The sequence below is a fragment of the Serratia sp. Nf2 genome, assembly GCF_003028435.1.
Lineage (GTDB): Bacteria > Pseudomonadota > Gammaproteobacteria > Enterobacterales > Enterobacteriaceae > Serratia > Serratia marcescens_L.
Map to the genome: position 1 here is coordinate 285,146 of NZ_PYTW01000002.1, position 56,221 is coordinate 341,366.

Genomic DNA, 56,221 nt, shown 5'->3' on the forward strand with positions numbered 1-56,221 from the left:
TCTTTCTGTGTCATATTGATTTATAGAGCGGTTATCTGTATTGATAAAATCATATGCCAGGTATCCCATATCGACGGGAAAGGAGATGGCCCCTTCGATAAAACCGCCAAAGAAATTACTTTTTGAATTTACAGCGTTAACCATCTCTTGGGCGATTTCCTTCGCTCCTTTTGCCATGACTCAATTCCCTTTTGCTTATCGTCCGGTGACAGTCTACTCAACAGAACTTCCTTTCTCTATACGTAAACGACTTATTCGATTTGCTGAATTGTATCGTAATCGTAGGGGAGGGCGTTGGATTGCAGCCCCAGGAGATCAAAGCGTTGCGCGAGCAGTTACGTTTAAGCCAACCGGTTTTTGCCCGTTATCTGAATACCAGCGTGTCGACCGTACAGAAATGGGAAACGGGGGTGAAACGGCCGGGTGGCGTGTCGCTTAAGCTGCTTTCGATCGTACGCAAGCACGGGCTTGAGGTCTTGTTGTAGTGACCGTTTGGGCTGTCACTATTATCACATTATCCCCTCTGGCTTTGATTCTCTGAAATGCCCGCATCGCAATTATTCCAATAAAAACTATCGCTAATTAATAAGTTATATCTTCTCCGTTATCGCCTGCCATTGAAAAAATTCTCGCAAAAAATCCACACTGTGAAAATAAGATCACACAAGCGTAACAAAAGGTAAACAAACCCCTCCTATATTGGCTGCTTCGCTTTTGGGAGGGAGTGTCATGCGTAACTGGAACGAACCGAAAAAGAATAAAGCGCACATCGAACTGATCCCGATGATCGACGTGATGATGTTTTTATTGGTGTTTTTCGTCTTGATTAGCCTGAACGTCATTCCGGCGCTCGGGCTGAAAACGCAGCTGCCGTCTGCCGGCAGCGCGCAGCAGCTGAAACCGCAGAAGAAAGCGATCATCACGCTGGGGGCCGACGAACAGCTGCAGCTGGATGGCCAACCGATCGCGCTCGGCGCGTTGGTCAACACGCTGAAGCAACAGCAGCAGGCCAACCAGACCACCACCATCATCGTCAACAGCGACAAGGGCGTGGCGGTTGAGCGGCTGGTGGCGGTCATGGACAACCTGCGCCAGGGCGGTTTCTTTTCCGTCTCCATCGCGACACGGAAGCTGTGACATGTATCTGCTCTATCGCTCACGTCATCTTTTCAGCTGGCTGCCGGCGCTGATTGTCGCCGGTTGCCTGCTGTTCGCCAGCCAGCAGGCGGCGCTGAAGATCCAACCGCGCTACGACGAAACCGCCATCGAACTGGCGCTGGTGGAGCCTGAACCGGCGCCTGAACCCCAACCGGAAACGCCGCCGGAACCCCTGCCCGAACCGCCGCCGCCCGAGCCGGAGCCACTCCCCGAACCGGTGGTGCCGGCGCCGGAGCCGATCGTAGAAGCCAAGCCGGTGCCGAAACCGCAGCCGAAACCCAAACCCAAACCGGTGAAAGAGAAAGCCAAACCGGTAGAGAAGCCTAAACCGACGCCGGCGCCTGCCGCCCCGCGCGCGCTGGTCAGCAAACCGGCAGCGCAGCCCGCGCCGGCCGCCCCGGCTGCGCCGAAGGTGAACGCACAGGCGATTGAAAACGGCTATCTGCTGGCCTTGCGCCGCGAGCTGGAACAGCGCAAGCGCTACCCGAGCGGGCGCCAGGCTTCGCTCGAGCGCCCGCAGGGCAACGTCGAAGTGTGGCTGGAGGTCGATCGCAGCGGGCGGGTGCTCTCTTCCGGCATCGCCAACAAAGCCGCCAGCATGTTGCTGAACCGCGCGGCGATGAGCAGCCTGCAAAGCATCAGTTCAGTAAAGCCGTTCCCGAGCGAGGCATTCGCCGGGCAAACAACCAAAAGATTTACCGCAACGTTCAATTATCAGGCGCCTTAGCGCAAGGGTTAATCGTTTGATTTTTATGGGATGCACACAATGAAATCGTTTAATCGTTCTGGGATCTATCTGGCGGTGATGTCGGCGATGCTGCCGGGCGCCGCGCTGGCGGCCGACGCCACCGATGTCGGCACCATCAGCGTCAAGGGGCAGTCGCTCGGCGGCGGCATGATGGTGCAGGATGACAGCGCCAAGGCGCGTTCTACCGTCACCAAAGAGGCGATGGAAAAAATGCCGGCGGCGGGCAACGCCATCGATAAGCTGAAATACACGCCGGGCCTGAACGTCAACAGCAACGACGCCAGTGGCCTGAGCGGCGTGGACTACACCATGCGCGGCATGAACTCGGATCAGATCGGCCTGTCGATGGACGGCATTCCGATCAACGACTCCGGCAACTACGCGGTGTACCCGAACCTGCTGGGCGATGCGGAAAACCTGGAGGAGGTGTTCGTCACCCAGGGCTCCTCCGAAGCGGATGGCCCGCACATCGGTTCCAGCGGCGGCAACATTGGCCTGGTGACGCGCCGCCCGGCGAAAGACTTCGGCGGTTTCCTCAAGCAGACGCTGGGCAGCAATAACCTGAGCAAAACCTTTGCCCGCCTGGAGACCGGCGAGTACAACGGCTTCAGCAACTGGATATCTTATTCGCACACCGAGGCGAAGAAATGGCGCGGTGAAGGGCGCCTGTACTCCGACAAGTTCGAAATGAACTCGCTGTACGAAGACGGCAACGGCAACAGCAGCAACCTGATCATGAAGTACAACCGCCAGAACAACACCAACTACAACACCCTGAGCAAGGCGCAGTTCCAAAACGATGGCCGTGATACCGACTACGCCACCACGCCGGAGTACAACAGCAAAGGGCAGTTGAACAAGTACTACAAGATCGAGCGCAACCCGTTCGAAACCTTCACTCTGTCGTTCAGCCAGAAGCTGCAGCTGCGCGACAACCTGTCGCTGACTCTGCAACCGTATTACTACTGGGGCAACGGCGGCAGCTTCAACGGCCAGACGGCGTCGGTGCTGTCCAGCACCTCCAACAAGGCCGGGCAGTATGACCTCAGCAATCTGCAGTCCAATACCTATTACCGCCCGTCGTGGACCCAAACCTGGCGGCCGGGTATCACTACCAGGCTGAAGTGGGACATCAACGATCAGCACAGCCTGGACATCGGTTACTGGTACGAGCGCGCGCGCCAGCTGCAGACCCAACCGTTCATCAGCATCAAAGATGATGGCAATCCGGCGCAAATCTCGGGTAAACCGGGCGGTTCCGATCAGGTGAAGGATGCCAACGGCAATACGGTGCAGGGGCGCAATCAGTACACCATCACCCCGGCGCAGAAGGTGTGGCTGCAGGATACCTGGTTCGCCACGCCGGACTGGACCTTCGTCGGTGGGTTAGCCTATCAATACGTTGAGCGCAAGGGACAGCGGTACGGCAGCCTGACCGAGCGGCCGGACAGCAAAAACGCCACTTACCATGAGTTCCTGCCGAACTTCAGCGCCAGTTATAAGGTGAATCAGGAAAATCAGGTGTTCTACAACCTGACGCGCAACATGCGCACGCCGCCGAACTACGTGCTGTACAACGCCGGAGACTCGCTCAGCACCAAGCCGGAACTGAGTTGGAACCATGAATTGGGCTGGCGTTTCCAGCAGGAAGACATGCTGCTGAGCGCCACGCTGTTCTACATGCGTTACAGCGATCGCCAAATCTCCACCACCAACTCGTCGGGCGACTACGAGATGATGAACATCGGCAACGTGGAGAACAAAGGGCTGGAGCTGGAGTGGAGCGGCCAGTTGCCGCATAACTTCAACTACTACACCTCTTATACCTACACCGAATCGAAGCAGAAGAGCGACATCGTCAGCAACGGGTTGCCACTGCCGACCTCCGGCAAAGAGGTGCCGAACGTGCCGAAAAACCTGCTGAACATGACGCTGGGTTATGACGACGGGCGGTATTACGGCAGCGTCAGCGGCAAGTACGTCAGTTCGTTCTACGGCGATCTGACTAACGACGAGAAGATCGGCGGCCGGACGGTGTTCGATCTGGCGGCGGGCGTGCATCTGCCGGTGGACAAGAAAATCGTCAAGAGCGCCGCGCTGCGTTTTGGCATCAGCAACCTGTTTGACAAGGAATACCTGACCTCGGCGCGCACCACCACCTTCAACGCGGCGCCTTACGGCGGCGTGAAGGCCAGCACGCCGTATTACAACGTCGGCGAAGAACGCACCTTCAGCGTCTCGTTGGAAGCCACCTTTTAACTGAATACCCCGTCGCCTGCCGGGCGGCGGGGAAGAGGAACTCTGTATGGACGCCAATCTGTTGCACGACATTATTTTCTACGTGATGTACGCCGCGCTGGCGATTGCGCTGGTGATCATCATCGAACGCACGCTGTACTTCGCCTACACCCAACGCCAGGCGCGCAAGCTGGAGCAGGCGCTGACGCCGGACGTGCGCCGCACCGCCGATCTGCCGGACGAGCTGACCCAGCGCAACAGCCTGCCGATGGCGGTGATCGCGCCGGTGCTGGCGCAGAAACACCACGCCGGCGACCGTGAGGCGATCGGCGATCTGATCGACGCCCAGTACCTGCTGAGCAAGCCGCCGATGGCGCGCGGCCTGTGGCTGCTGGAAACCGTGGTCACCGCCGCGCCGCTGCTGGGGCTGCTCGGCACCGTGATGGGGATCATCGAAACCTTCAAGGCGCTGGCCGCCTCGGGGGTGTCCGAGCCGAGCCTGGTGTCGGCCGGGATGGGCACCGCGCTGTACGCCACTGGCCTCGGCATCGCCATCGCGCTGCTGTGCCTGGTGGCCAACAACTTCCTGCAGAGCCGCATGGAGCGCATCAACGAACTGCTGAAGGTGCTGTTGATCCGCGCCGGCCAACCGGCCAGCCGCCCGGAGAGCGGCAGCGGTGAACAATGGGTTGACAGCGGGGCGCCGCGCTATGCCTAATGGCCATCCAGTACGGCGGCCGCTCGGCCGCCTTTATACGGCATTGTGGGGCGGTTGTTTATTGATGTTGAGCCAGAGCGCCGCGGCGCGTTTTGCTATTCCCGGCTATGAGTTGGTGTACACCGCGCCGGTGGAAACCGCGCTGCAGGCCGACGACCTGCGCAACACCGCCGAGGTGTGGCGCGAGATGTTCGACGCGGCGAAAACCCGCATCGATCTGGGGCAGTTCTACGTGGCGAATCAGGACGGTTCGCTGCTGGACGGCGTGCTGCAGCACCTGAAGGCGGCCGGCGAACGCGGGGTGAAAATTCGCTTTTTGGTGGAAGAGAAGGGCCTTCGCATTTCTACCGCCGAGACGCTGGAACAGCTGAAGGCGATCCCCAATCTGGAGCTGCGCATCATTCCTTATCAGAAGCTGAGCGGCGGCATTCTGCATGCCAAATATCTGCTGGTGGACGGCGAGCAGGCGTTCGTCGGCAGCCAGAACTTCGACTGGCGCGCGCTGGAGCATATTCACGAAACCGGGCTGCGCATCAGCGACGCCAAGGTGGTGGGGCAGATCCAGGCGATCTTCGAGCAAGATTGGCAGGCGCAGGCGCTGCTGGCGCAGGATAAGCCGGTGCCGCCGCTGCCCGATTCGCCGACGACGGCGCCGACGCAAGGCAACTATCTGGTGGCCAGCCCGCGCGCCTACAACCCGGCGGGGGTGATTGACTCGCAGGCCGAACTGCCGCGCTTGCTGGCCGGCGCCAAGCGGCGGGTGCGGGTGCAGGTGATGGATTACGCGCCGCTGTCGTTCGGCCCCGAACGCAGCCGCCCCTTCTACGCGGAGATCGACAACGCGCTGCGCAGCGCGGCGGCGCGCGGGGTGCAGATCGAGCTGATGGTGGCCAACTGGAACACCAAAAAGCCGGATATCGCCTGGCTGAAGAGCCTGGCGCTGGTGCCGAACGTGCAGATCAAAGTGGTGACCATACCACCGGCCAGCAGCGGCTTCATTCCGTTTGCCCGCGTGATCCACAGCAAGCTGATGACCATCGACGATGAGATTGCCTGGGTGGGCACCAGCAACTGGACCGGCGGCTATCTGGACAACTCGCGCAATCTGGAGCTGGTGATGCACAGTGCGGCGATGAGCGGGCGGTTGGACAAGCTGTACCAACAGCTGTGGAACAGCGTCTACGCCGAACCGCTGCGGCTGGATTACGACTACCCGACGCCCAAGCCGGGCGGCGAGTCCTGATAATCAGGGCGCGGTTAACCCCCGCGCCCTGTGTTTTTTTACCGCCGCCAGCCGGCTTTCTCCAGCGCCGTCACCAGCTGCTCGACGCTCAACCCTTCCGCCCGGTGGCCGTTGCCGCTGACGGAATTGGCCGCCAGTAACGCATTCACGATCGCTTCCTCCACCGCTTCCGCTGCTGCGGCGAACAGCGCCGAAATGTAGTCGTTGTTCACCATGCGCAGCGGCGTGGTGAAAGCGCCTTTATTGGCGTAGTCGGCGGGCGGCAGGCCGTCGTTGCCGGTAGCGAAGGCGATGAAAATGTCGCCGCTCGAGTCCTCGGTGCCGCCGCCGGTGCGGGCGATGCCGATGCTGGCGCGCTGCGCCAGCCGCGCACACTGGTGCGGCAGCAGCGGTGCATCGGTCGCCAGGGCCACCACGATGGAGCCCATGCCGGGATGCGGCAACTGCGGCGTGAACGGCGAGGGGAGATGCCCCAGATGCCGGCCTACCGGGTAACCGCCGACCAGCAGCGACTCGCGCTTGCCGTGGTTGGCCTGCACGATGGCGCCCACCGTCCAGCCGCCCTGATCGGCGGGCAAACGGCGCGATGCGGTGCCGCTGCCGCCTTTGAATTCATGGCAGATCATGCCGCTGCCGCCGCCGACCGCGCCTTCCTGCGGCAAGCCGCCCTGGGCCGCCTGTTGCGCCTGGCGCACGTGCTCGGCCTTGACGTGAAAGCCGTTGATGTCGTTGAGCAGGCCGTCGAAGGTTTCCATCACTACCGGCATATTCCAGTACACCGCGTGGTCGCCCGCGGGCAGCGTTTCACGCTCCAGCGCGATCAGCGCATCGCGCACCACGCCCACGCTGTGGGTATTGGTGAAGGCGATTGGGCTGGTCAGCAGGCCCGCTTCGCGCACCCATTCCAGGCCGGTGGCGTCGCCGTTGCCATTCAGCACGTGCACGCCGGCAAAGCAGGGGGCGTGGCGGGCGGAGCCGGGGCGCGGTTCGATCAGCGTCACGCCGGTGCGCACGCTGCGCCCGTCCGCTAAATCGGCATGAATGCTGGCATGGCCGACGCGCACGCCGGGCACGTCGGTGATGGCGTTCAGCGGGCCGGGCGTGCCCTGTCCGATGATAATGCCCAGATCCTGAGCGCGCTGCGTCATGGTTATTCTCCTTCTATTGAGGGGGCGGCGAGGGGCGCCGCCTGGCGGCCGCGCAGATGGTTCAGCGCCAGCCCGAAGCCGATGATGCCGGCAATGATAATAAAGTCTTTCAGGCTGCTGGCGATCAAAATCGTCCACAGCACGTACAGGCAGCACAGCAGCGCCACCACCACCGGCAGCGGCCACAGCGGCATCAGGTACGGGTGGTGGAAGTGGCGGCGACGGCGGCTGATCAGCGCCGCCACCGCCATGATGATGTACACCAGCAGCAGCAGGATCACGGTGAACGAGGTCAGCGATTCGAGATCGGAGCAAAACGCCAGCAGCGCCGAGGGCACGCCGAACAGCAGGGTAGCGATCCAGGGGGTGCCGAAGCGCGGGTGGATGATTTTCAGCGCCCGGTTAAACGTCGGCAGCCAGAAACCGTCGCGCCCGCTGGCAAACATCATGCGGCTGAACTGCGCCACGATGGCGATGATGGCGTTGAACACCGACAGATAAATCGCGCCGCTTACCACCCGCGCCAGCGTCGGGCCGCCGAGCTCGGTGACCACATAGCCGACCGGATCGGCCTGTTTGGCCATTTCCGTCAGCGACGGCGAGCCGAGCAGCAGGGCGGTGAACGGCACCAGTTCCACCAGCACCACGATGACCAGCGTCAGCATGATCGCGACCGCCATCGGCCTGCCCTGTTCGCGCATGTCTTCCGCCATGTACACCGCCGCGCCGTAGCCGTTGTAGGAGAACAGCGCGACCCCGACCATGGCGACGATCAGCGGCAGCGATACCGGCGCCAGGCTACCTTGCGCGTCCAGCATCACCGGCGCGGTGAGGATCTCCGTGCTCTGATGCGGGTGGCTGAAGCCGAGCCAGGCGATCAGCGCCAGCACCGCCACTTCCACCACCAGAAAGGCGCCGGTCAGCAGGGCGTTGGCCTTGATGTTGAAAATGGCGCAGATGCCGCCGACCAGCACGGTGAGCATGCCGGCGGTCGAGGCGTCGAACTGGGTGCCCAGCGCGGTGTTCAGGTAGGGCACCGCGCCGGTCGCCAGCACCGCCGGCACGAACAGCGAGGCGCTGAGGATAAACAGGTAGGTCTGCAACCCGCACAGGGTGCCGAACAGGCGCTTGATGATGCTGTACTCACCGCCGGCGCTGGGGTGTGCGGCGCCGAGCTCGGCATAGCACAGCGCGATGGCGGCGGCGACGCAGGCGGCGATCAGAAACGACAGAAAGGCGCCGCTGCCGGCGCTGGCGATCGCCAGCGGCGCGATGACGAAGATGGAGCTGGCCGGCGTCACGCCGGACGCGGTGATCATCACCACGTCGAGGACGCTGAGATTGCCTTTGAAGGTGTGTTCAGGGGCGGACTCTTTCATTGGGAACTACTCCATTAACGCTTGGGTGAATTGTTGTTGTCGCCAGAAGGGCGACTCTGTTGTCCTGCGTAAAGATGAAATGGAGCGCGTGGAAATACCGGGGAAGCGAACTTCCCCGGAAGGGACTTTTCGTTATGCTGGGATTACCCCTGTCCCGACGGGAAGCTGAAGCTGGCGCGCCGGGCATCGCCGGAGGCCGGCCAGCGCTGGGTCACGGTCTTGCGTTTGGTGTAGAACCTGACCGCGTCCGGGCCGTAGGCGTGCAGATCGCCGAACAGCGAGCGTTTCCAGCCGCCGAACGAGTGGTAGGCCACCGGCACTGGCAGCGCCACGTTGATCCCCACCATGCCGACCTGAATGCGGCTGGAGAAGTAGCGCGCCGCTTCGCCGTCGCGGGTGAACAGGCAGGTGCCGTTGCCGTATTCGTGGGCGTCGATCAAGGCCATCGCCTCCGGCAGCGACGCCGCGCGCACCACGCCGAGCACCGGGCCGAAGATCTCCTCCTGATAGATGCGCATGCCGGGCGTCACGCGATCGAACAGCGTCGGGCCGAGGAAATACCCCTGGCTGGGGCGGCCGTCGGCGCCGATCACGCTCAGTTCGCGGCCGTCCACCAGCAGCTCGGCGCCTTCGGCCACGCCCTGATCGATATAGCCTTTGACCTTCTGATAATGCTGTTGGGTCACCAGCGGCCCCATGTCGTTGCGGTTGTCGCTGCCGGGGCCGACGCGCATGGCGGCCATCTGTTTCCGTAGCCCGGCGATCAGCGCTTCAGCGGTGCCGTCGCCCACCGCCACTACCAGCGGGATGGCCATGCAACGCTGGCCGCAGGAGCCGAAGGCGGCGCCCATCAGCGCGCCGACCGCGCCGGGGATATCGGCGTCCGGCAGCACCACCGCGTGGTTCTTGGCGCCGCCCAACGCCTGCACCCGTTTGTTCTGCGCGCAGCCGGTGTGATAGATGTGTTCCGCCACCGGCGTCGAACCGACGAAGCTTATCGCTTTGACGCGCCCGTCATGCAGCAGCGTCTCCACCGCTTCGCGATCGCCGTTGACCACGTTGAGCACCCCCGGCGGCAGCCCGGCTTCCGCCGCCAGCCGTGCGATATACAGCGCGGCGGAAGGCACGCGCTCGGAAGGCTTCAGCACGAAGGTGTTGCCGCACGCCACCGCCATCGGCCACATCCACAGCGGCACCATCGCCGGGAAGTTGAACGGCGTGATGCCCGCCACCACCCCCAGCGGTTGAAACTCGCTCCAGCTGTCGATGCCCGGGCCGGCCTCTTTGCTGTGTTCGCCCTTCAGCAGCTCCGGCACATAGCCGGCATATTCGATATTCTCGATGCCGCGCTGCAGTTCGCCCAGGGCGTCGCTGAGCACCTTGCCGTGCTCGGCGGTGATCAGTTGGCAGATGGCGTCGGCGTGCTGCTCCAGCAGATCCTTGAGCTTCATCATGATGCGCGCGCGCTTCAGCGGCGGGGTGTCGCGCCAGGCGGGATAGGCCTGTTCGGCGGCGGCAATGGCGCGCTCCACCGTGGCGCGGTCGGCCAGCTGCACCTCCTGCGCCGATTGGCCGGTGGCCGGGTCGTAAACCGGCTGGCTGCGTTCGCCGCCGGCGGCGGGCTCGCCGTTGATCCAATGGGTAATGGTCATGGTTCTCTCCTTATTCGGTGGCGTTGAGGGCGTCGCCCACGGCGTTGATCAGCGCATCGATCTGCGCTTCGCTGCTGATGAACGGCGGCGCCAGCTGCAGGGTGTCGCCGCCGTAGCGCACGTAAAACCCGCTTTCCCAGCAGCGCATCGCCGCCTCGAAGGGGCGCCGCGCCGGTTCGCCGGGCCGTGCCGCCAGCGTAATGCCGGCCGCCAGGCCGATGTTGCGAATGTCGGCGACGTGTTTGGCTCCCTGCAGGCTGTGCACCGCGCGCTCGAAGTAGGGCGCCAGCGCCTGTACGCGCTCCACCATCTGTTCGCGCTGCAGGATGTCCAGCGTCGCCAGCGCGACCGCGCAGCTGACCGGGTGGGCGGAGTAGGTGTAGCCGTGCGGGAATTCGAGCTGGTAGTCCGGCTCGCCGCCGTTCATGAAGGTGTGGTAGATCTCCGGCCGCACCACCACCGCGCCCATCGGCTGCGCGCCGTTGGTCACCTGTTTGGCGATGTTCATGATGTCCGGTGTGACGCCGAACGCCTCGGCGCCGGTCATCGCGCCGCAGCGGCCGAAGGCGGTGATCACTTCGTCGAAGATCAGCAGGATGTCATGCTGGGTACAGATCTCGCGCAGGCGCTGCAGGTAGCCGACCGGCGGCACGATCACCCCGGCGGAGCCGGAGAAGGGTTCGACGATCACCGCAGCGATCGTTGAGGCGTCGCGCAGCGCGATGATGCGGTTGAGCTCTTCCGCCAGCTCTGCCCCCTGTTGCGGCATGCCGCGCGAAAAGGCGTTGCCGGCCAGCAGGGTGTGCGGCAGGTGGTCCGCCTCGGCGCCGGCGCCGAACGTCTTGCGGTTGCCGGCGATGCCGCCGACCGAGATACCGCCGAAGTTAACGCCGTGATAGCCCTTTTCCCGGCCGATAAAGCAGGTTTTGGCCGCCTGGCCTTTGGCGCGCCAGTAAGCGCGCGCCATTTTCAGCGAGGTGTCCGCCGCTTCCGATCCGGAGCCGGTGAAGAACACGTAATCCAACCCTGCCGGCGTCAGTGTCTTGATCTTGTTGGCCAGTTCGAACGACAGCGGGTGGCCGAATTGAAACGCCGGCGAGTAATCCAGCGTCGCCAGCTGGCGCTGGGCGGCGTCGGTGATTTCCTGCCGGCCGTGCCCCAATCCGCAACACCATAATCCGGACAGGCCGTCGAAAATCTTTCTGCCGTCATGGCTGGTGTAATACGCCCCCGCGGCTTGAGTAATGATGCGCGGCTGCGCTTTAAAATTACGGTTACCGGTAAAAGGCATCCAATGGGCCTCTAACCCTTCGGCATCGAGACTATTTAGCGGGTGATTTTCAGCGGCCATGTTTTCCTCCGAACAGGAAAATAAGAGCGATTAATGAAATAAACCGAGTTGTTAACGAATTGTTGTGCGAAATTGACTATGTACCGCTTGTTCTCTACTGTGAATAATCATATGTCGAAACTTACTTAAGGTTTTATGCAAGTAAAAAAGCGCGCGCTGTTAGGGCAATTGTCGGATATGGATCTGCGTTTGCTGCGGGTATTCAAGGCCGTGGTCGACTGCGGCGGCATGAGCGCCGCCGAACTTGAGCTGAACATCAGCCTGTCGACCATCAGCAAGCACATCAAGGATCTGGAACAGCGGCTGGGTCTGACGCTGTGCCAGCGCGGGCGCGAGGGCTTTGCAGTCACTGATGAGGGGCTGTTGATCTACCAGGAAACCGTCAACCTGCTGGCGGCCACCGAGGCGTTCCGGCGCGGGGTTGACGAGGTGCACCAGCGCATGGGCGGGCAACTGCACGTGGCGATCTTCGACCACACGGTCAGCAATCCGCAGGCGCAGATCGGCCGGGCCATCGCGTTATTCAGCGAGCGTGCGCCGGAGGTTTCTTTGCAAATGTACGTGGAGCCGATTAATACCATTGAACGCGGCGTCATTGACGGACAATTTCAGGTTGGCGTTATTCCCATGCATCGCAGCGCGGAAAGTTTATCTTATCATTCGTTATTCAGTGAGAGGATGTTCTTATATTGCGGCGCGCAGCATGAATTATTTTCTGCCCCCCATGAAACGTTAAATTGGGACCTGCTGCACAATTATGCCTTCGCCGGATTAGGCTACCATTCGCCGAATATGGAACTGAGCCTGCAGCAACATTTGCATCGCAAGGCGACGGGGTTCGCGCAGGAGTCGATCGCCACGCTGATCCTGTCCGGCAAATACGTCGGCTTTTTGCCGGATCACTACGCGGCGTTTTTCGTGGCGCAGAACCTGATGCGGGCGATCAAACCGGCGCTGTTCCGCTATCACTGCGAATACTCCAGCGTGCTGCGCCGCTCGCCGGTGCCGCAGCGGGTGGTGAAGCTGTTCCATGAGTGCCTGCTGGCGGCCCACGGAACAGCGTGACGCTTACTGCTCTTTCTTCTTGCCGAAGATTCTGATCAGCGCGCCGACCAGGATGCCGACCGCGATGCCGGCGAAGATCCAGCCGATGATGCCCATTTCCTTACTCCTGCTAGTGCGTTGATCTGATTATACCCGTCATACTTGAAACTGCATCTGTGTTGGCTGCGAGTGCGTACGCCAGTCACTTACTTGAGTAAGCTCCTGGCGAGCCACCTCTTGCCGCCGGGATGCAGCTCCAACTATTTAGGGTAGAAATAATCATTCGACGCGAAACGCCTCTTCGATCATCCGTTGCCGCTGCGCCGGCGCATAGTCGATCCAGGAATTCTTGCTGTTGGATTTCTCCCGCGCCACCGCCAGTTCCTGGCCGGAAATCGGCAAATCGTCCTGCCAGAACGGCGCGATGGCGTGGCGGGTGATGAAATCGGTCAGGTAGCTCTCCGGGCTGCCCTGCCAGTGCGGGTACAGGCGCGCGGCCAGCTCGGCCATCAGCGCGCGTTGCTGCGGCTGTTCGCTGCTTTCCAGCAGGGCAAGGAACGGCAGCAGCAGGCGGCCGCAGACCTGGCCGTGGTGGTAGTCGCGCAGCGCGCCGATCTCGCCGGCGATGCCGTGGATCACCCCCAGCCCGGCGGCGCTCAGCGTCAGCCCCCCAAGGTACGAAGCTTGCATAATCGCTTCGCGCGCCGCGTCGCTGCGGTTGAGCGCCGGCCAGGCCGCAAGGAAGTGGCGGATGCCGCTCAGCGACATGTCGCGCGTCATGGCGCCGGCGGTTTTCGACAGATAGGCCTCGAACAGGTGGGTGAAGGCGTCGATGGCGCAGTAGGCCAGCACCTTGTCCGGCGCGCCGGCCAGCAGCTGCGGATCGAGAATGGCGGTGTGCGGCACGAAGTTATTGTGGCGCAGCGAGGCTTTCACTTTGCTGACCTGGGTGTCGGTGATCACTGCGTTCTGCGTCACCTCGCTGCCGGTGCCGGCGGTGGTGGGAATGGCGATCAGCGGCAGGGTGGCGCCGCTGATTTTGCTGTCGCCCACCTTTTCCATATAGCGCAGCGTCGGCAGCGGATGCTCCACCAGCGCGGAGAACGCCTTGGCGGCATCCAGCACGCTGCCGCCGCCGATGGCCACCACGCGCCGCGCCTGGCCGCGCCAGCGCGCCACCCAGGCGTCTATTTCCTGCGGCGACGCCTCGTGGCTGACGATCTCGGTGCCGATGAGCAGCGGCGTCAGCGATTCGCGCAGGCCGGCGTACACCGGGCCGTTGAGAAAAGATCGGCAGCTGAACAGCAGCGTCGGCTGCGGATCAGCAAGCAGCAGCGGCGGCAGTTGCTGGATGCTGCCGTGGCCGAACCAGGTTTGGCGGTTGGCGATGATGTGGCTGACGGACATGAGGTCTCCTTGACGGCGTTGCAGGGCACGATGCCACAGCATAAGCCAGCGGGCGCGGAGCAGCCACCGCTTTCCCCGCTGCGGCAACTTGTGAGTTGTTTAACATGTAAACGATCGTGTTCTTGCATTTCGGCGCGCCGGATGCTTTTTTTAACAGTACTGGCCGCCATACGGCCAACCCCATCCGAAATCGGTAGATTGTTAATGTATTAATAATGGCGAGGCGGGTATGGATATTCAGGTTGAACGCTTGTCTGCGGTGATCGATGCGGTGGCCAGCCCGCGCTTTTATCCCAGCCTGTTGAATTGGCTGGAAGGGTTTTTCGCCTTCGACAACGCTATCGTCTATGCCTTCGAACGCGGCCGGCCGCCGCGCTGCCTGATCAAAACCGAGCGGGAAAACAGCGATGCGGTTAACCAGATCTACCAACAGGGCGCCTATCTACAGGATCCGTTTTACCGTGCGCTGAACGACGGCGGCGAAGGCGAGGTGCTCACGCTGCGCCAGCTGGCGCCCTGCGGGTTTTATCACAGCGACTATTACCGTAATTTTTATCGCAAGACCGGCTGGCACGATGAGGCCGGCGTGCTGCTGCAGCTGACGCCGGAGCGCGGGCTGGGGGTGTTCTTCGGCTCGGCGTGCCGCACGGTGGCAGTGCGCTACCCGCAGCGGGCGGATCTGCGCAGCGCGCTGACGCTGGTGAAAAGCGTGGCGCGGCTGCACGGCGAAGTGGTGGCGGCGCCGGCCGAGGCCGATACGGGGAACGACGATGGCGCGCAAGCGCGTTATCTGCTGACGCCGCGCGAGCGCGAGATTGTCGATTTGATCCTCGCCGGCTGCGGTTCGCAGCAGATTGCCGACCGGCTGTTCATCAGCCTCGGCACGGTAAAAAATCACCGCAAGAACATCTACGGCAAGCTGAACATCGGCTCGCAGGCCGAACTGTTCAGCCTGTTGCTGACCGCCCCACAGCGCCGCAGCGCGTGAATGTTAATTTTTTGTAGCGAATGTCCCTAAGGGGACATAGCGGCACGGCTGCCGGCTCCCGATAATCCGATGTCATGGCATAGGCAATCGGGAGTGCGGCAGTGAACAACGAAATCGAGTCCTTAACCTACTACGCGGCGACCAAAAAATACGATCTGCGCTTTCCGACGCTGGAAGAGGATCTGGACGTTGACGTGGTGATCATCGGCGGCGGCTTCTCCGGCATCAACACCGCGCTGGAGCTGGCGGAGAAGGGCATCACCAACATCGCCATTCTCGAAGGCCGCTATCTGGGCTACGGCGGTACCGGGCGCAACGGCGGCCAAGTGATGGCCGGCATCGGCCACGATCTGGAGAAGATCAAGCGCCACGTCGGCCCGGCCGGGCTGGAAACCATCTTCAAAATCAGCAACCTCGGCGCCGGCATTATCCGCGAGCGCATCAAGAAATATGACATCGACGCCGACTTCTGCTTCGGCTACGGCTATCTTGGCAGCAACGCGCGCCAGGAGAAGACCCTGCGCGGCTGGCTGAAGGAGTTCAGGGCAGTAGCGCCGCAGGAGGAGATTGAGCTCTACACCGGGGCGGAGGTGAAGCAGGTGGTGGGCTCCGACGCTTACACCTGCGCGCTGAAACACATGGGCGGCGGCCACGTGCATTCGCTCAACCTGCTGCTGGGCGAGGCCAAGGCGCTGAGCGGCTACGGGGTGAAAATCTTCGAGAACAGCAGCGTGCTCAACGTGGAGTATGGCCCGCGCATCACGGTGCGCACCGCCATGGGCTCGGTGCGCGCCAACAAGATGCTGTGGGCCTGCAACGGCTTCCTCAACGGCATGGAGCCGCAGATCTACCGCAAGACCATCAATACCTACGCCTTCCAGCTGGCCACCGAGCCGCTGTCTGACGATCTGATCCGCCAGATCAGCCCGATCCGCGGCGCCTACAGCGACATCCGCCCGGTGATCGACTATTACCGGGTGACCAACGAAAACCGGCTGCTGTTCGGCAGCGCCACCCGCCTGATCGAATATTTCCCGTCGGATCTCAAGGCCTGGAACCGCAACCTGATGCTGAAGGTGTTCCCGTACCTGAAAGACGTGAAGATCGATCTGGCCTGGGGCGGCCCGCTGTGCTGCAGCGCCAACCTGTTCCCGCAGATTGGCACGCTGCCGGATCGCGACAACGTGTTTTACGTGCAGGGCTACTCCGGCTTCGGCGTGACGCCGAGCCACATCGTGTGCAAGGTGCTGGCGGAGGGCATGAGCGAAGGATCCGATCGTTACGATCTGATGAGCTCGATCCCGCACGTCAACATCTTCGGCAAGGACAAGCTGCGGCGGGTGATGACCACCGCCGGTAAGGTTTGGCACCAGACATCCGGCTACTGGAAAGGCCGCCGTTAACCCTCAGAGGAGAATGACATGAAACCGTTACTGCTTAAACAACCGCTGCCGGAACTGCTGGAGATCGGCAGCGTCAGCAACCTGGGCGCCACGGTGATCGCCGGCACGCCGACCGTCGGCGTGGCCAGCATCTTCGGCGAACCAACCGATAACCTGAACTGCGGCGTGTTCAGCTGCACCCGCGGCAGCTTCGTGATGGAGTATCCGTTTGCCGAGCACGCCACGGTGTGGGAAGGCAGCGCGACCCTGACCAACGAACGCACCGGCGAATCGATGCAGTATCAGGCCGGCGATTCCTGGTTCGTCGAGAAGGGCACCCCGGTGCGCTGGGACATCACCTCGGATCGCTTCGTCAAACACTACCTCGCCATCGTCGAAGGCTGACGTCGTCATGCCCCCTCAGCATGCTGAATGCCGAGGGGGAGCACCTTAGCCTAACGCCCGCGCAATAAAATCGGTCACCCGCTTGAGGATCTGATCCTTATTGGTTTCGTTAAAGCTCTCGTGCCGCCCGCCCGCATTGATCATCCGTTCGAAATCGTTGCCGCGCAGACGATCGAGCGCGGTTTGCGTTTCGCTCATCAGCACCAGCCGATCGTCGTCGCCGTGGATCCACAGCGTGGGCAGTGCGCCGAAGCCCGGCCCGGCGTTGATGGCGGCGAGGATCCGCTGCATGGCGCGCAGGGTGGGGCGCTTGAACGGCCCGTGCCACACCAGCGGATCTTCCTGATACGCCGCGCCAACCGCCGGATCGCGCGCCAGGGTGGCGGTATCCAGCGGCGCGTCGGGGATCGCCGGCAGTTCGGCCAGGTCGGAGATCGCCGTTCTGTCGCCGAGCAGCGGGCCGGACAACACCAATGCGTGCACTTCCTCGCCGTAGCGCTGCACGTAGCGGGTGGCGATCATGCCGCCCATCGAGTGGCCGATCACCACCAGCGGCAAGGTGGGGTATTGCTGCCGAAAATGGCTGACTACGCGCTGCACGTCGTCGACCACGGCGTCATAATCCTCGATCAGCACGCGTTCGCCCTGCGACAGGCCGTGGCCGAGATGGTCGGGGCCGAACACCCGCGCGCCCTGCGCCTGCAGCGTGCGCGCCACGTATTGGTAACGGCCGAGATGCTCGCCGTAGCCGTGTATCAGCAGCGCCAGATAGCGCGGCTGGTCGTTTCCCCAGTCGTGCACGGCAATGTCGCCGTGACGGCCTTTGATAAAGCTGACGGTTTGTTCGGGCATGTTATTGTTCTCATGGTGGGTAGGGTTGCCCTTCAGCGTAGCGGCTGGCAGCGAGGTTGTCAGGGGCGCCGGGTGCGGCGCCCGCAGAGAGGAGGTTACAAACCGAACTGGCGCGCCAGCGCATCGAGCGCTTCGCGCTGGAAGCGGTTGAAGGCGTCGCGCGGCTGCTGTTGCTGGATAAACGCCAGCAGCGGATCCTGCACTTCAGTGCGCACGCCGCTCAGCTGTTCCATCACCGCCAGCCCGCAGAACGGCACGTAGGATTCGGCGTAGCCGCCTTCGTGCACCATCACCAGCTTTCCGCTGCACAGCCGGTCGGCGGCGTCCTGCACCAGCGCAGTCATGGCGCGGAAGCTGTCGCTGTGTAACTGCATGCGTGCCAGCGGATCGAGGGCGTTGGCGTCGTAGCCGCAGGCGACGATGATCAGCTCCGGCTCGAATTTTTCCAGCGCCGGGATGATGATGCGCCGCATGGCGTGCAGGTAGCCGTCGTCGCCGGCGCCGGCCAGCATCGGCACGTTAACGTTGCAGCCCGCCCCGTCACCTTCACCGCGATCCTGCTCGCCGGAATAGCCCGCCGGGAAGCAGCCGTCCTGATGCAGCGACAGCGTCAGCACGTCGCCGCGTTGCCAATAGATGTGCTGGGTGCCGTTGCCGTGGTGCACGTCCCAGTCGAGCACCGCCACCTTGCCGAGGCCATGGCGGGCCTTGGCGCGCTCGATGGCGATGGGAATATTGGCAAGGAAGCAGAAGCCCATCGATTGATCCGGCAGGCAGTGGTGGCCCGGCGGGCGCGACAGCGCATAGGCGTTATCCAGTTCGCCCTGCAGCACCGCCTCCACCGCCGCACAGGCCAGCCCGGCGGAGAGTTTGGCGATTTCATAGCTGCCCGGCCCCAGCGGCGCTTCCTCCCCCAGCAGGCCGCCGCCGCTGTCGCTCACCTGTTTGAAGCGCTGCAGGTAGTGGGCGGGGTGAATGCGCAGCAGGTCTTCTTCCGTCGCCGGTTCGGCGCTCAGCAGGGTGAGCTGGCGCGACAGGCCGGATACGTCCATCAGGTTCTTCATGCGCCGTTTGGTTTCCGGCGACTCGGCATGGCCGGCGCCCGAGGGCGGTTGCACCCAGCCGCCGACCGGCAAGGTGGTGGCGTGCAGGCCGGTGCTGTGCCAGAAACAGCGTTCATCAAACAAGAAACCGGTTGTTCTTTTCACCTTTCTCCTCCTGTTATACGGCGCGGTGCGCGCGGTGAAGCCAGCGAAATCAACAGCAGCGACAGCAGCGCGCAGCCCAGCGCGCCGAACAGCAAGGCGTTGAAACCGCCGAAAGATTCGATAAGAGAGCCGGCCAGCGTCGGGCCGATGGCCATGCCGCCGCCGATCACCAGGTTGATGCCGTTCATCAGCTTGCCGTCGTTATCCAACCCGGCGACCCGCGCCAGAATGAACGGCAGCACGAAGGTCCAGGTGAATTTGAACAGCAGGGCCGCCAGGGCGAAGCGCAGCAGCAGGGGCTGGCCCGTCAGCAGCGCCACGCTGGCCAGCAGCAGGGCGTACCCCAGTACGATCAGGCGTCCGCCGCCGAAGCGCGCCCCGATCAACGCCGCGGCCCCCGCGCCGACGATGCCGAGCAAGGTGGCGACGGCCAGCACCTGGCCGCTGTGGGCTGGCGACAGCCCGGCGCCGGCGGCGATGCCGCCGATAAAAGTCCAGACCGCGCTCAGGCTGATGTAAAAGGTCAGTACCGCCAGCACGGCGCACAGCTTGCGCGCCAGCGAGGCGGCGGGGCCGCTGCGGGCGGAGCGGGCGGCGGTGAAACCGTTGGGGAACGCCGGGATGAGTGGCAGGCAGCACAGCATGATGGCCGCCAGAATCAGGTAGACCGCCATCAGGCCGAAATGCGCGAACAGCGGCGGCAGCACCAGCAGCCCGACCGCGCCCAGCACCAGCTGGCCAAGCACCCAGAAGGCATAGACCCGGCTGGGGTTGGCGGTGCCGGCGGCGCAGGTGATGCACAGGATCATCAGAGTGCCACCCGCCAGCGAGGCGATAAAGCGCAGCGGCAGCAGCAGGGTAAAATCTTGCACCAGTGCCGAAACCAGGTTACCGACGATAAACACCAGCGCCGACAGCGTCGCGACCCGCCGCCAGTTGATGCGCCCGATCCACCACCACGCCGGCAGCGTGGCCAGGCTCATGGCGCCGAGTTCGGTGGAGAACAGGTGGCCGATCTGCGCCGGGCCGAGCTGCCACTGCGCGGCGAGCTGGGCGGCCACGGCGGGGGCGGTCATCAGAATGCCCGGCGCGATGGCGGCGAAGACGATAATGGCGGTCAGCAGCCGCGGCGGGCAGGGGAGCGCCGCGCCGACGGCGGGCGCGGAAACCGAATCACTGGACATAAACCTTATTCCCCAAGCGTTAAGTGACGATGAAATAACCCGCCTGGCCCGATTGCGGGCAAGGGGAGGCCGCGCCATAAATGGCGAATACGTTCTGGCGTTATTTTCCGGCCGCCGGCAGCGGCGGCCGTGATCAGGCGTTAACCGTGGGCGAGAAAGCCGCCGGCGACCAGTTCGGTGCGGTTCACCACGTCGGTTTTGGCGAAAATATTGCGCATATGGGTTTTCACCGTGGACAGCGAAATGCCCAGCTTCAGGGCGATGCGCTTATTGCTGGCGCCTTCGCGCACCAGGTTGACAATCTCTTGCTCTTTGGCGGTCAGCAACTGTGCCTCGCTGTCGGGCAACAGATCGCGCGTCGCCAGCTCGATCAGCGGCAGCACCGCGCGCAGGCGGCCGCGCTCCACTTCAGTGAACGGCGTATCGCGGATCAGCGATACCCCGGCGACGATGCGCTTGCGCTGGCGGATGAAGATCTCCGTCATGTCGCGCATGTCGTTCGGCAGCATAAAGTCGTGGTAATAGCGGCGGTTGCCGGCGATCGCCGCCGGGCTCATGCCGACCATGGTGATGTCCTGGCGATGGAAATTGGCCGGCTGCAGCGGATCTATCTGCTGGAAGTGGTTCAGGTACTGCTGATGCGTTTTATCGGGCATGCCGTGCAGGATGTAGTGATCCGGCCGCAGGTCGCGATCGACCAGATAAAACACCCCGGCAGACACCGGGATCAGGTGCGTAATGGTCGCCAAACAACTGTTGATAAAGGCATCGGATGCGGTGCTGTGCATGATTCGTGTTCCTCCCTTTATCATTCAATCTGGAGAAGGTTGCCGGTCAATATATGAACGATACAAGCATAGTTGTAGCAATTTGGCAACACAATAAAAACATATTAACAACGTGAGGCCGATTGCAATAAAACACATAAATAACAAGATGACACTGCGTTAATCAGGGCTTTTCATGGCGGATTTTCCGCGATTTTCATTAATAGGTTAATGAAATAATTCACCACTTTTCCCGCTGAATTTACAGCGCTTTTCAGTGCTTGCCCGGACGAAGCCCTCGCCACCCTGCGCGTGCTACAACCGGCACGAGTGGAGCCGTTCCTCGTTCTTAAGAACGATAGCCAGGCTTTTCCGCCGCTTCCTACACTGCGAATTGAAGATAGCGCCAGGCGGCGCCAAACGTATAAGACGAAAAAATGATGACCTTTCTCGGGCTGAGGCGTCGGGTTGTTCAGTCCGCATGACCATACGGGGAACGAACGATGCAGAAAAAAACGTTGGCGGTGGCGTTGAGCGGCGCCTTATCGGGCCTGGCGCAGGGGGCGGACGCCGATCGCCCCAATGTGCTGATCATTCTGGTGGACGACATGGGCTACTCCGACATCAGCCCGTTCGGCGGCGAGATACCGACGCCCAACCTGCAGGCGCTGGCCGAACGGGGCGTGCGCATGAGCCAGTACTATACCTCGCCGATGTCGGCGCCGGCGCGGTCGATGCTGATGACCGGCAACACCAACCAGCAGGCCGGCATGGGTGGCATGTGGTGGTATGAGAGCACCGCCGCGCAGCCGGGCTATGAAATGCGGCTGACCGACCGCGTGACCACATTGCCGGAGCGTTTTCGCGACGCGGGTTACGCCACCATGATGGCGGGCAAATGGCACCTGGGCTATGTCGACGGCGCCAAACCGACCGATCGCGGCTTCGAGCGCGCCTTCGCCTTTATGGGGGGCGGCACCAGCCATTTCGACGATGCGAAACCGCTGGGCACCGTGGAGGCGTTCCATACCTTCTACACCCTGAACGGCAAACGCGTGCCGTTGCCCAAAGATTTCTATTCCAGCAAGGCCTATGCCGATCAGCTGGAACAGTGGATCCGCGAGACGCCGCAGAGCAAGCCCGTCTTCGCCTATCTGGCGTTTACCGCGCCGCACGATCCGCTGCAGGCGCCGGATGACTGGATCGCCAAATTCGACGGCAAATACGACGCCGGTTACCAGCAGGCCTATCAGCGGCGCATTCAGCGCCTGAAGGCGCTGGGGCTGATCTCCGATCGCACGCCGATGCCGACGCTGGCGCTGGATAAGGCCTGGAATGCGCTGACGCCCGAGCAGCAAAAATATGAAGCCAAGACCATGCAGGTGTACGCGGCGATGATCGCTTACATGGACGATCAGGTCGGCGCGGTGCTGAACACCCTGAAGCAGACCGGCCGCGACCAAAATACGGTGATCGTGTTCGCCACCGACAACGGCGCCAACCCCGCCAGCGGCTTCTACTACGGCTCGAAGCCGGAGTATTGGCGGCAGTTCGACAACAGCTACGCCAACCTCGGCCGCAAGGGATCGTTCATCTCCTACGGGCCGCACTGGGCCAACGTCAGCAATGCGCCGTACGCCAACTACCACAAAACCACCAGCGCGCAGGGCGGCATTAATACCGATTTCATCATCTCCGCGCCACGGCTGAAAGGGCGCGGTGGCATCGACCGCACGCCGATGGCGGTGTATGACATCGCGCCGACGTTGTATGACTATGCCGGCATCGACGCCAACAAATCGCTGAAGGCCAAACCGACGCTGCCGATGGTCGGCGTCAGCTTCAAGCGCTATTTCAGCGGCGAGGCCGACGGTGTGCCGCGCGCGACCTACGGCGTGGAGCTGCATAACCAGGCCGCCTATGTGGACGGTATCTGGAAGCTGCGGCGGTTGGTGAAGGCCGGGCCGACGGCGCAGATGGCGCCGTGGGGGCTGTTCAACCTGCATGACGATCCGCTGGAAACGCGCGATCTGGCCGCCGCCAACCCGGATCAAGTCAAACGGCTGAGCGAGGCGTATCGCCGTTTTGCGCAGCAGGGCATGGTCATTGAAGCCAAAGGCGCCGCGATCGACTACCTCGGCGTAGACGCCAGCACCGGCGACTACATCGGCCTGGATCCGCTGACCCACAAACCGTTGCCGCAGGCGGCGCCATGAACTTGGCCCAGCTGCGGGCGCAGCAGATCCCGGTAGAGAGCGAACCGCGCGCGGCGGCGCCTTTTCATTTGCTGGTGAAGCCGATCGGCGCCGGCTGCAACCTGGGCTGCCGCTACTGCTACTATCCGCAGCGCCAGCCAGAGCGGACGCGCAAGATGGACGACGACCTGCTGGCGGAATTTATTCGCGGCTATATCGCCGCCCAGCCGCGTTACAGCCGCGAGATCAACTTCGTCTGGCAGGGCGGTGAGCCGTTGCTGGCGGGGATTGGTTTTTACAAGCGGGCGCTGGCGTTGCAACGCCGCTACGCGCCGCCGGGCGTGCGGATCAGCAACAGCCTGCAGACTAACGGTACCCTGCTGAACGACGCCTGGTGCCGGCTGTTCCGGCAGCATCACTTTATCCTCGGCGTCAGCCTGGACGGCGACCGCGAGGTGCAGGATGCCCACCGGCCGGACAAGCGCGGCGGCGCCAGCTATGACGCGGCGCTGCGCGGCATTGCGCTGTTGCAGCGCCATCAGATCGACTTCAACCTGCTGATGGTGGTGCACGACGGCGTCGCGGATCGCGCCGAGGCGATCTACGATCATGCGGTGGCGATCGGGGCGCGCTATTTGCAGTTCCAGCCGCTGATGCTGGAAGGGGATGCGCCCACCGCCGGCTATGGGCTGAGCGCCGCCAACTGGGGGCGCTTCATGCTGGCGGTATACCGCCGCTGGCGCAGCCGCGGGCACGTCGGCCAGGTCTTCGTGATGAACATCGAGCAGGTCTATGCGCAGTATTTCACCCACGTCAGCCCCAGCTGCGTACACGCCGAACGCTGCGGCGGCAATCTGGTGATGGAGCCGGACGGGCGGCTTTACGCCTGCGATCATCTGATCAACGCGCAGCACCTGCTCGGCCATGCCGATCGCCACACGCCGCTCGCCACCCTGGCGGCAAGGGCGGCGGAGATGCCGTTCGGTAAAAACAAGAGCCTGCGCCGCGAGTGCCAACGCTGCAGCGTGAAAAGCGTCTGCCAGGGCGGCTGCCCGGCGCACGTGGGCGAAGATCGCTACAACCGGCTTTGCGCCGGCTATTACGCCTTCTTTTCCGCGCTGCTGGCGCCGCTGCGCGCCTACCCGCGCAGCCCGCAGGGGGCGAGGCAGTGGCGCGCCGCCGTGAGCGCCGCCGCAGGTTGAAAGCGTCTCGTCCTTAAGGACGATAGTCAGCATTTTCCTTTCCTCTCTATAGTGAGATTACCGCCGCTGGCGGCGAAAAACCTGCAAGCACCTGCATGCATCAGGCCAAAACTATAAGAGGAAACAACCATGAACCTGTCGTCGCGGTTGCACGCCCACCTGGCTCGAGGCAAGGTCGGCTTTCCCACCACCCTGGCCAGTTCGGTCGGGGTGATCATGGCCAGCCCGGTGATCCTGACGGTCACCAGCGGCTTCGGCATCGGCGGCGACACCTTCGCGCTGGCGATGCTGATCGCCTTCATCATGATGCAGGCGCAGCTCACCACCTTCTCCGAAGCGGCGGCGCTGCTGCCGACCTCCGGTTCGGTCTACGACTACATCTCCTGCGGCATGGGGCGCTTTTTCGCCATCACCGGCGCGCTGTCGGCCTACCTGATCGTGCACATCTTCGCCGGCACCGCCGAGACCATTCTCTCCGGCATCATGGCGCTGGTGAACTTCGAACACCTCAACACCCTGATGGAAAGCCACAACGCCTCCTGGATGGTCGGCGTCGGGCTGGTAATCGTGTTCGGCCTGCTCAACGCGTTCGGCATCGAGGCCTTCGGCAAGGCGGAGATCGTGCTGACCTTCGCCATGTGGAGCACGCTGGTGATTTTCGGCATCGTCGGGCTGCTGTCGCCGCATGCGGTGCCGCTCGAGGGCTGGTTCGGCAGCACGCTGAGCCTGAACGATCCCTTCGCGGTGTTCAGCCTGATCGGCATGGCGATGTTCATGTTCGTCGGCTGTGAGCTGGTGACGCCGATGGCGCCTGAGATCAAGCGCTGCGATCGGGTGATCCCGCGCGCGATGGCGCTGGGGCTGTGCGGCGTGGCGGTGTGCATGGCGCTGTATGGCGCGGCGCTCAGCCACCAGGTGGAAAACGTGGTGATCGACGCCGCCAGCGGCACGCGCCTGCTGGAAACGCCGATGGCCATCCCGGCGTTCGCCGGCCAGGTGATGGGCCAGTTCGGCAAATACTGGCTCGGCGTCGGCCTGCTGTTGGCGGGCGCTGCGACCATCAACACGCTGATGGCGGCGGTGCCGCGCATTCTGTATGGCATGGCGCTGGACGGCGCGCTGCCGCGCATGTTCGCTTATCTGCACCCGCGCTTTAAAACGCCGGTGGTCGGCATTCTGGTGGCGGTGTTAATCCCCTGCGTACACGCCTTCGCCATTCAGGGCAACCTCGACAGGATCATTCCGCTGGTGCTGGCGGCGGTGTGCGCCTGGGGCGTGGCCTACCTGCTGGTGACCTGCTCGGTGGTGATCCTGCGCGTACGCCGCCCCGATCTGCCGCGCGCCTATAAATCGCCGTGGTTCCCGCTGCCGCAGATCGTTTCCAGCGTCGGCATCGTGCTGGCCATCGTTTACATCACGCCGCCGGGAATGAACCCGAGCGATATCTACATTCCCTTCGGCTGGATGATCGGCCTGACCGCCGCCTATGCGCTGTTCTGGACGCTGTGCGTGCAAAAAGTGAATCCGTTCAAGCCGGTGCCGGTCGAGCAGGTGCTGGAGAACGCGTTCGCCAAGGGTGAAAACGAGGAGGCGCAGTTTGATCGGCTTACTTCCCTCACTTAATCGCGCCTGGCGGCGAGCGCCGTCGGGCTATCGGCCGGGCGCCGCGCTGGATCGTCTGGCACGCAACCTGGAACCCTACGTGTGCGAACGCCTGGCACCGAGCCTGCTGCGGCTGACGCTGCCGCAGGGGCCACAGATCGAGATCGGCGAACAGGTGCAGGGGCTGTTTATGGCGCATATCGTCAGCCACCGCTTTCGGTTGCAGGGCGCGAGCGCGATGCAACTTCCGCTGACGCTGGACGTGGTGACCGGCGGCTGGCTGCGGCGGCGCGGGGTGCGTTATCTGCTGCGCCAGCGTCATGCGGCCGCGCAGCGGGTGCTGGACGGCCTGCAGCGCTACCCGCAGATCGGCGAGACGCTGGCGCAGCTGGATTTTCGCCGCGTGCGGCTGACGGTGAACAATGGGCGCTGGCAGGTGGAGATTGAGCATTTCGCCGCGTCGGAGGTGGTCAGCCGTTTGCCGGCCGGCCGCCGCTACCTGCGGCTGGATGCCGAACAGCGGCGGCTGCTGTTGAGCAGTCTGCTGATGATCGGCCAACTGATGGAGAAGCTGAATCATGAATAGAGTGGTTGTGATTACCGGCGGCGGCACCGGCGTCGGCGCTGCCTGCGCCCGTCTGCTGGCGGCGCAGGGCGATCGGGTGTTCATCATCGGCCGCCGCCCGGAACCGCTGGCGGCGCTGGCGCAAGAGATCGGCGCGCAGGCGCTGGTGGGCGATGCCGCCAGCGGCGAGAGCTGGAACCACACGTTGCTGCCGGCCATTCTGCGCGACGCCGGGCGCATCGACTGCCTGATCGGCAGCGCCGGCGGCATGGGCTTCAAGCGCATCACCGAGATGACCGATGCGCAGTGGCAAGGGGCGATGGACAGCAACCTCAACAGCGCTTTCGCCAGCGCGCGCGCCTGCCTGCCGGCGCTGATTAAAAGCGGCGGCAACCTGCTGTTCGTGGCCTCGATCGCCTCGCTGGCCGCCGGGCCGGAGGTCTGCGGTTACGTTACCGCCAAGCATGCGTTGATCGGGCTGATGCGTTCCATCGCCCGCGACTATGGCCCGCTGGGCGTGCGCGCCAACGCGGTGTGCCCCGGCTGGGTGACCACGCCGATGGCGGACGAAGAGATGCAACTGCTGATGGATGCCCATCAGATTTCGCTGGAGCAGGCTTACCAGATGGTCTGCCGCGACGTGCCGCTGCGCCGCCCGGCTAGCGCCGAGGAGATCGCCCGCGTCTGCCGTTTCCTCTGTTCCAGCGAGGCTTCAATCATTACCGGCGCGGCGCTGGTGGCCGACGGCGGCTCCACCATCGTCGATGTGCCGACCCTGGCTTTCACTTCCCTGTAAGGAGCATTTCCATGAGTTCAGAAGCGGTATTCATTCAGGTTGGCGCGCTGGCGGAAGGCTTTGCGCCGCACAGCAATACGCTGGAACGGCAGCACGGGCTGGCGGGCAGCACGCTGACGCTGCGCTTTAGCGACGGCGCGACGCAGCGCTGCCGGTTTACCGACGAGCAGACGCTGGAGTGGGGCGAACGGCGCGGCATTGCCTATCGCGCCACCAGCATTCGCCCCGGCGTGCTGTTCATCGATTTTCTCGATCCTGCCCGCGCCAACGCCAGCATTACGCTGGTGTGCGACCGCAATCAGGGCAACTTCACCGCGGTGTATGGCCAACTGCCGGACGAAGCGCAGGCGCGGCTCGACGCCTTCAGCCGGGTGGAGCAGGGGCTGCCGCTGACCGCGGTCGAGGCCGAATTCCGCTTCGGCACGCTGGACGACGCCGACGTGGCGCCACCGGGCTTTACCGATGAGCTGATCGGCATGCGCAATATGTACACCTACAGCCCGACCGAACGGTACGAGCACATCTACCTGAACGACAACTTCTACGCCTGGCAGTGTCTGGACGGGGTGGAGAAAGGGCTGGCGGATGTCGATCGCTGCCACTACGTGAAGGTGGCGGAGCAGCTTTATCTGTTCGTCTGGCGCGAGAAGATCATTCCGACGCTGGGCGTGGTGATGATCGATCTGCAGGGCATGCGTACCGACGGCAAGATCCTCGGCTATCAGGGCAGCGATTTCAGCGCGCTGAGCAACTTTGCGGTCGGCGCCCACGCACAGGTGCTGAACACCACGCGTCACCCGCGAGGATAGGGCGATGAGCGCAACCTATGCGGCTGACGCCTTCGCGGGGCAGGCGGTGCTGGTGACCGGTGGCGCTCAGGGCATTGGGCTGGCGATCGTCAGCGCTTTTGCCCGGCTGGGCGCCGAGGTAACGATCGCGGACGTGCAGCTGCCGCAGGCGCAGGTGGCGGCGCAGGTGCTGCGGGACGAAGGGCTGAGCGTGCAGGCGCTGGCTTGCGATCTGGCCGAACCTGGGCAGATCGCCGAGTTGGTGGCGATGGTGGGTGAACGGCATCAACGGCTGGACGTGGTGATTCACAACGCCGCTTACTTTCCGCTGACGCCGTTCGCCGCCATCGACGCGGCCCTGCTGCAACGCACGCTGAGCGTCAATCTGATGGCGCCGTTCTTTTTGGCGCAGGCGGCACTGCCGTGGATGCGCCGCCGGGGCGGCGGCTGCCTTCTGGTGACCTCGTCGGTGACCGGCCCGCGGGTAGCCTACCCGGGGCTGGCGCACTACGCCGCCTCCAAGGCCGGGGTGAACGGGTTTATTCGCGCGGCGGCGCTGGAATTGGCGGCGGAGAATATTCGCGTCAACGGCGTGGAGCCGGGGATGATCCGCACGCCGGCGATGGCCAACCTGGGCGACGCGCAGGTGAATCAGTCGATCGCCGCCTCGGTGCCGCTCGGGCGGCTGGGGGAACCGGAAGACATTGCCGCGGCGATGGTGTTTCTCGCCTCGCCGGCGGCGGCCTACATCACCGGACAGACGCTGGTGGTGGACGGCGGCGCGCTGCTGCCGGAAACGAATTCTCTGCTTACTTGACGCTGCAGCGTTGTTGGCTGCAGGCGCGCACCCCAGTCACTGACTTGAGTAAGCTCCTGGGGATTTACGCCTTGGCCGCCTCGCTGCAACGCCAATTAATTTGAGAATTCCGGTTGGTTAAATCACTTCTTGGCGGGATGTGCGGTGACGTTGGCGGGCAGGCTGTCGCCCAGGGTGATCAGCTCGTCCAGCAGCGTCATCAGTTGGTCCATTTTCTGCCGCGAGAAAGCGGCTTCAATCTCGGCGTAGCCCTGTTCCACCTGATGGCGCGCCACTTCATACAGATCCTGGCCCTGCTGGGTCAGCGACACGTACAGCTTGCGCTGATCGTTAACCGGCTTAAGGCGGAAGATCAGCTTATCACGCTCCATGCGCGACAGAATGCCGGTCAGGCTGGGGCGCAGGATGCAGGTTTCCGCCGCCAGCTCGTGGAATTCGATCGAGCGGCTGTTGGCCAGCACGCGGATGATGCGCCACTGCTGTTCGGTCAAATTGTGGCTTTTCAGGATCGGGCGGAAGAACCCCATGGCGGTTTCACGCGCCTGCAGCAGGGCGATGGTTAACGATTCATGCATAAGTTTGGCCTTAGCTATCAAGGTGTTCGTTGTTACGGCGCTCGTTATGGGGGCGCCTGCCCCGCAAAGCCCGATTTTGTTAATAACTTAATAGTAGCCAAAGTTACCCGTAGGGATAAAGCAAAAATGCGTGGCGCAGCGAAAAATGGCGCAAAAAATGATTAATGCATTGAATAATCACGCTAATGTTCGTTATTTGTGAATATTTTGTTATCACGATCACAAATCACTCCAAGCGCGTTGCGTAAAAGCTGCACAGCGTATAAAAGTAATCATTAATATGTTAATGAATGCCGGTTGTCATGTTTTGCCATTGGAGGAGTTCGCATGAAAGGCACCGTTTTTTCCGTTGCGCTGAATCACCGCAGCCAACTGGACGCCTGGGATCAGGCGTTTCACCAGCCGCCGTATCAGACCCCGCCCAAAACCCCGGTCTGGTTTATCAAACCGCGCAACACCCACCTCGCCAACGGCGGGGCGATCCCGTTTCCGGCCGGTGAAACCGTGTACAGCGGTGGCACGCTGGCGGTGATCATCGGCGATACCGCGCGCAAGGTGCCGGCGGCGCAGGTGAGCCGTTATCTGGCCGGTTACGCGCTGGCCAACGACGTCAGCCTGCCGGAGAGCAGCTTCTACCGCCCGGCGATCAAGGCCAAATGCCGCGACGGGTTCTGCCCGCTGGGAGAGATCGGCCAGTTGGAGACTGCCGATCGGCTGGAGATCGTCACCGAGATCAACGGCGTGGAGCAGGACCGCTGGTCTACCGCCGATCTGGTGCGCTCGGTGCCGGAGCTGATCGCCGCCATCAGCGATTTCATCACCCTGCAGCCGGGCGATGCGGTGCTGATCGGCACCCCTCACCAGCGGGTGGAGATCAAACCGGGGGATGAGGTGACGGTGCGCGCCGCCGGCCTGCCCACGCTGACCAACCGCGTCACTCAGGCAGGAGCCGCATCATGAAACATGCCCGTATTCGCCATCATGGCCAGGTCTTCAACGTGCAGGTGGACGAGCAACTGCGCGTCACGCTGCCGAACGGCGAGGTGCTGCAGGAGCGCGAAGTTGAATGGTTACCGCCAGTGCAGGGTACGGTGTTCGCCCTGGGGCTGAACTATGCCGACCACGCCAGCGAGCTGGCATTCAAGGCGCCGGAAGAGCCGCTGGTGTTCCTCAAGGCGCCGAACACCCTGACCGGTCACCGCCAGGTGTCGGTGCGCCCGGCCGGCGTGGAGTACATGCATTACGAAGCCGAGCTGGTGGCGGTGATCGGCAAGACCGCGCGCAACGTTAGCCGCGAGCACGCCATGGAGTATGTGGCGGGCTACACCCTGTGCAACGACTACGCCATCCGCGATTACCTGGAGAATTACTACCGGCCGAATCTGCGGGTGAAGAGCCGCGACACCCTGACGCCGATCGGGCCTTACATCGTCGATCGCGACGACGTCGCCGATCCGCACCGGCTGGCGCTCAGCACCTACGTCAACGGCGAGCTGCGCCAGCGCGGCAGCACCGCCGACATGATTTTCGACATTCCGTTCCTGGTCGCCTACCTGAGCGAATTCATGACGCTGCAGCCGGGCGACATGATCGCCACTGGCACGCCGAAAGGGCTGGCCGACGTGCAGCCGGGCGACGAAGTGGTGGTGGAGATCGAGGGCGTCGGCCGTCTGGTTAACCACATTATCAGTGAAAAAGATTACGAGGAGAGCCTGCGATGAAAACCATCAACCACTGGATCAACGGCAAGAACGTCGCCAGCAAAGAGTACTTCACCACCTCCAACCCGGCGAACGGTGAGGTGCTGGCGGAGGTGGCCTCCGGCGGTCAGCTAGAGATCGACCAGGCGGTGGCGGCGGCGAAAGAGGCGTTCCCCAAGTGGGCCAACACGCCGATGAAAGAGCGCGCGCGCCTGATGCGCCGCCTGGGCGAGCTGATCGACCAGAACGTGCCGCAGATCGCCGAACTGGAAACCGCCGACACCGGCCTGCCGATCCACCAGACCAAAAACGTGCTGATCCCGCGCGCTTCGCACAACTTCGAATTCTTCGCCGAGGTGTGCCAGCAGATGAACGGCAAGACCTACCCGGTGGACGACAAGATGCTCAACTACACGCTGGTGCAGCCGGTGGGGGTGTGTGCGCTGGTGTCGCCGTGGAACGTGCCGTTCATGACCGCCACCTGGAAGACCGCGCCTTGCCTGGCGCTGGGCAACACCGCGGTGCTGAAGATGTCCGAACTGTCGCCGCTGACCGCCGATCGCCTGGGCGAGTTGGCGCTGGAAGCCGGCATTCCGGCCGGGGTGCTGAACGTGGTGCAGGGCTACGGCGCCACCGCCGGCGACGCGCTGGTGCGCCATAAAGACGTGCGCGCGGTCTCCTTCACCGGCGGCACCGCCACCGGCCGTCGCATCATCGAAAGCGCCGGGCTGAAGAAATTCTCCATGGAGCTGGGCGGCAAGTCGCCGGTGCTGATCTTTGAAGACGCCGACATCGAGCGGGCGCTCGACGCCGCGCTGTTCACCATCTTCTCGATCAACGGCGAACGCTGCACCGCCGGTTCGCGCATCTTCATTCAGGAGAGCATCTACCCGGAATTCGTCAAACGCTTTGCCGAGCGCGCCAACCGCCTGCGCGTGGGCGATCCGCAAGATCCCAACACCCAGGTGGGGGCGCTGATCAGCCCGCAGCACTGGGAAAAAGTCTCCGGCTATATCCGCCTCGGGGTGGAAGAAGGGGCGACCCTGCTGGCCGGCGGCCCGGACAAACCGGCCGGCTTGAGCCACGGCAACTTCCTGCGCCCGACGGTGTTGGCGGATGTCGACAACCGGATGCGCGTGGCGCAGGAGGAGATCTTCGGGCCGGTGGCCTGCCTGTTGCCGTTCAAGTCAGAAGAAGACGGCCTGCGCATGGCCAACGACGTGGAGTACGGCCTGGCGTCGTACATCTGGACGCAGGATGTGAGCAAGGTTCTGCGCCTGGCCCGCGGCATTGAAGCGGGCATGGTTTTCGTCAACACCCAAAACGTACGCGATCTGCGCCAACCGTTCGGCGGCGTGAAAGCCTCCGGCACCGGCCGCGAAGGCGGCGAATACAGCTTCGAAGTGTTCGCCGAAATGAAGAACGTGTGCATTTCCATGGGCGACCACCCGATCCCGAAATGGGGCGTTTGAGCCTCAGGCCACAATAATAACGAAAGAGATGAGAACAATGACGACAAAACTTACCACTGATGCTGTCCCTGCTCCCGACGTCGTGCGCTGTGCCTACATGGAAATTCAGGTCACGAACCTTAAAGCCGCACGTGAATTTTACGTCGATATCCTCGGCCTGGTCGTGACCGCCGAAGAGGATAAAACCCTCTACCTGCGTTCGATGGAGGAGTTCATTCACCATAACCTGGTGCTGCGCGAAGGCCCGGTCGCCGCCGTTGCGGCGTTTGCTTTCCGCGTGCGCACGCCGGAAGACGTCGATCGCGCCGAAGCGTATTTCAAGGCGCTTGGCTGCCGTACCGAGCGTCGGGTGAACGGGTTCGCCAAAGGCATCGGCGATGCGGTGCGGGTAGAGGATCCGCTCGGTTTCCCGTATGAGTTTTTCTACGACGTGCAGCACGTCGAGCGTCTGGCCTGGCGCTACGATCTGTATACGCCGGGCGCGCTGGTGCGCCTCGACCATTTTAACCAAATCACCCCTGATGTGCCGCGCGCCGTGGAATACATCCAGGGGCTGGGCTTCCGCGTAACGGAAGACATCCGCGATGAAGACGGCGTGGTTTACGCCGCCTGGATGCGCCGCAAGGCGACGGTGCACGATACCGCGATGACCGGTGGCGCCGGGCCGCGCATGCACCACATCGCCTTCGCCACCCATGAAAAGCACAATATTTTGGCCATCTGCGACAAGCTCGGCGCGCTGCGCAAATCCGATTTGATCGAACGCGGCCCCGGCCGTCACGGCGTCTCCAACGCGTTCTACCTCTACCTGCGCGATCCCGATGGCCACCGCGTGGAAATCTACACGCAGGATTACTACACCGGCGATCCGGACAACCCGACCGTGACCTGGGATGTGCATGACAACCAGCGCCGCGACTGGTGGGGCAATCCGGTGGTGCCGAGCTGGTATACCGAAGGTTCGCTGGTGCTGGATCTCGATGGGCAGCCACAGCCGGTCATCGAGCGCAGTGCGCCCAGCGAAATGGCCGTCACCATCGGCGCAGACGGTTTTTCCTATACCCGTGAGGGCGATACGGAAAAAGGTTTCAAGCTTGGCAATACGCTGTAAATGCCGCTGCGCGGGCCGCGCCCGCGCCCGCGCCTATGCGCCGTCTGGAGAACGCTATGCCCCATTTTTACGCTGAATGTACCGACAACATCCGCCGCGAGGCGGATTTGCCCACCCTGTTCGCCAAGGTCAATGAGGCGCTGGCGGCGACCGGCATCTTTCCGCTGGCCGGCGTGCGCAGCCGCGCCATCTGGCTCGACACCTGGCAGATGGCCGACGGCAAGCAGGACTACGCCTTCGTGCACATGACGCTGAAGATCGGCCACGGCCGCAGTCTGGAAAGCCGACAGCAGGTGGGCGAGATGCTGTTTGCGCTGATCAAGGAACACTTCGCCGCGCTGATGGCGCAGCGTTACCTGGCGCTCTCTTTCACCATGGAAGAGCTGGATCCGGTGCTGAATTACAAACAGAACAATGTCCACGCGCTGTTCAACAAGGCGTGAATAAGGGGTCGTAAATGCTGGATAAAGAGCAGGTTAACCGCGCCGTGCAGCGCCTGCATCAGGCGGAAAATAGTCGTGAGCAGATCCGCGCGCTGTCGCTCGATCATCCCGAGATCACCATCGAAGACGCTTATGCCATTCAGCGGCAGTGGGTGGAGCTGAAGATCGCCGAGGGTCGCACGCTTAAAGGCCACAAGATCGGCCTGACCTCGCGCGCCATGCAGGTGAGCTCGCAGATCACCGAGCCGGACTACGGCGCGCTGCTGGACGACATGTTCTTCAATGACGGCAGCGACATTCCGATCGATCGCTTTATCGTGCCGCGGGTGGAGGTGGAGCTGGCGTTCGTGCTGGCCAAGCCGCTGCGCGGGCCGAACTGCACGCTGTTCGACGTCTACAACGCCACCGACTACGTCATTCCGGCGCTGGAGATCATCGACGCGCGCAGTCACAACGTCGATCCCGAGACGCAGCGACCGCGCAAGGTGTTCGACACCATCTCCGACAACGCCGCCAATGCCGGGGTGGTGATGGGCGGGCGGCCGATCAAACCGGATGCGCTGGATCTGCGCTGGATCTCTGCGCTGCTGTACCGCAACGGCGTGATTGAAGAGTCCGGCGTGGCGGCGGCGGTGCTCAACCACCCAGCCAACGGCGTGGCCTGGCTGGCCAACAAGCTGGCGCCGTATGAGGTGGAACTGGAAGCGGGGCAGGTGATCCTCGGCGGTTCCTTCACCCGGCCGGTGCCGGCGCGGCGCGGCGATACCTTCCACGTCGACTACGGCCCGATGGGCTGCATCAGCTGCCGCTTCGTCTAAAAAGCAGGCTCGGCGAACCGGGCCGACTAAACCGGGCGGGGGCCATGCGCTACGCCCGCTTGTCAGGGAGAATGCGATGTTAACCAACCACTTCAAGCGTGCGCTGCAGGAAAAACGCCCGCAGATCGGGCTGTGGCTCGGGCTGTGCAGCAGCTACAGCGCCGAGCTGCTGGCCGGCGCCGGTTTCGACTGGCTGCTGATCGACGGCGAACATGCGCCCAACAACGTGCAAACGGTGCTGGGGCAGCTGCAGGCGGTCGCGCCTTACCCGAGCCAGCCGGTGGTGCGGCCGCCGTGGAACGATGCGGTGATCATCAAGCAACTGCTGGACGTCGGCGCGCAAACCTTGCTTATCCCGATGATTCAAAACGCCGAACAGGCGCGCGACGCGGTGCGCGCCACGCGCTATCCGCCACACGGCGTGCGCGGCGTCGGCAGCGCTCTGGCGCGCGCTTCGCGCTGGAACCGGGTGCCCGATTACCTGCAGCAGGCCGACGAGCAGATGTGCGTGCTGGTGCAGATTGAAACCCGCGAAGCGGTGAAAAACCTCGACGCTATTTTGCAGGTGGAAGGGGTGGACGGCGTGTTTATCGGCCCGGCGGATCTCAGCGCCGACATGGGCTTTGCCGGCAATCCGCAGCACCCGGAGGTGCAGCGCACCATCGACGACGCCATCGCGCGCATCCGCGCCGCCGGCAAGGCGCCGGGCATTTTGATGGCCAACAAGGCGCTGGCGCAGCGCTATCTGGCGGCCGGCGCGCTGTTCGTTGCGGTGGGGGTGGATACCACCCTGCTGGCGCGGGCGGCGGAAGCCCTGGCGGACGAGTTCAAACAGGGCGGGGCGCAAGCGCCTTCATCGGGAGTCTATTGAACCATGAACCACGTCGATTCGCTGCCGCCGGCCAACCCGGCGCAGCAACATAAAGCGTTAACCGCCGCCGAGCAATCGGTGATTAAAAAGTTGTTTCGGCGCCTGATCATTTTCCTGTTCGTGTTGTTTGTTTTCTCTTTCCTCGATCGCATCAACATCGGCTTCGCCGGGCTGACGATGGGCAAAGATCTCGGCCTCAGCTCGACCATGTTCGGGCTGGCGGCGACGTTGTTCTATGTCACCTACGTGATCTTCGGCATTCCGAGCAACATGATGCTGAGCCGGGTCGGCGCGCGGCGCTGGATCGCCACCATCATGGTGCTGTGGGGCATCGCCTCCACCTGCACCATGTTCGCCACCGGGCCGACCAGCCTGTACGTGCTGCGCATGATCGTCGGCATCACCGAGGCCGGTTTCCTGCCGGGCATTCTGGTGTACCTCACCTATTGGTTCCCTGCGTTTTATCGCGCCCGCGCCAACGCATTGTTCATGATCGCCATGCCGGTGACCATGGCGATCGGCTCGCTGGTCTCCGGCTATATCCTGGCGCTGGACGGGGTGATGAACCTGAAGGGCTGGCAGTGGCTGTTCCTGGTGGAAGGCATTCCGTCGGTGCTGCTGGGCGTGGTGGTGTGGTTCTACCTCGACGATACGCCGGCCAAGGCCAAGTGGCTGACCGACGAGGAAAAAACCAGCCTGCAGGCGATGATGGAGGCCGACAAGCTGCAGCTGGTGCAACCCAATGGGCCGAGCAGCCACCGCGCGCTGCAGCAACGCAGCCTGTGGCGTGAGATCTGCACGCCGATCGTGCTGATGTATACGCTGGCCTATTTCTGCCTGACCAACACCCTGAGCGCGATCAACATCTGGACGCCGCAGATCCTGCAAAGCTTCAACCAGGGCAGCAGCAACGTGACGATCGGCATTCTGGCGGCGATCCCGCAGATCTGCACCATCGCCGGCATGGTGTGGTGGAGTAAACGATCCGACAGGCTGCAGGAGCGCAAGCATCACACCGCGCTGCCGTACCTGTTCGCCGCCGCCGGCTGGCTGCTGGCGTCCGCCACCGATCACAGCCTGATCCAGTTACTCGGGATCGTGATGGCCTCGGTCGGCTCCTTTACCGCCATGGCGATCTTCTGGACCACGCCGGATCAGTCGATCAGTCTGGAAGCGCGGGCGGTGGGGATCGCGGTGATCAACGCCACCGGCAACATCGGATCGGCGCTCAGCCCGCTGTTGATCGGCTGGTTCAAGGATCTGACCGGCAGCTTCAACTCCGGGCTGTATTTCGTCTCGGCGCTGTTGATCGTCGGCGCCGTGTTGGTGTGGCGCATTCCGATGAAGGATTCGCGCCCGAGAGCGACGCCTTGATGCGCAAGTGGGCATGATTGCAGGAGGTCATGAGGTGCGGAAAAGTACCGGCTTTATCGCCAACATCGATATTTGCAAAGAGTATGACGCGCGCTACGCTGCCGACGAGGTGCACTACGAAACCTTCGCCGGGCTGGCGGCATTCTTCGGCCGCGACATGCAGGTGCATTGGCACGACTGCTTCTTCCAGGTGCATTTCCTGGAGACCGGCAAGATAGAGCTGCAGCTCGACGATCAGCACTATTCGGTGCAGGCGCCGCTGTTCATCCTCACGCCGCCGTCGGTGCCGCATGCGTTCTTCACCGAACCGGACAGCGACGGCCATGTGCTGACGGTGCGCCAGGAGCTGATTTGGCCGCTGCTGGAGCGCCTGTATCCCGGCAGCAATCTGGCGCTGGACATGCCGGGCATCTGCCTGTCGCTGGCTGACGCGCCGCAGGAGCTGACGGCGCTCAGCCACTACTGGGCGCTGATCCGCCGCGAGTTCGGCCAGAGCCTGGCCGGGCGCGAACAGACGCTGGCGCTGCTGGCGCAGGCGGTGTTCACGCTGCTGCTGCGCAATACCGCGCTGGAAGACAGCGCCAACAGCGGCGTGCGCGGCGAACTGCAGCTGTTTCAGCGGTTCAACAAGATGGTGGACGAGCGTTTTCGCGAACACCTGCCGGTGCCGGAGTATGCGCAGGCGCTGGGAGTGACAGAATCGCGGCTCAACGACCTGTGCCGGCGCTTCGCCAACCGGCCGCCCAAGCGGCTGATCTTCGATCGGCTGCTGCGCGAGGCCAAACGCATGCTGCTGTTCAGCGCCTGTACGGTGCATGAAACTGCCTACAGCCTCGGCTTCAAGGATCCGGCCTATTTCGCCCGTTTTTTCAATCGGCTGGAAGGCTGTTCCCCCTCGACCTACCGCGCGGCGCAACACGCCCTTTCGTAACCGCGATCACAGTTTGCCGCGAAAGCGGCAAACTGACCTGAAAAGTACCGGCGATTGCCGCAAAAGTCTCTTCTCGAAACCGGCTTTGGCAGCTTCAATTAAGCAACCAAAAGAAAACATTATTTTAACAAATGGCCGACTCCACGGCCTGAAAAATGCCGATGACGAGGAAGACCCGATGAAACCAGAAGACTTTCGTGCCGACAGCAAACGCCCGTTCACCGGCGCTGAATACCTGAAAAGTTTGCAGGACAGCCGCGAAATCTATATTTACGGCGAGCGCGTGAAAGACGTCACCACCCACCCGGCGTTCCGCAACGCAGCGGCGTCTGTCGGCCAGCTGTATGACGCGCTGCACGATCCGGCCAGCCAGGATCGCCTGTGTTGGAATACCGACACCGGCAACGGCGGCTACACCCACAAGTTCTTCCGCTATGCCCGCAGCCCGGAAGAGATGCGCCAGCAGCGCGACGCCATCGCCGACTGGTCGCGCCAAAGCTACGGCTGGATGGGACGCACGCCGGACTACAAGGCGGCCTTCGGCTGCGCGCTGGGCGCTTATCCGGAGTTCTACGGCCAGTTCGCCGACAACGCGCGCCACTGGTACAAACGCATTCAGGAAACCGGGCTCTATTTCAACCACGCCATCGTCAACCCGCCGATCGACCGCCACAAGCCGGTCAACGAGGTGAAGGACGTTTACATTCAGGTGGAGAAAGAGACCGACGCCGGCATCGTGGTCAGCGGCGCCAAAGTGGTGGCCACCAACTCGGCGTTGACCCACTACAACTTCATCGGCTTCGGTTCGGCGCAGGTGATGGGCGATAACCCGGACTTCGCGCTGATGTTCGTGGCACCGATGGACGCCGAAGGGGTGAAGCTGATTTCGCGCGCCTCCTACGAGCTGGTGGCCGGCGCCACCGGATCGCCGTTCGACTACCCGCTCTCCAGCCGCTTCGACGAGAACGACGCGATCCTGATTATGGATCATGTGCTGATCCCGTGGGAAAACGTGCTGATCTACCGCGATTTCGACCGCTGCCGCCGCTGGAGCACCCAGGGCGGTTTCGCCCGGCTGTTCCCGCTGCAGGCCTGCGTGCGCCTGGCGGTGAAGATGGACTTTATCACCGCGCTGCTGCAAAAGAGCCTCTCTTGCACCGGCGTGCTGGAGTTCCGCGGCGTGCAGGCGGATCTGGGCGAAGTGGTGGCCTGGCGCAACCTGTTCTGGTCGCTGAGCGACGCGATGTGCGCCGAAGCCACAAAATGGGAAAACGGCGCCTACCTGCCGGATTCCGCCGCGCTGCAAACCTACCGCGTGATGGCGCCGATGGCCTACACCAAGGTGAAACACATCATCGAGAAGAACGTCACCAGCGGCCTGATCTACCTGCCGTCCAGCGTGCGCGACATGAACAACCCAGAAATCGACAAGTACCTGGCGCGCTACGTGCGCGGATCGGACGGTATGGATCACGTCGAACGCATCAAGATCCTCAAGCTGATGTGGGATGCGATCGGCAGCGAATTCGGCGGCCGTCACGAGCTGTATGAGATCAACTACGCCGGCAGTCAGGATGAGATCCGCCTGCAGTGCCTGCGCCACGCGCAGGGATCCGGCAACATGGATCGCATGATGCAGATGGTCGACAAGTGCCTGGCCGATTACGATCAGCACGGCTGGAAGGTGCCGCACTTGCGGAACAATGACGATATTAATCAGTTGGATAATCTGCTGAAGTAATTCAGGAGGAGGTTGTATGTCTCAGGAAAATGAACAGCGTCTGCGCTTTCGCGACGCCATGGCCAGCCTGTCGGCGGCGGTGAATATCGTCACCACCGACGGCCCGGCGGGGCGCTGCGGCATCACCGCCACGGCGGTGTGCTCGGTAACCGATACGCCGCCGACGCTGCTGGTGTGCATCAACCGCAATAGCGCGATGAACCCGGTGTTTCAGGAAAACCGCAGGCTGTGCGTCAACGTGCTCAACCACGAGCAGGAGCTGATGGCGCGCCACTTCGCCGGCATGACCGGCGTCAGCATGGAAGATCGTTTCCGGCTGGAAGAGTGGCAGCTCGGCGCGCTGGGGCAGCCGGTGCTGCGCAATACCCTGGCCAGCCTGGAAGGGGAGATCGAGCAGATCCAGAGCATTGGCACCCACCAGATGTACCTGGTGCAGATCAAGCAGATCGCGCTGAGTGAAGCCGGTAACGGGCTGATCTACTTCAAGCGCAATTTCCATTCGGTGATCCACCAGATGGCGGTGCCGGCCTGAGGCGTTGGGGCGCAGCCTGTTGCGCCCCACGTTTCAACTCTTGTTGGTCGCCAGGTCGCTCACCAGGCGGTTGACCGGATCGCTCATGTTGGTGAACTTGCTCAGCTCAGAGCGGGTCACCACCACGAACACCCCGACGTTTTTCGCCGGGATCATTGCCATGTAGGTAATGAACCCGCCGCCGCCGCCGGTCTTCTGAATGATGCCCGGCAGCCCGTCCTTCGGCGCCATATACACCCAGCCCAACCCCAACGCATCCGCTTGCCCCGGCACGTCCATGCCCTTCAGCGACACCAGATCGTGACGCTGGAAGTACATGGTTTGCTCACTGGCGGCGGTGGCTTTGCGTGGGCCGCTGGCGCTGGAGGAGAGGAACTGCTGCATCCAGCGCTGCATGTCTCGCGGGGTGGAGTAGACGCCGCCGCTGCCGGCCGCGGCGGTGGTGTCGCGGCAGGCGCTCGGACCGGCGGCCGCCACCATCAGACGCGAACATTGTTCAGGGCTCGGCGTCAGCGTGGTGTCGACCATGCCGAGCGGCGCGGTGATTTTCTCTTTCAGCAGCGCGTTGTAGGGCTTGCCCGCGGCGCGCGACAGCGCGTCGGCCAGCAGGTCATACGCCAGGTTGGAGTAGGCGGCGCGTACGCCCGGCGGCACCGTAACGTTGGCATGCGCCAGCCATTGCCAGCGCTGGGCCTTGGTCGGCCAGGTGAACACCGGCGTCTTCGGCGGCTTTTTGCCCGGCTGCTCGCGCGGCAGCGCGCTGGTGTGCGTCGCCAGGTTCAGCAGGGTGATCGGTTGGCCGGCGTTGTAAGCCGGCACATAGGCGCCTTTGGGGGCGTACTTGCGCAGCGGGTCGGTCAGTTTGACCTGGCCTGCCGCCGCCATTTTCACCATCACTTCGCTGGTCATCAGCTTGGTGATCGAGGCGATGCGAATCAGCGAATCCGGACGCGGGCGCAGGTTGTTACCGGGTTTGGTATCGCCAAAGCTGCGGTTAACCACCTGATTGCCGTCGATCACCACCAGCGCCATGCCGGTGGCGCCGCTGTTGTAGAAAATATGTTCGGCATACTGGTCGACGATTTGCGAAGCCAGCTGCGGGGGCGCGGCCTGCACGGCCAGCGGCGCGGCGCACAGGCCCAGCGCCAGCAATAAAGCGGAGACAGAGTTCTTCAACGGTCGTTATCCATTTAACAATGCAGCGGGGAAAGGGCTTATTCGTCGCCCAGTGTAATGCGCTCAGGCCCCGGCTGCATGTAGAAAAAAGAGCGGTGGCGATAAAATTTTTCACCGCCGGCGGCCTACTGCGCGCGGGCGAAAATGGCGATCACTTCATCGAGGTGCGCCTTCATCGCCTTGCGGGCGCCGCGCACGTCGCGCGCTTCGATCGCCGCCAGGATCGCCCGGTGTTCCAGCTCGGAACGATGCGGCATGTCATCCGGCGTATAGTGGCGCTGCAGCACGCGGAACATGCTGCCGTAACGGTGGCCGAGCAGGTGGCCGATGATGAATGCATAGGCCGGGTTGCCGCTGGCCTGGGCGATGCGGATGTGGAACAGCCGATCGCCGGGGTGGGTGGCGGAACCGGCGCGGTTATCGCGGCAGTTCTGCTCATAGGCGGCGCGGATGCCCGCCAGCTCTTCGTCGGTGGCGTGGCGCGCGGCCAGCGCGGCGGTCTCCGGTTCGATCAGCAGACGGGTTTGCAGCAGAGAAAACGGCGGCAGCTCGGCGTTGAAATCCAGCTCGATGTTCAGTTCGTCGTCGATCTCCGCCCACTGGTTACGGCCGGCCTGGGCCATCACCGGCTCCTGCGACGGCGCCAGCGGCGTTGGCGAGCGCACGATCACCCCGTTGCCGACCTTGACGTCCACCAGGCCGATCACTTCCAGCGCGATAAGCGCCTCGCGCACCGACGCGCGACTGACCTGCAACTGCTGGGCGAGATCCCGCTCCGAGGGCAGGCGGCTGCCCGGCGGAAATTCGTTATTCTCGATAAGACGTTTGAGCTGGTCAGCTATCTGTCTGTAAATCCTTGGGTTTTCCAGTCGGGTAATCGGCATTTTTGACCTTTGACGATTCGGCGTTCAGTGATTTGGCGCACAATTATGCGATAAGGCGCTTGAGTAATCGTTATTCAAGTGTAAAAAAATGGTTAATTGAAATGCGGTTTCAAGGCTGTTTTATTAACTTCTTCCCCCAACGATAACGCGTAAAGCGTCTTTTGTCATGTTAGAGGCCTGACCTTTAACCGCCTTTAGTGGCCTGACCATTAGACCTTTAGGCCGAGGAGTCAAGATGGATTTAACCGGGAAACGCGTACTGATCACCGCCGCCGGGCAAGGGATCGGTTTTACCACCGCCAGGCTGTTCGCCGCCGCCGGCGCCGAAGTGATCGCCAGCGATATCAATCTCGAGCGCCTGCAGGGCTCTGCCGGGCTCCGCGCGCTGACGCTGAACGTCACCGATCCGGCCGCCATCGCGGCGGCGGCGGAAGCGATCGGCCCGATCGACGTGCTGTTCAACTGCGCCGGCGTGGTGCACAGCGGATCGATCCTCGATTGCAGCGAAGAGCAGTGGGCGTTCGCGCTCGATCTCAACGTCACCGCGATGTTCCGCATGATCCGCGCCTTCCTGCCGGGCATGTTGGCGCGCGGCAAAGGCTCGATCATCAACATGTCCTCGGTGGCCTCGAGCGTGAAGGGGGTGCCAAATCGCTTCGCTTACAGCGCCAGCAAGGCGGCGGTGATCGGCCTGACGCGCTCGGTGGCGGCGGACTACGTCACGCAGGGCATCCGCTGCAACGCCATCTGCCCCGGCACGGTAGAGTCGCCGTCGCTGCGCCAGCGCATCGCCGAGCAGGCGCGCGAGCAGGGGCGCAGCGAGCAAGAGGTGTATCAGGCGTTCGTCGCCCGTCAGCCGATCGGGCGCATCGGCACCACCGAGGAAATCGCCCAATTGGCGCTGTATCTGGCCTCCGACGCCAGTTCGTACACCACCGGCACGGTGCAGATCATCGACGGCGGCTGGAGCAACTGAGCCGCCATTTTTGAGAGAGGAAGGCATGAAACTTTTACGTTACGGGCAACCCGGGCAAGAGCGCCCCGGCATGTTGGATGCGCAGGGCCGCCTGCGCGATCTGTCGCAGCATATCGCCGACGTGGGGGGCGCCGCGTTATTGCCGGCATCGCTCGCCAAACTGCGTGCGCTGGACAGCGCCGCGCTGCCGTTGGTCGAGGGGCAGCCACGCCTCGGCGCCTGCGTCGGCGGCATCGGCAAGTTTATCTGCATCGGCCTGAACTACGCCGATCATGCGGCGGAGACCGGTGCGGCCATTCCTGAAGAACCGGTGGTGTTCAACAAATGGACCAGCGCGGTGGTCGGCCCCCACGATCGGGTGGAGATCCCGCGCGGCTCGCAGAAAACCGACTGGGAAGTGGAGCTGGGCGTGGTGATCGGCCAGGGCGGGCGCTACATCAGCGAAGCAGACGCGATGCGCCACGTCGCCGGTTACTGCGTGATCAACGACGTCTCAGAACGCGAATATCAAATTGAGCGCGGCGGCACCTGGGACAAGGGCAAAGGCTGCGACACCTTCGGGCCGATCGGCCCCTGGTTGGTCACCGCCGATGAGATCGCCGATCCGCACAGCCTGAACCTGTGGTTGGAGGTGGACGGCAAGCGCTATCAGGACGGCAACACCAGCACCATGATCTTCCGCATTCCGCAGATCGTCAGCTACCTCAGCCGCTTTATGAGCCTGCAGCCGGGCGACGTGATCTCCACCGGCACGCCGCCGGGCGTCGGCATGGGGCAGAAACCGCAGCCCATCTACCTGCGGGCGGGCCAGACGATGCGTCTGGGCATCGAAGGGCTGGGCGAACAGCGCCAGCAAACCGTACAGGCCTAACCGGGAGCGCCGCCATGACCACCATTACCGCACTGCGGGTTGAAGACATTCGTTTCCCCACCTCGCTGGGGCTGGACGGATCCGACGCCATGAATCCGGATCCCGACTATTCCGCCGCCTACGTGATCCTGGAGACCGATCGCGCGGATCTCAGCGGCCACGGGCTGACGTTCACCATCGGCCGCGGCAACGAGATCTGCTGCGCGGCGATCCGCGCGCTGGAGCATCAGATCGTCGGCGAGCGGCTGGAGGATATCGCCGCCGACATGGGCGCCTTCTGGCGGCGCTTCACCAGCGACAGCCAGCTGCGCTGGATCGGGCCGGACAAAGGCGCTATCCACCTGGCGACCGGCGCGGTGGTCAACGCGGTGTGGGATCTGTGGGCCAAATCGGTCGGCAAGCCGGTGTGGCGGCTGGTGGCGGAGATGACGCCGGAGGAGCTGGTGCGCTGCATCGACTTCCGTTACATCACCGACTGCATCACGCCGCAGGAAGCGCTGGCGCTGCTCAAGCAGCGGGCCGAGGGCAAAGAAGAGCGCCTGGCGCGGCTGCTGCAGGAGGGCTATCCCTGTTACACCACCTCCGCCGGCTGGCTGGGGTATCCGGACGACAAGCTGCGCCGGCTGTGCCAGGAAGCGGTCGACGCCGGTTTCTCCTACCTGAAGCTGAAGGTCGGGCGCGATCTGGAAGACGACATTCGCCGGGTGCGCATCGCCCGCGAGGTGATCGGCCCGGATCGCCGGCTGATGATCGACGCCAACCAGGTGTGGGAGGTGGATGAAGCCATTCCGTGGGTGAGGCATCTGGCGTTCGCCAAACCCTGGTTTATCGAAGAGCCGACCAGCCCGGACGACGTGGAAGGGCACCGCCGCATTCGCGAAGGGGTGGCACCGGTCAAGGTGGCCACCGGTGAGATGTGCCAGAACCGCATCATGTTCAAGCAGTTCATCATGCGCGGCGCGGTAGACGTGGTGCAGATCGACGCCTGCCGCCTCGGTGGCGTCAACGAAGTGCTGGCGGTGATGCTGATGGCGGCCAAATACCAGCTGCCGGTCTGCCCGCACGCCGGCGGCGTCGGGCTGTGCGAGTACGTGCAGCACCTGTCGATGATCGACTACCTGTGCATTGCCGGCACCCACGAAGGCCGGGTGATCGAGTATGTCGATCATCTGCATGAACACTTTGTCGATCCCTGCGTGATCAAAGGCGCGGCCTACATGCCGCCGAGCCGTCCCGGCTATTCGATCGAGATGCATCCGTCGTCGATCGCGCAGTATCGGTTCCGCGGGTGAGGCGGGAGGATCGCGTGCCGCGCATCGACGCTCACCAGCACTACTGGCGCTATCACCCACGGCACTACCCGTGGATCGACGAGCGGATGAGCGTGCTGCGGCAGGATTTCGATCCGCCCCGGCTGCGGCCGCGGTTGCAGGAACACGGTTTCGACGGCGCGCTGGCGGTGCAGGCGCGCCCCAGCGAGGACGAGACGCTGGCCCTGCTGGCGCTGGCTGAACAGGGCGAGGGCGTATGCGGCGTAGTGGGCTGGCTGGATATCGCCGCGCCGCAGCTGGCGCAGCGTCTGGAGACTTTGCGGCCGTATACCGCGCTGCGCGGGGTGCGCCATCAGGTGCAGGACGAAGCGGATCCGGCGGCCTGGCTGGCGCGGCCGGAAGTGGGGCGCGGCATGCAAACGCTGCAGCGCGCCGGGTATGTGTACGAGATCCTGGTGACGCACCGGCATCTGGCGGCTGCGGCGGCGTTCGCCGCCCGCCACGATGAGCACTGGCTGGTGTTGGATCATCTCGGCAAGCCGGACATCGCGCGCGGCGCGCGGCACTGGGCGCAGCAAATCCGGCCGCTGGCGGCGCTGCCGCACGTGGCCTGCAAGCTATCGGGGCTGATCACCGAGGCGCCGGGTGGCCGGTGGCGGGCGGAAGAACTGCTGCCGTTCTTCGACGCCGCGCTGGAGGCGTTCGGCCCGCAGCGGCTGATGTTCGGCTCCGACTGGCCGGTGTGCCTGCTGGCCGGCGACTACCGCCAGGTGGTGCAACTGTGCGAACGGGCGCTGTTGACGCTGGGGGCCGCCGAGCAGGCGGCGATTTGGGGCGACACCGCCTGGCGAATTTACGGTTTAACGGAGTCTGGTTATGGATCTGTATCTGCAAGATAAGGTGGTGCTGGTCACCGGCGGTGGTGCAGGCATCGGCGCGGCGATTGCTCATGTGCTGGCCGAAGAAGGGGCGATCCCGGTGTTGGTCACCAACGCCGCGCCGGAGGCGGCGCTGCTGGCCGATTTGCAGCGGCTGCAGCCGCGCACCGAGGTGATCCTCACCGAATTGTGCGACGAGGCGGCCTGCCGCCGCGCGGTCAGCCAGACGCTGGCGACCTTCGGCCGTATTGACGGACTGGTAAACAACGCCGGGGTCAACGACGGCGTCGGGCTGGAGGCGGGGCGCGAAGCGTTCGTCGGCTCGTTGGAAAAGAACCTGGTGCACTACTACCTGATGGCGCACCTGTGCCAGGCGGCGCTGCAGGAGAGCCGGGGCGCCATCGTCAATATCGCCTCCAAGACCGCACTCAGCGGCCAGGGCGGCACCAGCGGTTACACCGCCGCCAAGGGCGCGGTGCTGGCGCTGACGCGTGAATGGGCGGTGTCGCTGCGCCATGACGGCGTGCGGGTGAACGCGGTGGTGCCGGCGGAGGTGATCACCCCGCAGTACCAGCGCTGGCTCAACACCTTCGCCGAGCCGCAGCGGCAGATGGATAAAATCACCGCGCGCATTCCGCTCGGGCAGCGCATGACCACGCCGCAGGAGATCGCCGATACCGTGGCGTTCCTGTTGTCGTCGCGGTCGTCGCACACCACCGGGCAGTGGCTGTCGGTGGACGGCGGCTACCTGCATCTCGATCGGGCGCTGACGTGAGCGGCGCGGCGGCAGGGCGGCGCCGTTTCTGCCAGGCGCTCGATCTGATTGACTCACCGGCGCTGATTGCGGAGTACCAGCAGCAGCATCAGCGCATCTGGCCGGGCATCGCCGCGCATTTGCGTGAGCACGGCATTCTGGACATGGAGATTTACCGGTTGGGCATCCGGCTGTTCATGATCGTGGAGGTCAGCGCCGATTTCGACGCCGCGCGTTTTGACGCCGCCAGCCTGAACAACCCCGAAGTACAGCGATGGGAAGCGCTGATGTGGCACTACCAGGCCGCCACCCCCTGGACGCCGCAGGGCGAAAAATGGGTGGAAATGGCGCGGATATTTTCTCTGCAACAGCAATAACGCCAACATCATCATCGCCAGACGATACGAGGGTATCACCATGCTTGCTGAAAAAAGTGCGGCCTCCGCGCAGCCGGGCGTCGCCGTGACCGCCAATCTGCGCTGGGCCTTTATCCTGGTCACCAGCCTGTTCTTTATGTGGGGGCTGTCCTATGGCCTGCTGGACGTATTAAACAAACATTTTCAGGAGACGTTGCACGTTACCAAGGCGCAGTCGGGTTTGTTGCAGGCGGCCTATTTCGGCGCCTATTTCCTGGTGGCGCTGCCCGCCGGATACTTTATGGACCGCAAGGGCTATAAGGCGGGCATTCTGGTCGGGCTGTGCCTGTATGCGCTGGGGGCGCTGCTGTTCGTGCCGGCGGCGTCGGCCAACAGCTTCGGCGTGTTCCTGTTCGCGCTGTTCGTTATCGCCAGCGGTTTGGGCTGCCTGGAAACGGCCGCCAACCCGTACGCCACGGTGTTGGGCGACGCGCAGGGCGCCGAACGGCGGCTGAATCTGGCCCAGTCGTTCAACGGCCTCGGGCAGTTTATCGGCCCGTTGATCGGCGGCACGCTGTTCTTCTCTGCCAGCCAGTCCGCCGGCGGCGGCGATCAGAGCGCGGTGAAGATGACCTATGTGGCGATCGCCGTGCTGGTGCTGCTGATCGCGCTGTTGTTCAGCCGCACCCGGCTGCCGGCGATCCGCGAAGAGGAAAAACCGGTGCACGGCGTGATAGCGCAGGGATTGTGGCAGCATCCGCATTTCGTCGGCGGGGTTATCACGCAGTTCTTTTACGTGGCGGCGCAGGTGGGCGTGGGGGCGTTTTTCATCAACTACGCCACCGAACACTGGCGCGAGGTGTCTAACCAGAGCGCTTCTTACCTGCTGTCAATCGCCATGATTTGCTTTATGGTCGGGCGCTTCTTCAGCACCTGGCTGATGGGGCGAGTCAAGCCGGCGACGCTGTTGGCGGCCTATGCGCTGATCAACATCGCGCTGTGCGGCGTGGTGATGCTGAGCGTTGACGGCGTGTCGGTGGTGGCGCTGATCGCGGTATTCTTCTTTATGTCGATCATGTTCCCGACCATTTTCGCCCTGGGGGTGAAAAACCTGGGTAAACACACCAAGCGCGCCAGTTCCTTTATGATCATGGCGATCGTCGGCGGCGCCATCATGCCGTACTTTATGGGCGCGCTGGCCGACCGTTACAGCACCGCGCTCTCTTATCTGCTGCCGCTGCTGTGCTTCGCGGTGGTGCTGGTTTACGGCCTGCGGCAGCGCCGCGCCTGATTCAACCCGGCGGCGAATCGGCCTTCGCCGCCGTTGTCAGCGCCTGCGGGCGCGTTCGCATCAGGATCGCCAACGCCAGCAGCAGCACCATGCCGGACAGCACGCCGTTTATCGTCAAACCTCCGGCGTCCACCACCAGCCCGCCCGCCAGTGAACCGCAGGAAATCGCCAGATTAAACAGCGCGATATACAGCGAAGAGGCGACCTCGACCGCGCCAGGGGCCGCCTTGAGCATCCACGCCATCAGCGAAACGGAAACGCCGCCATAGGCGATGCCCCACAGCAGGAGGAAGGCGCCGCCGCTCATCGGGGCGTGGCCCAGCAGCGGCAGCAGCAGGACGGCGAGCACCAGCCCGAGGGCGATCAGCGCCAGGGTGCGGCGCAGCCGTTTGGCGGCGGCCTGGCCGGCGATGAAATTCCCGGCGATACCGGCGACGCCGTAGGCGAACAGCAGCGGCCCCACCCAGCGGCCCTCGATGCCGGCGACCGTCTGCAGCAGCGGGCGGACAAAGGTGTAAGCCATAAAGTGGCCGGCGACCAGCAGAAACGTCAGTAGCAGCCCGGTCAGCAGCCGACGATTCGCACGCTGCGCGGTGAACGACCGCCAGCTTATCGCCTGCGTGACCGGCAGCGGCGGCAGCACGCACAGCAGCAGGAGCAGGGTCAGCGCCGCGAGGACGGCGACGGCCAGAAACGCCATGCGCCAGCCCAGCGCTTCGCCGAGGAACACCCCGAGCGGCACGCCGAACACCGAGGCCGCCGCTACGCCGCCGAAGATGACGGACAGCGCCAATCCGACGGAAGCCGGCGGCACCAGACGTTCCGCCAGCCCACCCGCGATGGCCCAGATGCCGCCGATGCAAAAACCCAGCAGGATGCGCGCAGCGAACAGCAGCGCCATGGAGGTGGCGGCGGCGGCCAGCAGGTTGGCGGCGATCAGCAGCAGCAGAAAGGCGATCAGCAGGCTGCGGCGATCCGTGCGCCGGGCGCCCAGCACCACCAGCGGGGCGAACAGCGCGGCAAACAGGGCAGGCAGGGAAATCAGCAGCCCGGCGCGGCCTATCGATGCGTTCAAGGTGCTGACGATCGGAGTCAGCAGCCCGACGGGCAGCATTTCTGCGGTGACGACGGTAAAGGTGGACAGGCCGATCGCGAAGGTCGCCAGCCAGGGCTTTGCGCCGCCGTCGGCGTGTAAGGCACTCATAATGACTCTCCCAACAGATGAAGAGCCTCAGTGTATCCGCGCCAAAATGGCTGATAAACTGGTCTGAATGCGCAACATTGGGGACACATCGTGGCTAATTTACCGTCTATGCCGTTGGATAATCTGACCGACTTGCTGGTGTTCATTCGCGTCGCCGACGCCTGCAGCTTCACGCTGGCGGCCGAGAGGCTGGGCATTTCCCGATCGGCGGCGGGCAAATGCGTGAACCGGTTGGAGGAGCGATTGGCCACCCGGCTGCTGCAGCGCACCACGCGCAGCGTCAGCCTGACCGAAGATGGCGCGGTGTTTTACGAGTATGCGCAGCGCATCTTGTCGCAGGCCGAAGAGGCGGAAACGGCGCTGAATACGCGGCGGCAAACACCGCGCGGGCGGCTGCGGCTGGATCTGCCGGTCTCGTTGGGGCGATTGCATATCTTGCCGATTCTGCGGGAGTTTTTGGCGCAGTGGCCGGAGGTGGACGCCGACGTCAGCTTCTCCGATGAGTACAGCGATCTGGTGCGCGACGGCATCGACGTGGCTGTCCGCGTCGGCGGCAGCGACGACAGCCGGCTGGTGCGGCGGGTGCTCGCGCCGCATCGCCTGATCACCTGCGCGGCGCCGGATTATCTGGCGCGGCACGGTACGCCTGCGAAACCGGAGGCGCTGGGCGATCACGAGACGCTGGTCTTCAGCCATCAGGGGCTGCCGGCGCCCTGGCGCTATTTGGTCAACGGCCAACTGCACGAACGGCCGGTGCGTGGCCGGATGCGTTTCAATAACGTCGAGGCCTTGCGGGATGCGGCTGTCGCCGGGGCCGGCCTGTGCCAGGTGGGGGCGTTTCTGGTCGGCGAACAGATTGCGGCCGGCACGCTGGTGCCGGTGCTGGAGCGCTATTGTCGCCCGGGGCCGCCGATCTGCGCCGTCTACCCCAGCCGGCGCCATCTCTCCCCCAAGGTGAAACTGTTCCTGGCGGCGATCGAACGGCGCTGGCAGGGCAAGGCGATTTGGGAAACTGCTTAGCGCGGGCGATTCACGCCGCTTTCAAGGCCAGCGTTCGCCGCATTAAGCGGTAGCCGCCGGCCGCCACCAGCAGCACGATCAGTCCGGCGGTGAGCGTGACGCTGAAACCGGCCGTTATCCCGGCGGCATCGATCGCCAGGCCCGCCAATGCGGCGCCGAGCGCCACGCCTATCCCCAGACCGGTGACCATCCAGGTCAACCCCTCCGTCAGCCGGGAGGGCGGCACGATGTTTTCAACCAGCCCCATGGCAATGATCATGGTCGGCGCAAAAAACAATCCGGCAACAAACATCGCCGCCGCCAGCGTCAAGACATTGTGCACCCACAGCAGCGGCAAGGTGGTGAAGGCGGTGGCGAGCGCCGCGTATAAGAACAGACGAGGCAAGGGGATGGGGATCTTCATTGCGCCGAACATCAGCCCGGCCAGGCAGGAGCCGAACGCGTAAACCGATAGCACGATGCTGGCGGCGGCCGGTTGCCCTTGCTGCTCGGCGAAGGCCACGCTGATGACGTCCACGGTGCCGACGATGGTGCCGAGGGCGATCAGCGCCACCACCAGGATCTGCATCGACGGCATGGCCAGGATGGCGCGCTGCCGCTGGTTATTGCGGGTGTAAACCGGGGGCTGGGTGCTTTTTTGCGAGGCGAATGCCGCAACGCCTGCCACCAGAAGCAGCGCGGCCACCAGAGGGCCGGCTTCAGGGAAGAGTGAAACGCTAAGCCCCACTGCGATCGGTGGGCCGATGATAAAGGCCACTTCGTCTAACACGGACTCGAATGAAAATGCCGTGTGCAGCTGTGGCGTGCCGCGATAAATTTCGCTCCAGCGGGCCCTGACCATCGCGGAGATGCTGGGCATACCGCCCGCGAGCGCGGCGAAGATGAACAACGTCCAGTCCGGCGCCCGATAGTGGGTGCAGAGCAGCAGCAGTAGCAGGGCGATCGCGCTGACTCCAGTGGCATACGGCAGCACGCGGCTTTGGCCGTGACGATCCGCCGCGCGCGCGATTTGCGGCGCAAGCAGCGCCATGGAAAAGGCGAATGTCGCCGCCACCGCGCCCGCCAACCAATAAGAGCCGCGTACCTGCGAGAGCATGGTGATGATGCCGATGCCGGTCATTGAGACCGGCAGGCGCGCGATCAGCCCGGCGGAGGAAAACGCCTTGCTGCCCGGGGCGTTGAACAGGTTGAAATAAGGATTTGCCATGGATAGGGCTCCGGAATGTTGGCGGCTCAGTATTCGCTCAATGTTCGTCATTGACATACGCCACGTATGTTACGTTAATTGACATACGTCATGTATGTCAATTATAACGTCATCAATAACGAGATGGGAGTGGACCCATGGCACGTAAAGCGCGCACCGAAATGATTGAAGAAACCCGACAAAAGCTGGTGGCGGCGGCCCGTCAGCAGTTTGGTAGCGTGGGGTATGCCGAGACGGTGATGGATGAACTTACCGCGCAAGCCGGCATGACGCGCGGCGCGCTCTATCACCATTTTGGCGATAAAAAGGGGTTGTTCCTGGCGGTGGTGAAGGCGATTGACGCTGAAATGGATGCGCGTCTGGCCGACATTACCGCAAGTGCGGCGGATGACTGGGAGGCGTTTGCGGCGCGTTGTCGCGGTTATTTGATCATGATGACGGAGCCGCAAGCGCAGCGCATTCTGCTGCGCGATTCACCTTCGGTACTGGGGGCTGAGTATCTGCAGGCCAGTAAGCTGGCGTGCATTGTCTGGATGACGGGCGCATTGCAGGCGTTGATGGTACAAGGGCGCATCGCCGTCGCCGAGCCGGAATCGCTGGCGCATTTGATCAATGGCGGCCTGATGGATGCCGCGCTGTGGGTCGCCCATCACCCGGAAAAAGACGCAGCGCTGGAGCAGGCCTTGGCCAGTTTGAACCTGTTGCTGAACGGGCTGCGTTTCATCCCCGCTTAAGTTTTACTGGCGGCCGCCGCGCCGTTTCGGCGGCGGCTTAAGGGTGAATGACGACGGGCTGAACGTTTTGCGCCAGCTGAATATTGTTGCGGCCGTTGTTTTTTGCATGATAGAGCGCAGCGTCGGCCGCGCCGATCGCCGATTCGACGTCCAGCTTTTCCAGCGCGGAGATGCCGGCGCTGAGCGTCAGCGTGCCGCTGTGCTGCGGGCTGGCGCCGTGCGGGATATTCAGTTCCGCCACCCGTTGGCGCACCCGCTCGGCCAGCTGCGCCGCATAGCCTTCGTGCACGTTGGTCAGCAGCACCAAAAACTCTTCCCCGCCGTAGCGCACCACGATGTCGCGCGAACGCACCGCATCGCGGATGGCGATCGCCACCTGCACCAGCGCCCGGTCGCCCATGGCGTGGCCGTAGCTGTCGTTGTAGACCTTGAAATGGTCGATATCCAGCAGCAGCACGTAGTGGCGGCCGGTTTGCGGTTCCAGCAGCATGTTGATCTTATTCTCCAGTCCGCGACGGTTATAAAGGCCGGTCAGGGGATCGAGCATGCTCAAATTATTGAATTTGTCCCGTTCGTTATACAGGTTGGCCACCAGCGCGTGGGTAAAGATTTCACTGCGTTTCAACATCAGGTGATGAATGGAGAAAGCGATAATAGGTAATAGCGTGGTGAATAATATCCGCAGGGTATTATGCATGCCATCTAATGCCAGGATCATCATTGCGGAAGGCACGGCGTGTAAACAAAAGGCGGTAAAGTTATCCGTCAGAGAAATAGCGCTGATAAAAAAGATGCTGAACAAACTAATTAATAAAAAATCTTGGTTATTCGGCAGGCAATATTGACTTTTAACGTAGATATGTGCAGCCCACAGCAGGCCGAGCACGCTGGCGAACAGGTTGAGTTTGCACAGGTATTGCCGCGGCGCGTGCAGAGAAAATAGCGCCGCCGCCAGACAAAATAACGGTATGCATAATAAAGGCAGAGTAAAAGAAGGGACATCCCTAAAAGGGAACAATAACGTAAATATGGAAGAGGCGGCATTCATCATTAGAAAAAGAAATAATGCCAGGCGCTGCTTGCTGTTCAGTAATTCCTGATAAGAACGGGCGTTCATACGGAGGTCACTCTTTGCAAAGTCGTACTGTCGAATAATTAAGGTTGAGAAGCATTCCCTCGGCGCGAAATATCCACGGAAGTTGCATGGTTGATGATTGTGATTATTATCATGCAAACAGGACTAGGAATTTTCTTATGCCAAATTATCATTTTTTCCTGCTGGTGTCATCTGGGTTTGGTCACTGCAGTGAAAATGATGCGGCGGCCAAAAAAGTGTTATATGATATTGGTTATCATTATCACTTAAGGGGGTTGTCATGCTCACTGCCATGATTGCCGCGTGTGGACTGTGGGGCGTCAGCTGGTGCCTCGGCGATCGCCTGGCCAGCGCCTGGGGCGTTCTGCTGCCATGCGCGCTGATGCCGCTGCTGGCCTTGATCGATCTGGATATGATGCAGCTGCGCACCCTGATTGTGATAGCGATGTTGGCGACGCTGGTGATGCTGTTCAACAGCCGGCTGCGCCACTATCTGCTGCTGCCTTCCTGCATGGCGCTGGCGGGCGGCCTGGCGGCAATCAGCCTCAACTTCAGCTTCGGGTGAAACGCCGGAAACGGCAAAACCACGCTTAGGCGTGTTTATCATCAATGCGTTGGGATTTTTTCGAAGTAACTACCGGAGAGATCATCAATTGGTGCGAAGAGAGGGACTTGAACCCTCACGTCCGTAAGGACACTAACACCTGAAGCTAGCGCGTCTACCAATTCCGCCACCTTCGCACAGTCGATGTTGTTGCTTTGATTTATATTACGTCGCCAGCTTGGTGCGAAGAGAGGGACTTGAACCCTCACGTCCGTAAGAACACTAACACCTGAAGCTAGCGCGTCTACCAATTCCGCCACCTTCGCATCGATGCTGAGTGCAATATAAATCATGTGGTTATTTGGTGCGAAGAGAGGGACTTGAACCCTCACGTCCGTAAGGACACTAACACCTGAAGCTAGCGCGTCTACCAATTCCGCCACCTTCGCGTACCAGAAACATTACCGGAGTAACGTTACCACGGAGGCGAATTCTAGAGATTTTGGCGGGCACGTCAACAGTTATTTCCCCGCTTTGCAGGCGTTTGCTGGAAAAACAGCCATATCGACGCTTTTCTGCTGGTCAAACAGCCAAATCAGCCAATCAATCAACACCCTGACCCGTGGCGCCAGGAAACGGCCGGGCGGATACATGATGTAAATCGGCATCGGCGGGGGCGGCGTGCCTGCCAACACTTCCACCAGTTCGCCCCGTTCCAGCCAGGGGGCAAGCGAATAGCGCGCCGCCTGAATCAATCCCATGCCGGCCCGTGCGCCGGCGATGTAGGCATCGGCACCGCTGACGCTCAGGCGGGCAGGCAGCTCGCGCAGCTCCACTTTGCCGCCGCGGCAGAATTCCAGTGGGTAATCGCGGTTGCTGGCCAGGGAAAAATACCCCACCGCGCGGTGCGGCGCCAGGCTATCGATGTCGAGCGGCGTGCCGTGGGCCTGCAGGTAAGCGGGGGAAGCGCAGGTGACCTGCGGCAATTGGGCGATGCGCTGCGCCACCAGGCTGTCGTCTTCGGTTTCCCAGGCGCGCAGCACGCAGTCTACGCCTTCGCGCAACAGATCAACGTGGGTGTCGTTGGCGCCCAGCGCCAGGGTGATGTCGGGATAGCGGCGGTAAAAGTCGTCCAACGCCGGAATGACGATCTGGCGCGCCAGCGAATGGGGCATGTCGATGCGCACCTTGCCGGACGGCTGCAGCTTATGGTGGCTGAATAGCGTGTCCGCTTCCTCAAGCGCCCCCAGCAGCTGTACGCAGCGTTGATAGTAAAGGCTGCCTTCGCTGGTCACCTGTACCTGGCGGGTGGTGCGGATCAGCAGGCGCACGCCCAGCCGCTGCTCCAGCCGTTTCAGCGCGTTGCTGACCGTGGCGCGCGGCAGCTGCAGACGCTCGGCCGCCCGGCTGAAGCTGCCCAGTTCGACGATGCGGGTAAAAATGCGCATGGCTTGAACCTGATCCATGTCCACTCCGGATTGTTGGTGATTTTTGAACAGTGATGTGCAATCTGCATTATTTATCTTTGTAGCGCAAACAACCAGACTTTGCTGC

Annotated in this window: 54 protein-coding genes, 3 tRNA genes and 1 pseudogene (1 of these 58 only partly in view); 38 read left to right on the forward strand and 20 right to left on the reverse strand. The window is 63.0% G+C overall.

What is annotated here, in order from left to right; translation table 11 throughout:
* A protein-coding gene (locus C9411_RS06380; RefSeq protein WP_233221886.1) for a hypothetical protein crosses the window boundary here: on the reverse strand, positions 1-177 show its start. It extends 471 nt beyond the left edge of the window; 177 of the gene's 648 nt are visible here — the first part of the coding sequence; its start codon is at positions 175-177; its stop codon lies beyond the left edge, outside the window.
* Between the two features lie 122 nt (positions 178-299).
* On the opposite strand from C9411_RS06380, the pseudogene C9411_RS06385 reads away from it, so the two are divergent.
* From C9411_RS06385 to C9411_RS06410, 6 genes and pseudogenes are all read left to right on the forward strand, one after another.
* Positions 300-485: pseudogene (locus C9411_RS06385) on the forward strand (helix-turn-helix domain-containing protein); the annotation flags it as partial.
* Positions 486-729: 244 nt separating this feature from the next.
* A complete protein-coding gene (locus tag C9411_RS06390) occupies positions 730-1,137 on the forward strand; it encodes a biopolymer transporter ExbD (RefSeq protein ID WP_033636945.1) in 408 nt (135 codons plus the stop codon).
* A gap of 1 nt (position 1,138) precedes the next feature.
* The gene (locus C9411_RS06395) at positions 1,139-1,885 is read left to right on the forward strand and encodes an energy transducer TonB (RefSeq protein WP_107226698.1); all 747 of its coding nucleotides are present in this window, start codon (positions 1,139-1,141) and stop codon (positions 1,883-1,885) included.
* A gap of 39 nt (positions 1,886-1,924) precedes the next feature.
* Entirely contained in the window at positions 1,925-4,165 is a 2,241-nt protein-coding gene (locus C9411_RS06400) for a TonB-dependent receptor (RefSeq protein WP_107226699.1), read from the forward strand.
* A gap of 46 nt (positions 4,166-4,211) precedes the next feature.
* The gene (locus C9411_RS06405; RefSeq protein ID WP_107226700.1) at positions 4,212-4,862 is read left to right on the forward strand and encodes a MotA/TolQ/ExbB proton channel family protein; all 651 of its coding nucleotides are present in this window, start codon (positions 4,212-4,214) and stop codon (positions 4,860-4,862) included.
* Positions 4,855-6,105: a phospholipase D-like domain-containing protein gene (locus tag C9411_RS06410; protein ID WP_107226701.1), complete on the forward strand. Its 1,251-nt coding sequence runs from the start codon at positions 4,855-4,857 to the stop codon at positions 6,103-6,105. Before C9411_RS06405 ends, C9411_RS06410 begins: the two co-directional genes overlap by 8 nt.
* Positions 6,106-6,143: 38 nt before the next feature.
* On the opposite strand, the gene C9411_RS06415 is transcribed toward C9411_RS06410, so the two are convergent.
* From C9411_RS06415 to C9411_RS06430, 4 genes are all read right to left on the reverse strand, one after another.
* The gene (locus tag C9411_RS06415) at positions 6,144-7,253 is read right to left on the reverse strand and encodes a P1 family peptidase (RefSeq protein ID WP_107226702.1); all 1,110 of its coding nucleotides are present in this window, start codon (positions 7,251-7,253) and stop codon (positions 6,144-6,146) included.
* Positions 7,254-7,255: 2 nt separating this feature from the next.
* The gene (locus C9411_RS06420; RefSeq protein WP_063991514.1) at positions 7,256-8,632 is read right to left on the reverse strand and encodes an APC family permease; all 1,377 of its coding nucleotides are present in this window, start codon (positions 8,630-8,632) and stop codon (positions 7,256-7,258) included.
* A gap of 143 nt (positions 8,633-8,775) precedes the next feature.
* Positions 8,776-10,284: a CoA-acylating methylmalonate-semialdehyde dehydrogenase gene (locus tag C9411_RS06425; RefSeq protein ID WP_107226703.1), complete on the reverse strand. Its 1,509-nt coding sequence runs from the start codon at positions 10,282-10,284 to the stop codon at positions 8,776-8,778.
* A 10-nt stretch (positions 10,285-10,294) separates the two neighbouring features.
* Positions 10,295-11,635, reverse strand: a complete 1,341-nt coding sequence (locus C9411_RS06430) for an aspartate aminotransferase family protein (RefSeq protein ID WP_107226704.1) — start codon at positions 11,633-11,635, stop codon at positions 10,295-10,297.
* Positions 11,636-11,770: 135 nt separating this feature from the next.
* Between C9411_RS06430 and C9411_RS06435 the strand changes: the two genes are divergently transcribed.
* On the forward strand, positions 11,771-12,700 hold the full coding sequence (locus tag C9411_RS06435) for a LysR family transcriptional regulator (RefSeq protein ID WP_107226705.1): 930 nt from the start codon (positions 11,771-11,773) through the stop codon (positions 12,698-12,700).
* A 258-nt stretch (positions 12,701-12,958) separates the two neighbouring features.
* Here the strand turns inward: C9411_RS06435 and C9411_RS06440 are convergent, their stop codons facing one another.
* Positions 12,959-14,086, reverse strand: a complete 1,128-nt coding sequence (locus C9411_RS06440; protein WP_107226706.1) for an iron-containing alcohol dehydrogenase — start codon at positions 14,084-14,086, stop codon at positions 12,959-12,961.
* A 229-nt stretch (positions 14,087-14,315) separates the two neighbouring features.
* Between C9411_RS06440 and C9411_RS06445 the strand changes: the two genes are divergently transcribed.
* The 3 genes from C9411_RS06445 (at position 14,316) to C9411_RS06455 (ending at position 16,861) form a co-directional block, all read left to right on the forward strand.
* Positions 14,316-15,074 (forward strand): helix-turn-helix transcriptional regulator, encoded by a 759-nt coding sequence (locus C9411_RS06445; RefSeq protein ID WP_038878388.1) that lies wholly within the window; start codon positions 14,316-14,318, stop codon positions 15,072-15,074.
* A gap of 101 nt (positions 15,075-15,175) precedes the next feature.
* Positions 15,176-16,477, forward strand: coding sequence for an FAD-binding oxidoreductase (locus tag C9411_RS06450; RefSeq protein WP_043148190.1), 1,302 nt, complete (start codon positions 15,176-15,178; stop codon positions 16,475-16,477).
* A gap of 18 nt (positions 16,478-16,495) precedes the next feature.
* A complete protein-coding gene (locus tag C9411_RS06455; RefSeq protein ID WP_103774085.1) occupies positions 16,496-16,861 on the forward strand; it encodes a cupin domain-containing protein in 366 nt (121 codons plus the stop codon).
* Between the two features lie 45 nt (positions 16,862-16,906).
* Here the strand turns inward: C9411_RS06455 and C9411_RS06460 are convergent, their stop codons facing one another.
* The 4 genes from C9411_RS06460 to C9411_RS06475 all read right to left on the reverse strand — a co-directional run bounded on the left by C9411_RS06460 (position 16,907) and on the right by C9411_RS06475 (position 20,893).
* The gene (locus tag C9411_RS06460; RefSeq protein ID WP_107226707.1) at positions 16,907-17,713 is read right to left on the reverse strand and encodes an alpha/beta hydrolase; all 807 of its coding nucleotides are present in this window, start codon (positions 17,711-17,713) and stop codon (positions 16,907-16,909) included.
* Between the two features lie 95 nt (positions 17,714-17,808).
* A complete protein-coding gene (locus C9411_RS06465) occupies positions 17,809-18,921 on the reverse strand; it encodes a class II histone deacetylase (RefSeq protein ID WP_063991503.1) in 1,113 nt (370 codons plus the stop codon).
* Positions 18,918-20,105, reverse strand: a complete 1,188-nt coding sequence (locus tag C9411_RS06470) for an MFS transporter (protein ID WP_107226708.1) — start codon at positions 20,103-20,105, stop codon at positions 18,918-18,920. Before C9411_RS06470 ends, C9411_RS06465 begins: the two co-directional genes overlap by 4 nt.
* 140 nt (positions 20,106-20,245) lie before the next feature.
* Positions 20,246-20,893: a LuxR family transcriptional regulator gene (locus C9411_RS06475; protein WP_049294794.1), complete on the reverse strand. Its 648-nt coding sequence runs from the start codon at positions 20,891-20,893 to the stop codon at positions 20,246-20,248.
* 482 nt (positions 20,894-21,375) lie between these two features.
* On the opposite strand from C9411_RS06475, the gene C9411_RS06480 reads away from it, so the two are divergent.
* The 7 genes from C9411_RS06480 to C9411_RS06510 all read left to right on the forward strand — a co-directional run bounded on the left by C9411_RS06480 (position 21,376) and on the right by C9411_RS06510 (position 28,837).
* On the forward strand, positions 21,376-23,088 hold the full coding sequence (locus tag C9411_RS06480) for an arylsulfatase (protein WP_107226709.1): 1,713 nt from the start codon (positions 21,376-21,378) through the stop codon (positions 23,086-23,088).
* Entirely contained in the window at positions 23,085-24,269 is a 1,185-nt protein-coding gene (locus C9411_RS06485) for an anaerobic sulfatase maturase (RefSeq protein WP_063991500.1), read from the forward strand. Before C9411_RS06480 ends, C9411_RS06485 begins: the two co-directional genes overlap by 4 nt.
* Before the next feature lie 129 nt (positions 24,270-24,398).
* Positions 24,399-25,892 carry an APC family permease gene (locus C9411_RS06490; RefSeq protein ID WP_033648536.1) on the forward strand — a complete coding sequence of 498 codons (1,494 nt, stop codon included), beginning with the start codon at positions 24,399-24,401 and terminating at the stop codon, positions 25,890-25,892.
* A complete protein-coding gene (locus C9411_RS06495) occupies positions 25,867-26,457 on the forward strand; it encodes a DUF3156 family protein (protein ID WP_107226710.1) in 591 nt (196 codons plus the stop codon). Before C9411_RS06490 ends, C9411_RS06495 begins: the two co-directional genes overlap by 26 nt.
* Complete coding sequence (locus tag C9411_RS06500) at positions 26,450-27,232, forward strand: SDR family NAD(P)-dependent oxidoreductase (protein WP_107226711.1); 783 nt, start codon at positions 26,450-26,452, stop codon at positions 27,230-27,232. The genes C9411_RS06495 and C9411_RS06500 overlap by 8 nt, the downstream gene beginning before the upstream one ends.
* Positions 27,233-27,243: 11 nt before the next feature.
* Positions 27,244-28,041, forward strand: coding sequence for a molybdenum cofactor biosynthesis F family protein (locus C9411_RS06505; protein WP_107226712.1), 798 nt, complete (start codon positions 27,244-27,246; stop codon positions 28,039-28,041).
* 4 nt (positions 28,042-28,045) lie between these two features.
* Positions 28,046-28,837, forward strand: coding sequence for an SDR family oxidoreductase (locus C9411_RS06510; RefSeq protein ID WP_107226713.1), 792 nt, complete (start codon positions 28,046-28,048; stop codon positions 28,835-28,837).
* A gap of 122 nt (positions 28,838-28,959) precedes the next feature.
* Here C9411_RS06510 and hpaR read toward each other — a convergent pair whose 3' ends face one another.
* Positions 28,960-29,412, reverse strand: a complete 453-nt coding sequence (gene hpaR / locus C9411_RS06515) for a homoprotocatechuate degradation operon regulator HpaR (RefSeq protein WP_015376534.1) — start codon at positions 29,410-29,412, stop codon at positions 28,960-28,962.
* A gap of 327 nt (positions 29,413-29,739) precedes the next feature.
* Here hpaR and C9411_RS06520 point away from each other — a divergent pair, with 327 nt between their 5' ends.
* The 11 genes from C9411_RS06520 to hpaC all read left to right on the forward strand — a co-directional run bounded on the left by C9411_RS06520 (position 29,740) and on the right by hpaC (position 40,405).
* Positions 29,740-30,372, forward strand: coding sequence for a fumarylacetoacetate hydrolase family protein (locus tag C9411_RS06520; protein WP_063991495.1), 633 nt, complete (start codon positions 29,740-29,742; stop codon positions 30,370-30,372).
* Entirely contained in the window at positions 30,369-31,133 is a 765-nt protein-coding gene (locus C9411_RS06525) for a fumarylacetoacetate hydrolase family protein (RefSeq protein ID WP_107226714.1), read from the forward strand. The genes C9411_RS06520 and C9411_RS06525 overlap by 4 nt, the downstream gene beginning before the upstream one ends.
* On the forward strand, positions 31,130-32,584 hold the full coding sequence (gene hpaE / locus C9411_RS06530; RefSeq protein WP_063991493.1) for a 5-carboxymethyl-2-hydroxymuconate semialdehyde dehydrogenase: 1,455 nt from the start codon (positions 31,130-31,132) through the stop codon (positions 32,582-32,584). Before C9411_RS06525 ends, hpaE begins: the two co-directional genes overlap by 4 nt.
* A gap of 37 nt (positions 32,585-32,621) precedes the next feature.
* A complete protein-coding gene (gene hpaD, locus C9411_RS06535) occupies positions 32,622-33,695 on the forward strand; it encodes a 3,4-dihydroxyphenylacetate 2,3-dioxygenase (protein WP_089180517.1) in 1,074 nt (357 codons plus the stop codon).
* A gap of 56 nt (positions 33,696-33,751) precedes the next feature.
* Complete coding sequence (locus tag C9411_RS06540; protein ID WP_004933172.1) at positions 33,752-34,138, forward strand: 5-carboxymethyl-2-hydroxymuconate Delta-isomerase; 387 nt, start codon at positions 33,752-33,754, stop codon at positions 34,136-34,138.
* 14 nt (positions 34,139-34,152) lie between these two features.
* Positions 34,153-34,956 (forward strand): 2-oxo-hept-4-ene-1,7-dioate hydratase, encoded by an 804-nt coding sequence (gene hpaH / locus C9411_RS06545; protein ID WP_107226715.1) that lies wholly within the window; start codon positions 34,153-34,155, stop codon positions 34,954-34,956.
* A 76-nt stretch (positions 34,957-35,032) separates the two neighbouring features.
* Positions 35,033-35,827, forward strand: a complete 795-nt coding sequence (hpaI, locus tag C9411_RS06550; RefSeq protein ID WP_063991492.1) for a 4-hydroxy-2-oxoheptanedioate aldolase — start codon at positions 35,033-35,035, stop codon at positions 35,825-35,827.
* 3 nt (positions 35,828-35,830) lie between these two features.
* A complete protein-coding gene (gene hpaX, locus C9411_RS06555; RefSeq protein WP_063991491.1) occupies positions 35,831-37,201 on the forward strand; it encodes a 4-hydroxyphenylacetate permease in 1,371 nt (456 codons plus the stop codon).
* A gap of 34 nt (positions 37,202-37,235) precedes the next feature.
* Complete coding sequence (gene hpaA, locus C9411_RS06560; protein ID WP_107226716.1) at positions 37,236-38,132, forward strand: 4-hydroxyphenylacetate catabolism regulatory protein HpaA; 897 nt, start codon at positions 37,236-37,238, stop codon at positions 38,130-38,132.
* Between the two features lie 178 nt (positions 38,133-38,310).
* Positions 38,311-39,873, forward strand: a complete 1,563-nt coding sequence (gene hpaB, locus C9411_RS06565) for a 4-hydroxyphenylacetate 3-monooxygenase, oxygenase component (protein WP_033636988.1) — start codon at positions 38,311-38,313, stop codon at positions 39,871-39,873.
* Positions 39,874-39,889: 16 nt separating this feature from the next.
* Positions 39,890-40,405, forward strand: coding sequence for a 4-hydroxyphenylacetate 3-monooxygenase, reductase component (gene hpaC / locus C9411_RS06570; protein WP_004933156.1), 516 nt, complete (start codon positions 39,890-39,892; stop codon positions 40,403-40,405).
* 33 nt (positions 40,406-40,438) lie between these two features.
* Here hpaC and ampH read toward each other — a convergent pair whose 3' ends face one another.
* Both ampH and C9411_RS06580 read right to left on the reverse strand, forming a co-directional pair.
* A complete protein-coding gene (gene ampH, locus C9411_RS06575) occupies positions 40,439-41,581 on the reverse strand; it encodes a D-alanyl-D-alanine-carboxypeptidase/endopeptidase AmpH (RefSeq protein ID WP_063991490.1) in 1,143 nt (380 codons plus the stop codon).
* 125 nt (positions 41,582-41,706) lie between these two features.
* On the reverse strand, positions 41,707-42,465 hold the full coding sequence (locus C9411_RS06580; protein WP_025305190.1) for a FadR/GntR family transcriptional regulator: 759 nt from the start codon (positions 42,463-42,465) through the stop codon (positions 41,707-41,709).
* Positions 42,466-42,700: 235 nt separating this feature from the next.
* On the opposite strand from C9411_RS06580, the gene C9411_RS06585 reads away from it, so the two are divergent.
* From C9411_RS06585 to fucP, 7 genes are read left to right on the forward strand one after another with little or no spacing between them, the layout of a single operon-like run.
* Positions 42,701-43,441, forward strand: a complete 741-nt coding sequence (locus tag C9411_RS06585) for an SDR family oxidoreductase (protein ID WP_063991489.1) — start codon at positions 42,701-42,703, stop codon at positions 43,439-43,441.
* 25 nt (positions 43,442-43,466) lie between these two features.
* Positions 43,467-44,312 (forward strand): fumarylacetoacetate hydrolase family protein, encoded by an 846-nt coding sequence (locus C9411_RS06590; RefSeq protein ID WP_063991488.1) that lies wholly within the window; start codon positions 43,467-43,469, stop codon positions 44,310-44,312.
* Between the two features lie 14 nt (positions 44,313-44,326).
* Positions 44,327-45,604, forward strand: coding sequence for an L-fuconate dehydratase (locus C9411_RS06595; RefSeq protein ID WP_063991487.1), 1,278 nt, complete (start codon positions 44,327-44,329; stop codon positions 45,602-45,604).
* Between the two features lie 14 nt (positions 45,605-45,618).
* Positions 45,619-46,482, forward strand: a complete 864-nt coding sequence (locus tag C9411_RS06600) for an amidohydrolase (protein ID WP_063991486.1) — start codon at positions 45,619-45,621, stop codon at positions 46,480-46,482.
* Positions 46,460-47,236 carry an SDR family oxidoreductase gene (locus tag C9411_RS06605; protein WP_063991485.1) on the forward strand — a complete coding sequence of 259 codons (777 nt, stop codon included), beginning with the start codon at positions 46,460-46,462 and terminating at the stop codon, positions 47,234-47,236. The genes C9411_RS06600 and C9411_RS06605 overlap by 23 nt, the downstream gene beginning before the upstream one ends.
* Positions 47,233-47,592 (forward strand): L-rhamnose mutarotase, encoded by a 360-nt coding sequence (locus C9411_RS06610; RefSeq protein WP_107226717.1) that lies wholly within the window; start codon positions 47,233-47,235, stop codon positions 47,590-47,592. The genes C9411_RS06605 and C9411_RS06610 overlap by 4 nt, the downstream gene beginning before the upstream one ends.
* A gap of 40 nt (positions 47,593-47,632) precedes the next feature.
* On the forward strand, positions 47,633-48,862 hold the full coding sequence (gene fucP, locus C9411_RS06615; protein ID WP_033641777.1) for an L-fucose:H+ symporter permease: 1,230 nt from the start codon (positions 47,633-47,635) through the stop codon (positions 48,860-48,862).
* 1 nt (position 48,863) lies between these two features.
* Here the strand turns inward: fucP and C9411_RS06620 are convergent, their stop codons facing one another.
* Positions 48,864-50,066: an MFS transporter gene (locus tag C9411_RS06620; protein WP_107226718.1), complete on the reverse strand. Its 1,203-nt coding sequence runs from the start codon at positions 50,064-50,066 to the stop codon at positions 48,864-48,866.
* A gap of 108 nt (positions 50,067-50,174) precedes the next feature.
* Between C9411_RS06620 and C9411_RS06625 the strand changes: the two genes are divergently transcribed.
* On the forward strand, positions 50,175-51,086 hold the full coding sequence (locus C9411_RS06625; protein WP_063991483.1) for a LysR family transcriptional regulator: 912 nt from the start codon (positions 50,175-50,177) through the stop codon (positions 51,084-51,086).
* Positions 51,087-51,096: 10 nt separating this feature from the next.
* Here the strand turns inward: C9411_RS06625 and C9411_RS06630 are convergent, their stop codons facing one another.
* Positions 51,097-52,293, reverse strand: coding sequence for an MFS transporter (locus tag C9411_RS06630; protein WP_107226719.1), 1,197 nt, complete (start codon positions 52,291-52,293; stop codon positions 51,097-51,099).
* A 137-nt stretch (positions 52,294-52,430) separates the two neighbouring features.
* Between C9411_RS06630 and C9411_RS06635 the strand changes: the two genes are divergently transcribed.
* On the forward strand, positions 52,431-53,027 hold the full coding sequence (locus tag C9411_RS06635; protein ID WP_107226720.1) for a TetR/AcrR family transcriptional regulator: 597 nt from the start codon (positions 52,431-52,433) through the stop codon (positions 53,025-53,027).
* A gap of 37 nt (positions 53,028-53,064) precedes the next feature.
* On the opposite strand, the gene C9411_RS06640 is transcribed toward C9411_RS06635, so the two are convergent.
* Entirely contained in the window at positions 53,065-53,961 is an 897-nt protein-coding gene (locus C9411_RS06640) for a GGDEF domain-containing protein (RefSeq protein WP_369919392.1), read from the reverse strand.
* A gap of 442 nt (positions 53,962-54,403) precedes the next feature.
* Between C9411_RS06640 and C9411_RS06645 the strand changes: the two genes are divergently transcribed.
* Complete coding sequence (locus tag C9411_RS06645) at positions 54,404-54,688, forward strand: DUF1435 domain-containing protein (RefSeq protein WP_063991479.1); 285 nt, start codon at positions 54,404-54,406, stop codon at positions 54,686-54,688.
* 89 nt (positions 54,689-54,777) lie between these two features.
* Here C9411_RS06645 and C9411_RS06650 read toward each other — a convergent pair.
* The 4 genes from C9411_RS06650 to C9411_RS06665 all read right to left on the reverse strand — a co-directional run bounded on the left by C9411_RS06650 (position 54,778) and on the right by C9411_RS06665 (position 56,133).
* Positions 54,778-54,864 (reverse strand) — tRNA-Leu (locus C9411_RS06650).
* Between the two features lie 42 nt (positions 54,865-54,906).
* Positions 54,907-54,993: transfer RNA gene (locus C9411_RS06655), tRNA-Leu, on the reverse strand.
* Between the two features lie 36 nt (positions 54,994-55,029).
* Positions 55,030-55,116: transfer RNA gene (locus C9411_RS06660), tRNA-Leu, on the reverse strand.
* Between the two features lie 72 nt (positions 55,117-55,188).
* The gene (locus C9411_RS06665; RefSeq protein WP_107226721.1) at positions 55,189-56,133 is read right to left on the reverse strand and encodes a LysR family transcriptional regulator; all 945 of its coding nucleotides are present in this window, start codon (positions 56,131-56,133) and stop codon (positions 55,189-55,191) included.
* Positions 56,134-56,221 lie beyond the last annotated feature (88 nt).

Excerpts from the sequence above, each read along its gene's own strand:
- hpaC (WP_004933156.1), top strand. The coding sequence starts at position 39,890 with ATGTCTCAGGAAAATGAACAGCGTCTGCGCTTTCGCGACGCCATGGCC.
- C9411_RS06580 (WP_025305190.1), bottom strand. The coding sequence starts at position 42,465 with ATGCCGATTACCCGACTGGAAAACCCAAGGATTTACAGACAGATAGCT.
- C9411_RS06500 (WP_107226711.1), top strand. The coding sequence starts at position 26,450 with ATGAATAGAGTGGTTGTGATTACCGGCGGCGGCACCGGCGTCGGCGCT.
- C9411_RS06485 (WP_063991500.1), top strand. The coding sequence starts at position 23,085 with ATGAACTTGGCCCAGCTGCGGGCGCAGCAGATCCCGGTAGAGAGCGAA.
- C9411_RS06470 (WP_107226708.1), bottom strand. The coding sequence starts at position 20,105 with ATGTCCAGTGATTCGGTTTCCGCGCCCGCCGTCGGCGCGGCGCTCCCC.
- hpaI (WP_063991492.1), top strand. The coding sequence starts at position 35,033 with ATGTTAACCAACCACTTCAAGCGTGCGCTGCAGGAAAAACGCCCGCAG.
- C9411_RS06430 (WP_107226704.1), bottom strand. The coding sequence starts at position 11,635 with ATGGCCGCTGAAAATCACCCGCTAAATAGTCTCGATGCCGAAGGGTTA.
- C9411_RS06525 (WP_107226714.1), top strand. The coding sequence starts at position 30,369 with ATGAAACATGCCCGTATTCGCCATCATGGCCAGGTCTTCAACGTGCAG.
- fucP (WP_033641777.1), top strand. The coding sequence starts at position 47,633 with ATGCTTGCTGAAAAAAGTGCGGCCTCCGCGCAGCCGGGCGTCGCCGTG.
- C9411_RS06390 (WP_033636945.1), top strand. The coding sequence starts at position 730 with ATGCGTAACTGGAACGAACCGAAAAAGAATAAAGCGCACATCGAACTG.
- C9411_RS06630 (WP_107226719.1), bottom strand. The coding sequence starts at position 52,293 with ATGGCAAATCCTTATTTCAACCTGTTCAACGCCCCGGGCAGCAAGGCG.
- C9411_RS06505 (WP_107226712.1), top strand. The coding sequence starts at position 27,244 with ATGAGTTCAGAAGCGGTATTCATTCAGGTTGGCGCGCTGGCGGAAGGC.
- C9411_RS06425 (WP_107226703.1), bottom strand. The coding sequence starts at position 10,284 with ATGACCATTACCCATTGGATCAACGGCGAGCCCGCCGCCGGCGGCGAA.
- C9411_RS06460 (WP_107226707.1), bottom strand. The coding sequence starts at position 17,713 with ATGCCCGAACAAACCGTCAGCTTTATCAAAGGCCGTCACGGCGACATT.
- C9411_RS06435 (WP_107226705.1), top strand. The coding sequence starts at position 11,771 with ATGCAAGTAAAAAAGCGCGCGCTGTTAGGGCAATTGTCGGATATGGAT.
- C9411_RS06595 (WP_063991487.1), top strand. The coding sequence starts at position 44,327 with ATGACCACCATTACCGCACTGCGGGTTGAAGACATTCGTTTCCCCACC.
- C9411_RS06405 (WP_107226700.1), top strand. The coding sequence starts at position 4,212 with ATGGACGCCAATCTGTTGCACGACATTATTTTCTACGTGATGTACGCC.
- C9411_RS06625 (WP_063991483.1), top strand. The coding sequence starts at position 50,175 with ATGCCGTTGGATAATCTGACCGACTTGCTGGTGTTCATTCGCGTCGCC.
- C9411_RS06635 (WP_107226720.1), top strand. The coding sequence starts at position 52,431 with ATGGCACGTAAAGCGCGCACCGAAATGATTGAAGAAACCCGACAAAAG.
- hpaX (WP_063991491.1), top strand. The coding sequence starts at position 35,831 with ATGAACCACGTCGATTCGCTGCCGCCGGCCAACCCGGCGCAGCAACAT.
- hpaD (WP_089180517.1), top strand. The coding sequence starts at position 32,622 with ATGACGACAAAACTTACCACTGATGCTGTCCCTGCTCCCGACGTCGTG.
- C9411_RS06415 (WP_107226702.1), bottom strand. The coding sequence starts at position 7,253 with ATGACGCAGCGCGCTCAGGATCTGGGCATTATCATCGGACAGGGCACG.
- hpaH (WP_107226715.1), top strand. The coding sequence starts at position 34,153 with ATGCTGGATAAAGAGCAGGTTAACCGCGCCGTGCAGCGCCTGCATCAG.
- C9411_RS06510 (WP_107226713.1), top strand. The coding sequence starts at position 28,046 with ATGAGCGCAACCTATGCGGCTGACGCCTTCGCGGGGCAGGCGGTGCTG.
- C9411_RS06620 (WP_107226718.1), bottom strand. The coding sequence starts at position 50,066 with ATGAGTGCCTTACACGCCGACGGCGGCGCAAAGCCCTGGCTGGCGACC.
- C9411_RS06475 (WP_049294794.1), bottom strand. The coding sequence starts at position 20,893 with ATGCACAGCACCGCATCCGATGCCTTTATCAACAGTTGTTTGGCGACC.
- C9411_RS06440 (WP_107226706.1), bottom strand. The coding sequence starts at position 14,086 with ATGTCCGTCAGCCACATCATCGCCAACCGCCAAACCTGGTTCGGCCAC.
- C9411_RS06395 (WP_107226698.1), top strand. The coding sequence starts at position 1,139 with ATGTATCTGCTCTATCGCTCACGTCATCTTTTCAGCTGGCTGCCGGCG.
- C9411_RS06445 (WP_038878388.1), top strand. The coding sequence starts at position 14,316 with ATGGATATTCAGGTTGAACGCTTGTCTGCGGTGATCGATGCGGTGGCC.
- hpaR (WP_015376534.1), bottom strand. The coding sequence starts at position 29,412 with ATGCATGAATCGTTAACCATCGCCCTGCTGCAGGCGCGTGAAACCGCC.
- hpaE (WP_063991493.1), top strand. The coding sequence starts at position 31,130 with ATGAAAACCATCAACCACTGGATCAACGGCAAGAACGTCGCCAGCAAA.
- C9411_RS06590 (WP_063991488.1), top strand. The coding sequence starts at position 43,467 with ATGAAACTTTTACGTTACGGGCAACCCGGGCAAGAGCGCCCCGGCATG.
- hpaB (WP_033636988.1), top strand. The coding sequence starts at position 38,311 with ATGAAACCAGAAGACTTTCGTGCCGACAGCAAACGCCCGTTCACCGGC.
- C9411_RS06480 (WP_107226709.1), top strand. The coding sequence starts at position 21,376 with ATGCAGAAAAAAACGTTGGCGGTGGCGTTGAGCGGCGCCTTATCGGGC.
- C9411_RS06520 (WP_063991495.1), top strand. The coding sequence starts at position 29,740 with ATGAAAGGCACCGTTTTTTCCGTTGCGCTGAATCACCGCAGCCAACTG.
- C9411_RS06585 (WP_063991489.1), top strand. The coding sequence starts at position 42,701 with ATGGATTTAACCGGGAAACGCGTACTGATCACCGCCGCCGGGCAAGGG.
- C9411_RS06665 (WP_107226721.1), bottom strand. The coding sequence starts at position 56,133 with ATGGATCAGGTTCAAGCCATGCGCATTTTTACCCGCATCGTCGAACTG.
- C9411_RS06400 (WP_107226699.1), top strand. The coding sequence starts at position 1,925 with ATGAAATCGTTTAATCGTTCTGGGATCTATCTGGCGGTGATGTCGGCG.
- C9411_RS06410 (WP_107226701.1), top strand. The coding sequence starts at position 4,855 with ATGCCTAATGGCCATCCAGTACGGCGGCCGCTCGGCCGCCTTTATACG.
- C9411_RS06490 (WP_033648536.1), top strand. The coding sequence starts at position 24,399 with ATGAACCTGTCGTCGCGGTTGCACGCCCACCTGGCTCGAGGCAAGGTC.
- C9411_RS06540 (WP_004933172.1), top strand. The coding sequence starts at position 33,752 with ATGCCCCATTTTTACGCTGAATGTACCGACAACATCCGCCGCGAGGCG.
- C9411_RS06420 (WP_063991514.1), bottom strand. The coding sequence starts at position 8,632 with ATGAAAGAGTCCGCCCCTGAACACACCTTCAAAGGCAATCTCAGCGTC.
- C9411_RS06455 (WP_103774085.1), top strand. The coding sequence starts at position 16,496 with ATGAAACCGTTACTGCTTAAACAACCGCTGCCGGAACTGCTGGAGATC.
- C9411_RS06605 (WP_063991485.1), top strand. The coding sequence starts at position 46,460 with ATGGATCTGTATCTGCAAGATAAGGTGGTGCTGGTCACCGGCGGTGGT.
- C9411_RS06645 (WP_063991479.1), top strand. The coding sequence starts at position 54,404 with ATGCTCACTGCCATGATTGCCGCGTGTGGACTGTGGGGCGTCAGCTGG.